Below are 57,671 nucleotides of genomic sequence, written 5' to 3' on the forward strand. Positions count from 1 at the left end.
CCCCGATCCCCGGCTCCGCCGCCGCGGCCGCCGCATCCATCTTGCCGGTGAGGTAGCGGATCCAGCCAATCCTCCCTCAGGTTGTCCGTTTCACCCTCGTTGCCGCTACGCCACGGGCATCTGCAAGAGTGATGTGCCGCCGCTCCGGTCGATTGCGACGAGTGACCATTCGGTCGCTTGTCACCTTGCCGACAACTTGAAGCTCAACCCGTTCGACGAATACGCATTTGCGGAGTTGCATTGAAATGCCCGAACTGATTTCCCGTGACGAGACCCGTACCCGGCCGCTTGTCGACCAATCCTCTGCGACGTTGGAGCTGATCTATTTCGACGTGCTCAAACTGCCTTCCGGCGGCAGTGAAAGCAGGCGCCTGCCGCAGTACGAAAGCCTCTACGTCGTGCTTTCGGGCAAGGTCGATATCGAGGTCGACGGATTCCGCTTCGATGGAGTGGGCCAGCGCGCCGATATCTGGTCCGGCGATGCCGATTCCGTCTATGTGCCTGTCGGTGCCGAGGTGACCGTCACCGCGTTGACCGACGGCGTCGAGATCGCCATTGCCGGCGGCATATGTGAGACCCGCTATGCCCCCTTCCGCGTCAGCCCTCAGGAGGTCGACGCGGTCGATGTCGGTTCGCCCGATACGCACAGCCAGCGCCGCATTGCTCACCTGCTCGGCCAGCGGCAGAACGGACGCTGCGGCCATCTGCTGGTCAGCGAGCTCTATGCCGGCGAAGGCTGCTGGTCAGGCTATCCGCCACACAAGCACGACACCGAAAGTGGTGACGCCGAAAGTCATCACGAGGAACTCTATCACTATCGCTTCCTGCCCGAGACCGGTTTTGGCGGGCAGATCGTTTATGAAGAAGACGGGCCGGTGAAGACCTTCATGACCCGTAGCGGCGACACCTTCCTGCTCGACCGCGGCTATCATCCGACGGTCACTTCGCCCGGACATCGCAGCTATGTCTTCACCATCCTCGTCGGAAAGCATCGCCGGGGGCTCGTCCAGCGGTTCGACCCGAAACACGAACACCTGACCCAGGTCATTCCCGGCATCGACGCGATGCGGGCCAAATTCAAATAACCATTTCCATCGATCAAGGAGATTGCGACGAATGCGCCAGCGCACAAAGATAACCGTTGACGTGAGCCAGGCGGTGCGTCCGTTCAAACGCTTCTGGCGCGGTACGGGTTTCTCCCCGGCGGAATTGCTGCTGGAGCCGGAAATGCGCCAGATGGCCGCCTATCTCGGCGGCGTGCCGCATGAAGGCATCCGCTATTTGCGCGTTCACTACCTGCTGAACCTGCTGACCGTGAACGGAGGTATCGAAAATCCCAGATACGACTGGTCGCTGCTCGACCGCGCGGTGGACGTTATGGTCGAGCATCGGCTCAAGCCGTTCTTCGAGCTGATGGGCAATCCGGGCAATATCTTCACCGACTACGAAAACATGGATCAGGTGAAGCAATGGCGCGACCTCGTCGCCGCAGTTGCCGATCGCTATGCCGGCCGCTACGGCATGAACGAGCTTCTGAGCTGGTATTTCGAAACCACCAACGAGGCGGACTCCGGCTGGTGGACTTACGGTGAGAAGGGGTACACCAACTATTATGACGCCTGCGTCGCCGGGCTCGACGCGGTCAATCCGGCGCTGCCGATGGGCGGCCCGGGCACCGCGCGGACGCTCTCCCCCATCTTCCGCGCCTTGATGAAGCACTGCGATTCCGGCGTGAGCTGCCTGACCAATGACGGACCGCCGCGCATCGACTACATCTCGATTCACGAGAAGGGCGTCAACGGCAGCAAGGAGGACCTGACCCCCAGGAGCAACGGTATCGTCGACCGCACGCTCTTGGTCGTCGATTATCTCAAGCAGAACCATCCGCGGCTCGCCGGGCTGCCGATCGTCAATGACGAGTGCGATCCGCAGCTCGGCTGGAGCGACTATCACTCCTGGCACGGCAAGGCCTACTATGCGGGGATCATCGCCAAGATCATTGAGCAGCATGATCGCCGCATCATCGCCACCGAGGCGGCCGACTATGCCTTCCTGAGCAACGACCATGCCTTTATCGGCGGCTGGGGCCAGCGCACCATCTTCGCCTATTACGGTTCACGCAACTTCACCAAGGCGCAGTGGGAGCACAAAACGGACCTCGGCAAGCTCGCTTCGGATATCGACACCGCGCCGCCCTTCGAGCAGATCAAGAAGCCGGGCCTGACATCGCTTGAACTGCTGGCAACGCTGGGAGACACAATATGCCAGGTGACCGCGGATCCGAAGCTCGATCCGGACGCAGACGGACTTGCCGTCCTGCCGACAAAGCTTGTTGATGGTGGCGCCTCCATCTCGCTGATCCATTCGGTCGATGCGATCAATCAGTCCGGGCGCACGTCGGTGCGGCTTGAAGTGGGCGGATTGGCGTCTGGCCGGTATGGGGTGTGTTTGTTCCGCGTCGACAGCGAGTTCACCAACCCTATGGAGGTATGGGAAGCCCAGCAGGACGAGAGCAATCCACGAGGTCTATGGGAGCCGGTGGGGGCGCCGACCACGCCGACGGCCCCGCAGTTCGCCGAGCTGAGACGCGCACAGGAGCCGGCGCTGCTGCATCCCGTCAGCGTCGTCGCCGCGCAGAATGGCGTCGTCAGCCTCGATCTCGACGTACCGCTGCCCTCTCTCACGCAAATCCTGGTGGTTCCCGACAAAGGTGCGGCACCGGCCGCTCCGACCGGACTGACGGCCACGCGCTATCGTGGTCTCGGCGAAAGAGAGCAGCGGATGTTGTTCTGGGTCGCGGGGGACAGCCGTCCCGGCATTTTCTACGAGGTTCTGACCAGCACCGATGGAAGGACGTTTGAAAAGGTCAATCCTGTAGCGCTGATCTCGACCGCGTACCTGCATGTGTCGCCGCCGCCTGGCGCGCGTTATGCTGTCCGGGCGCGCGATGCCTTTGGGCGGGAAAGCCCACTCTGCTTCATCGCGGAGTGAGCTGGCCCGTTTCCGTCAGAACGAGATAAGCTCCTCGATCGATCGCTGTTCCTGCTTGCCATAGGCGTGGCTTGCCGAGAGCAAACGGCGGGAATAGGGGTGTTCCACCGCGCCTGAGCGGATCTGGTCTATTCCTGTTTCCTCAACGATCTCGCCGGCATTCATGATTGCCACGCGGCTGCACAGATGCGCGATCACCGCCATGTCATGGCTGACCAGCAGGTAGGTGAGGCCACGCTCTTTCTGCAGGTCGGCGAGCAGGTTCAGGATTTCTGCCTGCACCGAAACGTCGAGTGCGGACGTCGGCTCGTCCAGCAGCAGGACAGGAGGATCGAGGATCAGCGCGCGGGCGATCGCGACGCGTTGCCGTTGGCCACCCGACAATTGGTGTGGAAATCGGTAGCCGAGGCCCGGGTCGAGGCCGACAGCTTTCAGGACATCCTCGACGATATGAGCATTGATCGGCAGGTTCTGATTCCGCAACGGTTCGATCAGCTGCGAGCGGACCGTTTTGCGCGGATGGAGCGAGCCGTAGGGGTCCTGAAAGACCATTTGCACGCTGCGGAAGAAAGAGCGGCTGCGGTTCGGCTCCAGCGGTTGCCCGTCCAAGGAAATCCGGCCGCCGTAATTCCGGTTAAGGCCGGAAATTGCCCGGAGCACCGTGGACTTGCCGCAGCCGGACTCGCCGACCAGACCGAAAGCCGTGCCGCGAGGCACGGAAAATCCCACGCCTTTCACCACAAGCGGGCTTCTCGGGCCAAACCGGACGGTGAGATTTTCAACGTCGATCATGATCATATTCCGATAGTCGGCTGCGTCAGCCAGGAGGGATCGCGTGTCAGTGTCGGCAGGCGCGACGGAGGGTTCTCGATGGAGGGCAAGGAGGCGAGAAGGCCCTGGGTATAGGGATGCCTGGCGCTATCCAGATCCGACGCCTTCAGCACTTCCACGATACGTCCCGCATACATGATCAGCACGCGGTCGCAGAACTTGCGGATGAGGTTGAGATCGTGACTGATGAAGATAAGACCGAGATTGCGCCGGGCGATCAGCTCATCGAGTAGAGCCAGCACGTCAAGCCGCACGGTGACGTCGAGCGCCGAGGTCGGTTCGTCGGCGATCAGCACCTCCGGTTCCGCGATCAGCATCATGGCGATCATGATGCGCTGCCCCATGCCGCCCGAGACTTCATGCGGATAAAGACGTGCGACGCGTTGCGGATCTCGGATGCGGACCGCTTCCAGCATCTCCAGGACCTTTTTCTCCGCCGTTTTTCTGCCGGCTTGCGGATAATGCAGCCGATAGGTTTCCGCGATCTGCTCGCCGACGCGCATGACCGGGTTCAGCGAATACTTGGGATCCTGCAGGATCAGGCCGATCCGGCGGCCGCGAATATCCATCATCTGCTTCTCGCCGGCGCGCAGCAGATCTATGTCGTGAAACGTCATCCGGTCCGCGGTCGTTCGCGCGGAGGATGGCAGCAGCCGCATGATGGCCCGGCCGACGGTTGATTTTCCGGAGCCGGACTCTCCCACGATACCGAGCTTTTCGCGGCCGAGCTGGAAGCTGACGCCACGCACCGCCTTCACGTAGCCGTTGGCGAAGCTGATTTCCATGTTGCGGATATCGATCAGCGGGTCGGTCATTCTGTCCCCCTGGGGTCGAGCACATCGCGGAGCGCATCGCCGACGAGGTTGAAGGCAAGGCTGACGGCGGCGATCGCGATGCCGGGTGCTGCGATCACCCACGGGCTGTCGAGCATGAATTCACGACCTGTCGCGGCCATTGAGCCCCATTCGGGCCATGGCGGTTGTGCACCGAGGCCGAGGAAGCCAAGCCCGGCTGCTGTGAGGATGATGCTCGCCATGTTCAGCGTTACGCGGACGATGACCGAGGGAATGCACATCGGCAGGATGTGACGCATGATGATGGCGGCGGACGAAGCGCCCTGCAGGCGCACCGCGGCGATATAGTCCATCTGCCTGAGGCTCAGCGTTTCCGCTCGGGCGAGCCGCGCGATCGGCGGCCAGGCCGTCAGCGAGATCGCGATGATGGCATTGGTGATGCCGGGACCGAGGGCGGCGGCGAAACCCAGCGCCAGGACGAGGCCGGGGAAGGACAGGAAGATATCCGTGATGCGCATCAGCACTTCGTCGACGATGCCGCCGAAATAACCGGAGCATGTTCCGATCAGGAGACCGATCGGCGCAACGATGATCGTCACCAGGATAATGATGTTGAGCGTCGTGCGGGCGCCGTAGATGATGCGGGCAAAGACGTCGCGGCCGAAATTGTCGGTTCCCAGAAGATGCTCGAAAGAGGGAGGGGCCAGCCGGTCGGCCATGTTTTGGGCGATCGGATCGTATTGGGTAAGAAGGGGGGCCGCCGTGGCTGTAACGATCAGGAGGAGGATAACCACCAGCCCGACGAGGCCGAGCGGATGTTCGCGGAAGCGAAGCCAGGCCTGATAGAGCTGCTGCAGCAGCGCCTGCAACATGCCCTTCGGCTCGGGAGCGAGCAGCCACCCGCGGATGCCGGAAGGCGTGGGCCCAGGGTGTGAAACGGGCATCGTCATGGCTGTCACCGTGTTCGGGGGTCGAGGATGCGGTAGAGGACATCCGAGGTGATGTTGATGATGAGGAAAACGATCCCGATGGTGAGGACCGCACCCATCACGACATTCATATCGTTCATCTGCAGGCCGCGCGTCAGATACTGTCCGAGACCCGGCCAGGCAAAGACGGTTTCGATCAGAACCGCCCCGTCGAGCAGACCCCCGAAGGTCAGCGCCATAACGGTCAGCAACTGGACACGGATGTTGCGGAAGGCGTGGCGCCAGACGACCTGGCGGGATGCGAGGCCCTTGGCGCGTGCCGTGATGATGTATTCCTGGCTGAGCTGCTCCAGCATGAAGCTGCGCGACATGCGGCTGATATAGGCGACCGAGTAGTATCCAAGAATGGAACCAGGCAGGATGATGTGGCCAAGTGCGCTGCGAAAAACGTCCCAGTTCCCCTCCAGGGCGGAGTCGAGCAGCAGAAAGCCCGTAACCGGCGTCACCAGCCCCTCGTAGAAGACGTCGACGCGCCCAGAGGCGCCGACCCATTGCAGCTTGGCATAGAAGATGAAAAGGGCCATCAGACCCATCCAGAAAGTCGGGATCGAATGGCCGGCAAGCCCGATCACGCGCGCGACGTGATCTATCAGCTTGCCGCGATGCACCGCAGCGGTAATGCCAAGCGGCACACCAAGCAGGGCACCGACGATCATGGCTACGATTGCAAGCTCCACGGTTGCCGGAAAAATCGTCATCAGATCAGTGACGATAGGTTGGCCTGTGATCGCGGATACGCCAAGATCGCCTGTAAGCACCTTTTTTACATAGCTCAGGAACTGGATGTAAATCGGCTGATCGAGACCGAGTTCCTTGAACACCCGGTCGTAGACCTCTTTGCTGACCTCCGCTCCGGTGATTGCCAAAACCGGATCCGCCGGCAGCAGGCGGCCCATGGAAAAGGTCAGAAAAAGCAGCCCGAGCAGCGTCGTCGCAACCGCGAAGACGCGGCCTAAGAAGCGGCGGGCGGCGAGCTTCATGGCGTCATTCGGCTCGCCTTCGACCGGGCCATTCGTCGTTGGCGCCGTCGAGTTTTCCCGGGTGGTCACGTCCACGCTGGCCACGTCAACTTCACTCCTTGGTCACATGGTGCCAGCGCGTCGACCAGGTCGTATGCCCGTGATAGCCCTTTACATTGGCTCGCGTGACGTAGGGGTCGGTGCGCTGGAAGAAGACGATGAGCGGCGGGTTCATGCTTTTGTAGGTCTCATCGATCTTTTTGAAGATTTCCGTCCGCTTGCCGGCATCGCGTTCCTTCATCGATTGATCGACCAAGGTATTCAATTCGGGCACCTGCATGGCTGTCCGCCAGAGATAGTAGCTTCCAAGCCGCGCCTCGTCCCGGTTGTCGGGGTTGTAGGCATATTGCGTGGCCACCGCGAACGGATCGGGCAGGCGGGCGCCGGAGTTGCCGAGCAGAACCTCATACTTGCGTTCGCGGAACGCGGGCGTGTACTCGCCCGGAACGAGATTGAGGTTGAAGCCGGCTGCCCGTGCGCTCGCCTGCAGCGCTTCCGTAAGCGGGAGCGTCGGAGCGCCCGAAGGGTTCAACGTCTTGCTCAGACCATTGGGATAACCTGCCTGTGCCAGGAGCGCCTTGGCTTTGGCGGGATCATAGTCGTAGCGGCCTGTACTATCGCTCGGTGCGCCGATCATTCCCCGCGGCACGACCGACTGCCATGGGAAACCGGTATAGCGCATGATGTTGCCGGCAATTGCCTTCCAGTCGAAGGCATGCTGGAAAGCCTCGCGAACCAGCGGCTTCTGAAGATCGGGATCCTTCTGGTTCAGGGCGATGTAGTAGAAGCCCAGGCCCGGGACACTGTCGATGACCATCTTGTCATCCTTCGACAGTGCATCAAGGTCGCCACTGGCCACATATTGACCGACATCCACGTCGCCTGCCTGAAGCTGCAGGCGGAGATTGCCCGATTCGGGGATATGCCGGGCGACAACACGAGCCATGGCCGGTGCTCCGCCCCAGTATTTCTTCTGGGCGTCGAAGACGGCGATGTCGTTCGGCCGCCATTGGGAAAGAGCGAAGGGACCGCTGCCGGCAGAATTGGCCGCAAGCCAGGCGGAGCCAAGGTCGCCATTGGCCTCATGAGAGAGCGCCGTTTTCTTGTCGATGATGCCGATCGAGGAGCCGGCAAGCGAATAGAGGACGAGATCGGAATTCACCGGGATCGGCAGTTCGATCTCCAGCGTTTGAGCATCCTTGGCACGGACCAGCGTTTCGACATTTTCCGGGGTAAAACCCCAGAGGGCAATGTCCGTCGAGCCCACCTGGCCGCGCTTTATGACTCGCTGGATCGACCAAGCCGCATCTTCCGCGGTGACTGGATTGCCGCTCTGAAATACGGCATCGCTGCGCAGCGTCAAGGTAATCAGCTTGCCATCGGGCGAGACGGTCCACTTCGTTGCCAGCATCGGCTGCAGCTTTTGCAGATCGTCAGGCGCAAGCTGAACGAGATTGTCATAAAGATTGGAAATCAGCTCGGAGACCGTCCGAGCGTTGTTGTCGGCAGGATCCAGCGTACGGATACCGGTCAGGTTGGTGCCGATCACCAGCATGTTTGGCGGCGAGGCGGCAAGTGCCTGGTGTTGGGGAACCGCCGTTGCGGCAGCGACCACGAATGCTGCCGCCAGTAGATGCTTCATCATATTCAACCTCCCACTTGAAATCTCAGAAACTCTTCAGGTCGTTGCTGTCTCGAAGAGCCCTCCGGGACAGCCAGAATGGAGCCGTCGGCACCATGTGATCGAGATATTCCGTCATGGACGATTGATTATGCCGAGCGACCCGAGCTGCGAACGCGCCGGGGCATATTCAACTCCCGCGAAAGGGGACTGAAAGGCACGGCAATATCCTCGTCCAGACCGTCAAAGTCTGTCAGCTCCTAACTGCGACTGCGATGAAGTGGAAAGCCGGCCTGCGACCTCAAGGTCGTTCGCCGAGCCTGTAGCTATTCGTCGGTGCGTGCCGCCCGCTGCATTTGATTATCTCCTCCCCGAGATGGCCGAAATGCACTTCGACAATTTCAAGCAGGCTAACAAGCAGCCCATGAAGTTGTCAACTGACATTTCAGATTTCGCAAAAAATGGCGCGCAATAAGTAATTTTTGATGACATCTTTGCTTTCGTCCTATGGAATAGGCTATGCCGATTGGGTCTGCCGGTGTCGAGTTCGGCGGACGAGGGAATTTCCAAACGAGGCTGAATGGCTGACGCGGCCGCGAAACCGCACCACGCGTGAAGCCAGAAGAAAAGGGAGGTGTTGAATGGCGGAACTGCAATTGACGCCACCGCGCAAGGAAAGGCTGGCGGACAAGCTCTACGGCCAAATTCTGGAGCAGATCCTGAAGGGCTCTTTCAAGGAGGGCGATCGGCTGCCGGCGGAGAATGATATCTGTTCGGCCTTCTCGGTCTCCCGGCCGGTCGTCCGCCAGGCACTGATCCGGCTGCAGGCCGATGGCCTCGTTTATTCGCGCCGTGGCTCCGGCACGTTCGTGCGAGCTGTCCCTCCCTCCGCCATCACGCGGTTTGTGCAGCCATCCAATATCGCCGGTTACCTAAAATCCTTCGAGGTGCGTTTTGCGCTCGAAGCGGCCGCAGCGTCACTCGCGGCCGAACGCCGTTCGAGCCAGCATCTCCACAATCTCAATGAAGCCAACGAGCGGCTGCGGGAAAAGGTGTTGAACGGCCAGTCTCCCAGCGAGGAGGATTTTACCTTCCATCGTGAAGTCGCGGTCGCAAGCGGGAACGATCTTTTTGTCTCGCTTTTTGAACATCTTCGAGGCGAAATCAGCGGTTCCATGGGAGTGGCCCTTGGGCTCACGAAGCTCGGTTCCGACGAGCGGCGCCTCGCAGTGCTTCGCGAGCACCAGCAGATCGTCGAGGCCATCCGAGCCAGCAACGGAGAGCATGCGGCTCTCTACATGCGGTACCATCTTCTTCAGGCTCGCGAACGTATCACAGACGCTCAACGCGACCCGTGAATGGGATGCCAGCTGTGTGCCGGAGCCGCTGTCGATTACCTGCCTGGTTTCGGCATCCCGCTATTTGGGAAAATCATAGCGTTCGGTAATGCTCCAAAGCATATGGTTGATCTCGACGAGGGAATTGATGCTCGATTGAATTCGGCCGATTTCCTTGGCATCGAGCTCTTCGATCTTCCCGTATTTGATCTCGTCTCTGCTTTCGAAGATGCGCATGGATTGGGTAAGGTTGCGACCGCTGTCGGGGTCGAACGAATAGATACAGTGATTGTATTTGTTGCGAAGTTTCGCTTCGTCCGACAGGCGCTGCGTCGTCTCCAGGATTTCGCGCCTGCAGACGACCGAGGTTTTTTTCATCTTGGCCAGCCGTTCGACCAGATCGATGCGTGCCCGGGTCGTGTTCAATGTAAGGAAGACGACGATCGCCGTCTCCTTATCAACCTTGGCAAGCCCCGCAATCATATGGATCAGCAGGCTTTCGGTATTGGTCCAGGTATAGTTGAGCTGCCCGATCAGGAGCAGTATGGCCTGAAGCCTAGAGTTTATCGCCGGGGAGCGAGCCGCCGTCCTGGCGGTGGATCGATTCGGGTGCATTGCCAGCACTATCCTTGCGCCTATGCTCGAAATAGAGAGCGACGACCTCAGTTCTATTGTGCACGCCCAATTTGGTGATGATGTTGTGGATGTGAATCTTCACCGTATGTTCCGACAACCCCAATGCGGCCGCTATGATCTTGTTCTGGTTGCCCATCGCGATCCTGGCGAGGATTTCGGTCTCACGTTTTGTCAGCTTGTCGATCATCTGGGCGGAAGACCTGCCAAGCGAAGGTTGGGTGCGCTCCATTTCGGTCCGATCCTCAATTCCTTCCCAGGATGGGCTTCTGTGCTGCTGGTGGTGATTTGAAGGAAAATATGTACCGCCCTTGAGGATGATCCGCAGAGCCGACAGGAAAACGTCGAGGTTCACATTGAACGGCACGACGCCTTGCGCGAACTCCAGATCCTCAATCCTGTTTGCAGCCGGCACCTCGTCATCGTTACCGATGAAAGCGAGCGTCGCGCCGGCATGAAGCCGGGCAAGCTTGTGCCAATGCTCCTTTATGACATGGGCGAGTGCGACATCTGCCATGACGAGTTCCACCGGATTGTCGAATTCGGTTAAAGCGGACGGCAGACTGGGAACGGTTTTAACCGACAGCCACGGGAATTCGCTCTCTATGGCGGCCGTCATTGCAGTAGATATTGTTCCTGGCGAGCAAATGAATAGTATTGTCCTGACAGCTTTCATTCTGTTCAAGGCTTTTGTTGCCAGATCCACATCAAGATGTTGCGAGACGCTATGCGGAACTTGCATGATTGGGCCCTCTCCCCTCGTTGAAGCTATACGCAACAGACGTTTCGAATTCTTCTTTTAGGAAACGGTAAACCAAGTCTCCTAGGGTGGGAATAGACCGAATGAGCTATCGATTAGATCAAATTAGCAAGGAATATAGCTCCTTGAGTTCCGCTTTCCGGAACGAAGCATGATCGAAGGCTAATTTCTCCAAGTTAGAAGCAATCACTGCCCATCCGTAAGACGAAAACCTCCGGAATACCTCTACGTCTTCTTATTTATATCCTTACGCCTATGGGGTTAGCATCAACAGTCAGTTGATCCACCGCGCTAGCTCGATATATCACCTTATTTCTTCTGCCTAATCGGGACACAGTGTGCGCCATCCCGAAAGGCATTGGAGAGCCAACGCTCAGATTTGGTGGCGCGTGTAGCAAGTAGCCACCTCATTGTTGCGCTCCTTCGAGGCCCCCCGGGAAAACAGGGGAGGATCTGAAAAATCAGAGATTGGAATCCGAAAACCCGCCGACGGTCGCGTTGATGCGCGCCCATCGTCTTACGCAGTAGCCATCCAACAGCGACGACCAACAGATCCCAAAAAAGATGAATGGCGGTCAAGGCGTCGCAATACAAGAGGATACCGTCATGGCAGACAAACGCAGCCTCAACACGTTGTTCGATGACGACAGCCAGGAACAGCAGCAGCGTCAGCAGGAACAGCAACAGCAGAAGCAGTCCGAGCATCAGGGTCAAGGTCAGGGTCAAGGTCAGGGTCAGGGTCAAGGCCAAGGTCAGCACCAGAGCAGTGAATCCTACAATCTCAATGGCAATGGCAACCTGAACGGCAATGGCAATCTGAACGGCAACGGCAACGCCAACCTGAACGGCAACGGCAATGCCAACCTGAACGGCAATGCCAATCTGAACGCAAACCTCAATGAGACCACTGTCGGCGTCACCGTTGATGTCGGAGTGAACCTCGAAGACTATCTGCCGGAAGACAACGATTTTGCCGATGTCGATATGCAAAACAGCCAGATCGACGGGATGTTCAACATCCGGATCGACGATGTCATGAACGACGCCCTTACGGGTGCCGGAAACGACGTTGGCAACGTCATTTCGCAGGTTGCCAATATCCAGGACAACGACCACCTCGAAAACGCCCAGGTCAGCAACAACGGTACGTTCACTCTCGACGCAAATCCCCACGGCGGCCTTGCAATCGCATCCGAAGGCATTGAGGCCGGCGGTGGCGGTGGTGGCGGCGGCGGTGAAGCCGACGCCGATGGTGGCGATGGCGGAAACGGCGGCGCAGCATTGGGCGGCTTTGCTCTCGGCGGCATTGGCGCGGGTGGCCAAGCAGCCAGCGCGGCAGCCGGCGGTGACGGCGACGGCGGCGACGCCGACGGCGGCGACGGTGATAGTGGCGATGCCGATAGCGGTGAAGCCAACGGCGGCGACGGCACGGGCGGCGACGGTGGTCGCGGCGGTGACGGCCTTGGTCTCGGCCTTGGTCTTGGTCTCGGCCTCGGAGCTGGCCTCGCTTTTGCAGGTGACGGCGACGACGGCGGTGACAGCGAAGGCGGCGACGGCGGAAACGGCGGCGACGCCGGTGATGCCGATGGCGGCGACGCTTCCGACGCTGGCAACGCTAACGGTGGTGATGCCGGTGCCGCGACCAACACGATTGGTAGCATTGGCCTGATCAACCCGATCTTCTCCGACGGTGACGGCGGTGCCGGTGGAGCCGGTGGCGGAGGCGGCGCCAACAATGCTGGCGACGGCGGCGATCCCGCCGGTGGAGCCGGTGGTGGTGGCGGGGCCGGTGGCGCCGCAGGCGCAGGTGGCGCTGGTGGTGATGCTCTCGGAGCAGGCATTGGCGCTGGCTTTGGTGCTGGTGCAGGTAGCGGCACCGGCGGTGCTGGCGGAGCAGGCGGTGCAGGCACGGGCGGCGGCGCAACGAGCGGCGATGCCACGAGCGGCGATGCTACAGGCGGCGACGCTTGGGCTACAGGCGGCGCAGGCGGCGATGCACTCAGCGGTGCATGGGCTGACGGCATCGGCGGTGACGCCGAAGGCGGTTGGGCTATCGGCGGCGCGGGTGCTGCCGGGGGTGCAGGCGGCTTTGCAACCACCGGCTACGGTGGAGCAGGCGGCGCCGGCGGCACCTGGGGCTCCAACAACGGTGACGACGGATACGTTACCGGCACGAGCAGCGCTTCGGCCGATGCCTTTGTTGAAACAACTGCCTTCAACCAGGAAATCGTTATGGGCGCTAACCTGCAGCAGAATGCAGTCGACATGACGATTGTTGGCGGCAGCCTGACCAGCACGTCTATTGGCGAAGACGACGACGCTTCCGCTTAACGCGGCCAGGTAAACTCTCGCCTGTTAGAGGCGCATCAACGGACTGCGCAGTCTCTGCGCAGTCCACTCATTCTGAAATGATCGGCAGGCAGTAAAGGGATCCGTGTCATGACAACCATGGACAAGATCACCGAGGAAATTGCGCATTTCATCGGCCTATTCCACACGACGGTCGAAGAGGCGCGACAGCGGGATGCCTACCCGGATTTCACTTACTACACACAAAAAGATTATCTTCATACTGACTCCTTCGTTCCATCGAGTTTCGACGCGCCGTATGAGTTTCTGGGCTTCGATCCCGATGTCCCCTACAAGGCTCCGGCTTATGTCAGGCCCGTAGAGCACCCTTCCTTTGTTTCATGGCAACATCACCCGCCAATTCCGGTGGTGAGGGACGATTCGGAATATTTTCCGCCCGAACAGCCGCAGGAGGTTCTTCCGGGCGCGCGACTCGGACAGACTTTCGCCATGCCGCCGATCGAGCCTCCAGGGTCGGTCGTGAACTATATCCTTCAGGCAGCGTCATTGTCCGACGACGACAGTTTCAATGTCGGTGGAAGCCATCTTGTATTCAATCCCGATCCAATCGATGACGCCGCTCTGCTGAAAGCCGCAGACGATGTGCTTTCCTCTGCGCCGATCGGCCACCCGGAAATGCCGGGCTCCAGCGCGGAACTCATCGACGTCATCAATAGCGTGGCAGACCAACTGAAAGCACTGGTTGTCGTGTCCGGCGGTCCGATGGAAACATTCGTCGAGCAGTCGACCGTCATCGAGGGCGTCTATGTCAACGGCGAGCTCGTCGAGGATGCTCCCAAGCTCGAAGACTACTTCTCCTTCGAGGATGAGGAGGATACGGAGAACCCCGCCGGCGAGGACCCCGATGAGGACAACGCCGCAGGTGGTGATGCCGATGAAGATGACGGACCGCCGCCCAACGTGGTGATTTCCGAAGACGGCACGATCACCATCGACAATTCGGTCGAACTCGTGGCCGGGGACAACACCGTCGTCAACCAGGCCGTGGTGAAGAACCTCTGGACCGGAGCAACCGTGACGGCCGTGGTCGGCGACCATGTGGAAATCAATGCGATCGTTCAGACGAATGCGATCTGGGATACGGATTCCATTACGTCCGCAATCGGCGGGTGGAACAGCGAAGATAGCCCGAACGAGCTTTTCAACGTGGCAACGTTCGAACGCACGGATCCGCTGGAGAAAAACGCGGGCGATCAGGCCGTCGCAGACGGATTTCCAAGCGCCTGGGTGGTTACCGAGATCCAAGGCGATCTTTTAATCACCAATTGGCTCGAGCAATACGTGTTCATGACCGACAACGATGTCGGGGTTTTGTCCTCGTCAGGCGTCACGACGAGCGTGATCGCGGGCGACAATACGAGCGTAAACCAGACCTCGATCTTCGAGCTCGGTTTCTCCTTCGACCTCATCATTATCGGAGGATCGCTCTATGACGCCAATATCATCCACCAGACCAATGTGCTGTTCGACAACGACGTCGTTGGTGCAGTGTCAGGTTTCGAGACGACCGGCCAGGGTAGCATTGGCAGTTCGGGAAACCTGCTGTGGAACCAGGCGCATATCTACAACATCGGTGGCGCAGACCGCTTCGGGGAACTGCCTTCCGCGTACCTCGATGCCGCCAACGATATGGCCGCCGGAGGCAGCGATTTATCGAAGGGCGTGTTGACCGATCCGGCCTTTGCAGGGCTCAGCGGACTGCGTGTGCTTTATATCAGCGGCGATTTTCTGAACATTCAATACATCAAGCAGACCAATATCGTCGGAGATAGCGACCAGATCGCGCTCGCCATGAATGCGCTCGATCCGCAAGCCGATGCCACATGGACTGTCTCAACAGGGGCAAATGCGTTGATCAACAACGCTGCCATTCTCGATTTCGATTCCTTTGGGCACACCTATGTCGGCGGGCAGCAATATTCCGAAGAAACGCTTTTCCAGGCCGAATTGATTTCCCATCAGCCGGAACTGCTGACGGGGGATCCCGATACGCTCGTCAATGAGGCGGTGGTCTTTCTGGACGACAGCATGCTGGACGGCGAGTTTGAAGAACCGGGCGTCACGCCCGCAGAACAGGACGACGGGCACTATCAGAACGACGGATTGCAACATGTGCTTGGCTAAAGGGGGGAAGCATGCCGGATACCCAGACACGGGTTGAGCGATCGCAGCCAACCGACAATCAAAACCCGCAACTCAACGATGAGGATATCTATGTCAAGTTGGAGCACGCCGTGGAAGAGTGTCTGAAGCTATCAACCGATAACGCCGCCACCTCGGCAACCGTATCCCGACTTGAATCCAAGAAAACTTTCCAGAACCTGCCACGGGACGCTCAGAAGTCCGAAGGAGCGGACATCGTTGCTCTGCCGGCGGCGGACAAGTTCATTGAGCCGGAGATCGAGGTCACACCCAAACCCGCAGTGCGGGAGGCCACCGAAGCCAAAGGGCCGGAGGGAATGATCACCATCGATGGGGACACTGGCCCCGTTCGCACCGAGGGCGGCAAATTTGCGAAGTCACATTCTACCGGTGGCGGTGCCGGTTCGGGCGGTGGTGGTACCACCTTCCACAAGCGTCTGGCGCCGATCGATTTCTCGGCAAGCCTGCGTGCAGGTATCAAGGCTGTCCGGACCAATCTCATGATCGTGATGCTGTTCACGGTCGCCAGCAATGTCCTTGTGCTGGCAATCCCCATATACCTGTTCCAGATATCGGATCGTGTGCTGACCAGCCGGTCGCTCGATACGCTGATCATGCTGACGATCGTAATCGTCGGTGCGGTCATCCTGCAGACGGCTTTTGATGCACTTCGCCGTTTCATCCTCATGCGCACGGCCGTCGAAGTCGCCGCGCAGCTTGGCGCTCCGATTCTCAGCGCCGCGGCGCGCGCCTCGCTTCAAAGCAACGGCCGGGAATATCAGGTGCTCGGCGACCTTCAACAGGTTCGGTCCTTCCTCGTATCCCGGACCCTGCTTTCATTCCTGGATGCGCCGATCGCCCCACTGTTCGTGCTCGCCGTCTTCCTGATCCACCCGCATCTCGGTGCTATCGTGATCTTGACGGCAGTCCTGTTGCTTGCCTTTACGATCGTCAACCAGCGTATGACTGCGGATCCGTTCGCGGAGGCCAATACCGCACAGGTAAAGGCCAATCTTCACCTGGAATCCATGTCCCGGAATTCGCAGATCATCAATGCACTCGCGATGATCCCAGAGACCGTCCAGATGTGGGGCAAGGATACGGCCTCCTCCCTGAGGGCGCAGGTCATCGCGCAGGACCGGAACATCACCATCGCAGCCGCTTCCAAAGCCTGCCGGCTGTTGACCCAGATCGCCATGCTGGGTTGGGGAGCATTCCTGTCGATCGAGGGCCAACTCACCGGCGGCATGGTCATTGCGGCCTCCATCATTGCCGGACGCGCGCTGGCGCCAATCGAAGGCGCGATCGAAGGATGGAATCAATATAGCCAGTCTAAATCCGCCTACGGCCGGATCACCGCCTTGTTGAAGGCTTCTCCTCTCAACTTCGACCGGCTGAATCTTCCGAAGCCGGAGGGTCGGCTGGATGTGGAGAGGCTGCTCTACGTTCCGCAGGGCACCAAACGAGTTGTCCTCAACGGTATCGCTTTCGCGCTGCAGCCAGGCGATTCCCTGGCAATCATCGGCAATTCGGGAGCTGGAAAAACGACACTGGGCAAGATGCTGGTGGGTTCGATCCTCCCGACATCGGGCAGCGTCCGGCTGGATCTCATGGACCTTCGCAACTGGGATCAGCGGCAGTTCGGCGAGAATATCGGCTACCTGCCGCAGGACGTCCAGCTGTTCCCCGGCACCATCAAGGCCAACATCGCGCGGATGCGGCAGGACGTCGATGACGAACAGATCTATCGCGCGGCCATGCTTGCCGATGTCCACGAAATGATCGCAAGCTTGCCGCATGGCTACGAGACCGTGGTCGCCGCTGACGGCTCGCCCCTCTCGGGTGGCCAAAAGCAGCGCATTGCCCTCGCCAGAGCCTTTTTCGGGGACCCGCGCCTCGTCGTGCTGGATGAACCGAATTCGAACCTGGACAATGCCGGCGATGCGGCGCTGCTGCGAGCGCTCCAGCACGCAAAGGAAAACGGGATCACCGTGGCGACGATAACCCAGCGGCCCGCACTTCTGAACAACGTCGACAAGATCCTTCTGCTGGTCAACGGCACGGTCGCGCTGTTCGGCATGCGAATGGACGTGCTGAACGCCATAGAAGCCCGCGGCATCAATATCAATTCCGGCTCTTTCGGCCATCAGTTACAGTAGGGAGTAAGAGATGTCGGCCGTTGTAAAGGTTCATGATCTAGAGTGGTACTCTGAAGTCCCTCGTTCGGTCTGGAAGCAGACAGTGGCGGGAGTGGTGCTGACTGCGGTGGCTTTCGGAGGGTTCGGAACCTGGGCCGCGACGGCGCCGCTGGCGGCTGCCGTCATTTCCCAGGGAAGTTTTGTGGCTACCGGCCGCAACAAGGTCGTGCAGCATTTCGAAGGCGGCATCATCAAGGAGCTGCTGGTGAACGAAGGCGACCAGGTGGTCGAAAACCAGCCCCTGGTCCTGCTTGACGAGACGGCGGCGCTCTCCAAGAAACGCGAACTCTTCCTTCGCCGCATCAGGCTGGAGGCAACCGCGGCACGCCTGGCCGCCCAGGCGCAAGGGATGGAGAACGTGGAAACGTCGGGAATCCTGGAGCAATTCAAGGACGATCCGGACGTCTCTTCTATCGTGCTGACGCAGCAGCTCAACTTCAGGGCCCAGCGCATCAAGCTTGCGACGGAATTGTCGTTGCTGAGGCAAAATATGAAGGCTCTGGAGTTCCGGAGCGAAGGATATGTACGGCATCGCGAGGCGATCTCGCGGCAGCTCGTGCTGTTGCAGGACGAACATGAAACGAAACGGGCTTTGCTGGTAAAAGGCCTGCTCCGGGCAACGGAGGTCAAGGCACTGCAACGGGCGATCGCCGATGCCGAGGGCCAGATAGGGCGGCTTACGTCGGAAATTGCCGAAACCGGCGCCCAGTCGCTGAAAGGGCAGCAGCAGATCGCGCAGGCCGAAGAAGCCTATCGCGAAGATGCCCTCGATCGTCTGCAATCCATCCAGGGCGACCGTGACGCGGCACGGGAACAATCACGCGAAGCAGATGATGTTCTGCGCCGCACCACTATCCTTGCGCCCGTCTCGGGCACCGTTGTTCGAACCTACTATCATACCAATGGGGGCGTCATCGAAAGCGGCAAGGGAATCATGGAGATTCTGCCAGCGGCCGTGCCGTTGATCATCGAAGCCAAAGTGCGGCGCAATGAGATCGACAGCGTAAAGGTCGGCCAGAAAGCCACTGTCCGGCTCACCGCACTCAACCAGCGTACGACACCGGTCCTGAACGGTGAGGTCTTCTATATTTCGGCCGACACTATGGAGGACAGCAAGACAGCCATGAACCAACAGGACGTCTATATCGCCCGCATCAAGGTTTCCGCAGATGAAATTTCGCGGGTGAAAGGATTTTCTCCGCAGCCCGGGATGCCGGCGGAAATCATGATTCAGACTGCGGTACGGACATTCTTCAGCTATCTGGTCAAGCCCATCACCGACAGCATGTCGAGAGCATTCACCGAACGCTGAACCGGGAAGTCACCCGATCGCAATTCATCGCAGGGTTTTCGCCTTATGCAGATCGCGTCCGCATCGAAAATGCGGACGCAAATAGTTCACCAGGGTGGTGATTTGCGCTCCCTGGGGAGTTCAAGGTGGGTGAGAAGGTCAATTCCGGCGATACCAACATGAGGCCAACGTGATGTCGGTTCTCCCAAAAGGAGAAGGCCCGACCGTTTTTCCCGTTCGAGCCTTCAGCAGTCTGTTTGGTAGAGCTAATATTCGCCTACTCGCTGCCAATATCAACTCCATCAAATGGATTAGGTGGGGGCCGGGAGCTAACAGTCCCGTTGAGGAGGCTGTATAGTTGATAATAGTCAAGCGAGCGCGCTCCACTAGAATTTCTCATCTCTAATATCTACTGCCGTTCCCGGGAATTATTTGATCCTGATCTGGAGTTGCGGCGGACTTCATTATTGATTCTGAGCAGGATACCGTGGACCTGGCAAGGTATACTGATCGAGCGAAGGGAAGCCGCTGGCGGCGCGCCCCTTAAATTCTAGAGCACAAAAGCGCTGTAGAGCTGGCTACCCCAGGATAGTGACCGGTCGAAGAATTTCTCGCGGTCTACAGCCAGTCGCTCCTGCAACTCGTGCAGCTTTCCGGCATCTTCAGCCAGCATCATAAAAACAGAAGCAAGGGCTTCGATATTATCGGCCGGAAATTCGATGCAGGCATCTGCCACGAGTTCCTTTGCCGGTACCACTGAGCTAAGCACCGCGGGAACGGCATGGACGGCCGCTTCCACCACAACGAGGGCCAGACCTTCGGGAAGATTGCTTCGGGTCGGGCAAACCAGAAGGTCCGCCCGCTCCAGTTGGTGATGAACTTCCTGCGCATCCAGTTGGCCAAGCATGCTGATCCGGCTTCGGACGGGCGATGCAGCAACTCTTTGTTGCAGCGCATCGTCTGCCTCCCCCTTGCCGGCAAAGGATAAAGTCAACTCGGGATGTCGGGATGCCGCTTTTTCAAACGCGGACAAAAGATCATAAACGCCCTTCTCTTCCTGGAGACGCCCCAGAAACAAAATGTTCCTCAGCCGCTCCAGCTGGCGGGGAGCCTTTAGAAATTTTGATAGCACCTGGGGGACCTCCGTGTAGAGGCTGCCCACCAGATCGCGCCGAATTTCGATAACCTGCCGCCTGGTTTCCTCAGAGGTGCAGACACCCGCCGACACCCGCTGCATCAGTACACTTGCCATCTGGTGTTTGATCCGCGCCTTAAGGGAAACCGGCTTCAGGCCCATCGGCCAGAAATTGGTATGGGCGGTCAAAATGATGCGCGCACTTTTCGGGATGGACGCGAGCAACAGCCAAGGCGTGTCCACACCCAGCAGCACGATATGCGGCTCGTATTTGCGGAGTTCCCGAAGGACTTTCCAGCTGAACGCGAGACCGGCCTTTCGATAGGCGATACGGCCCTGCGGCCGCGAACGGGGCACGCTTACGAAACGGAAGCGTGGATCGCGGTGTCGCGGCAGCTTCTCCGGCTCGGCAATGACCAGTGCCATCGCCTCCAACTTCTCTATGAGCGTATAGAACATGGTCGAATACGCGACGACGGGCGTGCGGGGATCGAACCGTCCTTCCATCCAATGATCGAATGTCCCCGCCACATCGCCGGGTCCGGCGACAAATGCGATTCGCGGAGTTTCACTAGGCTTCAGGCCAAGTCTGGTTCTAAGGCGGTGGCCTGCATCATCCGGTATTACAACAAGATCTGAAATGTTGTCTTCCATTGTTGGCGCCGCCGTGACGATTTTTAAGTAAAACGTGATCCAATAGGTATTGATTATGACGGACGATACTGCATTTTTACTGCGTTATGGAGTGCGCTGCAGATCATCACTTTGACGTATGATCGTCACGGCGAGCACCGTGGTATTTGCCCCTGTTTATCTACCTGCCACGCGTCTTCCAGACTCAGCGCACGGCCCCGTGCTGTCTGGCGATTTCGAGCAAGCAATCCGAAGGGGGATGGCAATCACCTATCGTGCTAGGCGCTCATTCTTTTGGACAGGTGGGGGAAGATGATCCGCGCGTGTAGCCTGAGAAGGGAATGCGCAATTCTTGCGCAGCAGCGAGGGGCGTTCACATGCCGAGGATCCGCCACGGGCGAGTTTTTGTTCCGGTCACCTTTTTGATACGCGGACTCTAGCCATGCCCGAATATATTCGAGCGCTGGTCTACGTCCTGTTCATAAGCGTTCCTGTGCTCTATGTAGCGAAAAGGATCGCCGAACCGCTTCTGGACGAGGCAGAGTTCAGGTTGTGGCGGAATTGCTGGCTCGCCGCCACTTGCGTCACTTTTATATCGAACAGCTTTTTTGATTTTGCCGCCGGGCTCGCGCTGATCAGCATATATATCCATCGGAATTCAAAGCAGCCCCTGCTGCTTTATGTGATCCTCATGTTCGTGGCGCCATGCGTCCCGATCGGGGTCGGCATACCCGGCGTCTTCAACAGGATCATCGATCTCGATCCGCCGCGCTTGTTGGCGATATTCATCCTCCTTCCTCTCGCAATCAAACTCTGGCGAGAGCAGGAAAATCGGGGGCTGCGCGGTCCTGATTTCCTGGTGATCGCATATTTTGGGTTTATCACCGTCCTTTCTCTGCGGCTGAACGATATCAATTCCATCCTTCGTGTCGTGCCGGGATATTTCCTCGACATTCTGCTTCCGTACTTCGTTTTCAGCCGGTCGCTGCGTTCGGCGCTCGATATCAATCGTGTCCTGCTGGCTTTCGTGGTCGCCGCCCTGCCGCTTGCCGCCGTCGGCTTTTTCGAGATCTGGCGAAACTGGCGGGTTTATTATGTGGTCATCCTCGAGTGGGATTTCGTCCTCATCACGAGCTACCTTTTCCGCGATGGCCTGCTGCGCGCTGCGACCACATCGGTTGAATCCATCGCCTTTGGATTTCTCTGCATGACGGGAGGCGGTTGTCTGCTCGCCTTGCGCACCCGACGCCATTGGGATCTTTGGCGTTATGTAGCTCTCGGTATCCTTGTGGTCGGGCTCCTGTCGAGTGTCTCCCGTGGCCCCTGGCTTGGCCTTGCACTTTGTGCCGCCGTGCTGCTGCTGACCAATCTGCGGACTTCGCTCAAGCTGCTTGCGGCAGCGTTTCCGGGTGTGGTCATTCTTGCATTCTTACGGCCGTCCTTCATCGACCGCTTCACCAACCTGCTTCCGTTCATCGGCTCGGCGGACCGAGGTAGCGAGACCTATCGGGCGATGCTCGTTGAGAATTCCCTGATCGTCATCGAGCGCTACCCGCTCTTCGGATCCGAGACATTTCTCACGGAGCCGGAAATGTTGAGAATGATACAGGGGCAAGGCATCGTGGATGTGGTCAATACCTACCTGCAGATCGCGCTCCACCACGGATTGATCGGCCTTTTGCTGTTCGTGGTGTTTTTCGGGCTGCTCGCGGCGAAACTCGGCGGTCTTTTTCTGGCAAGCAAATCCGATCTTGTGAGCTATCAGGGTTTTTTCGCCCTTATGATAGCCGTGCTATTCACCATAGCGACCACCAGCAGCGCCACGATCATTCCCTATATCTACTGGGCATTCTCGGGGCTCGCGGCTGCGGTCATAGCGCGTGGCCCCATGGTAGAGTGGGAGGCGGTACCGAAGGTCAAAGCCCGGATGAGAAGCATTGGAGTCGGTTTGGCACCGAGTCTCGTTCGGCCGACCGCCGATCCCGGTAAGATGCGGGTAATCGACCCACGCTGATGGTTGTGGTTGTGCGGAAGAAGACGTTTATTCGCGACTGCAAGAGGGCACTCATGCCCCGGCGCTGACATCATCGCGTCTACTTGTACTCGATGATCCGCTGCTGGCGATTGCTCAAGCGATTCATATGGAACTGAGTTATTCCCTGCAGTTCTGCGAATTTGCCCAGGACATCGAAGGTCGCATAGGACCAGCGGTTTGAAGTGGCCGGGGCCATTCGTTGCGCCATGCGTAGAGACTGAAGGGGGTAGACCAGCAGAAGCCCGATGGCGGCCGGATGCAGGAGCGTGCCCATGATCGTTGCAAGTGGCAGGACGCCAGCCCAGAAAACGGCGCGCCGAACGTTGCGAGTCCATATTCGGAAGGGCGACTTCCGGTGGAGATACGACACCTGAGCATAGGCGTGCCCGCAGCGAACGCTCCTTAGCCACCATTGGCTCACGCGGCTCATGTTCGCATCATGGCGCGTCATCTCGGCTGGGAGGCGCCAGATCTTCCAGCCCCTTTCCCGCAGGCGGATACAAAGCTCGGGCTCTTCTCCGGCGATGAGATGACTGGAGTAGCCGCCAAGTTCTCTCATGACGGATGCTCTTGCCAGAATATCGCCGCCGCATTCCACGACTTCGCCGGGCTTCCCGTCCCACTCCCGGTCACACATTGCGTTGAACAGCGTTCGATCCGGGTAACGTTCGCGACGGCGTCCGAAAACGAGCGCAACATCCTCACGCGCCGAGAGAAAGGCAACTGCGGCGTTGATCCAGCCGCAATCGAGCTCACAGTCGCCGTCGATGAATTGCACGAAGGTCGTTTGCGGCCAAAGTTGCACAAGGGCATCGAAACCGGCATTGCGCGCGCGTGCTGCAGTAAATGGCGTCGTCAGGTCGAGAGGCAGCACCTTTGCGCACAGATGCGCAGCAGCCTGCGCACTTCCGTCCGAGGATGCCGAATCCACATAAATCGCTCGCTTGCGATACGGGCCTAGAGATCTGAGGCAATTGATGAGGCGCTCGCCTTCATTTCGTCCGATGATCACGATGCCGACGTCGTGACGAAGATCGGTACTCTCTTCGAGACTCAGAGTATCCGGTTTCATTCGGTGCCTCCGGTGGTCTTGCCGACGCGGCCTTGCCTGTTTCTCTCGGTCCAGGTGCCTCCCATTTTTAAAAGCCACTGCCGGCGCTGTAAATTTACCCCTTTGGTGGAAGCCGCGGCGTCGTCACTAAGCTCTTTGTGGGGCTAAGCCTATGTCGATGTTTTTGCTATACAAATACGAGAGGCTGCTGGCGATCAGCAAGCAGAAAGAGGGGCGCTTGTGGAATGCGTATAGCGTATTTCACCAATCAATATCCGGCGCCGAGCCACACTTTCATACGACGCGAGATCAATGCGTTGGAAGAGAGGGGGCACCACATCGAAAGATATGCGGTGCGTCCGTTCCGTGGCCAGTTGAAGGATTGCGATGATATTCTGGAGTCTACAAAGACCAAGCATCTCCTAGCCAGCTCCGGAAAGGCGATGTTGGCAAGTCTTGTCCGGGAACTTGCCCTTCATCCTGCTTCGTCGCTCAAAGCTTTCAGAAGCGCTTTCCGCTTCGCACGGGCTTCAGGCGGGCGGTTTCTCCTGCATCTCATCTATTTCGGGGAGGCGATGGTCCTCGCGGATTGGTGCCGCAGGGAAAAGATCGACCACCTGCATGTGCATTTCGGCACCAATCCGGCGACAGTAGCTGCGCTCGCCCATGAGATTGGCGGCATTCGATTCAGCTTCACAGTTCACGGGCCGGAGGAATTCGACCGTCCAGAAACCCTGGCGCTGTCGGAGAAGATTCGCGCCTCGTCATTTGTCGTCGCAGTGAGTTCCTATGGCCGAAGCCAATTGCTGCGGTGGGCCGATCTGGAGGATTGGAAAAAAATCCAGGTCGTGCCTTGTGGTGTAGATCAGCGCTATCTCAGCGAGGAGGTGGCGCAGCAGCATGGCGCTGCCCCCCGTCTCGTCTGCATCGCGCGGCTTTCGGAGCAGAAGGGCCATCTTTTGCTTCTGCAGGCTGCTGCCAATCTGCGGGCGCAGGGGCTGACATTCGAGCTTGTCCTTGTGGGCGACGGGCCGCTGCGGACCGAGATCGAACGCGAGATCAAGCGGCTTGGCCTCCAAGAAACCATCAAGCTTACCGGTACGATCACACAGGATGAGGTCAGAAGGGAGATCCTACGCGCCAAGGCCTTGGTACTGCCGAGCTTTGCAGAAGGCCTGCCAGTGGTCTTGATGGAAAGCCTGGCCCTCAAGCGTCCGGTGATTTCCACCTACATCGCCGGTATTCCGGAACTGGTCCGGCCGGATAACGGTTGGCTCATTCCCGCCGGAGATATCGATGCTTTGGCAGATGCGATGCGGCGTGCCTTACTCGAAAGCGAAGGCCAAATATTGCAGATGGGTGAAGCGGGCCGCCGCCGCACATTGGAGCGGCATGACATCCGTCAATCGGCAGCACTACTGGAGGCGCTGATCGAAGCGCCCAGAATGGCTGGCGAATGAGCGGCGTACCCCTGTGTCAGATTCGACGGAAAGGTGTGGTGTGGCGGATGAAATCCTGCAGCAGATGAGGGGGCAAATTCGATCGTTTGCCCGCAGCGAGAAAGCGAATGCGGAATGCTATATGACCAGCCAGCCATGCAAGGTTGACGAACTGCGCGTAGACGCCGCCATGATGCTTCAGAAAATAGCGCCGGCGGGATTCAAACCAATAGGTCGGACGCCTGGAAGGACGGATGTGCCGCGTCACGTTCGTTGACTGCCCCACCAGGTGGATGACACGGCTTTGCGGCACATGCCAACAGGTCCACCCGGCGCGCGCGGCCCGGAGGCAGAAATCCACTTCCTCGTAGTAAAGGAAATATCCCTCATCAAGATATCCGATCTGGTCGAACACCTCGGTGCGGACGATCATGCAGGCGCCGGACACCCAGTCGATCGGCGACGGCCTGGCCGGCAACTTCGGTACGACGCGCCACTTCTCCAGCAGGCGCGTGACCGGTCCAAGCTTTGCCTCGCTTTCAAACTCATTGACGATGGAGGGAAAACGGAATGCACATGCCTGCGCGGTTCCGTCCGGATCCTCAAGCCTGCTGCCTGCGATGCCGACGTCACGCCTGGCGTCCATGAAATCCACAAGCCGGACGATGCTGCCTGGCCGGGCCAGTGTGTCGGGGTTCAACAGCAAGACGTATTCCGGCCGACCGAAATGCGCGAAAACATGTTCGATGCCGCGGTTGTTGCCAAAAGCAAATCCGCCGTTTCCTTCCAGTGGAAGACACAGTGAGTCCTTCCAGCCGTTTTCTTCTATCGCGGAGGAGATGCTGTCGGCCGAATGATCGCCTGAACCTCCGTCGACAACCACGATACGTGTTCCTGCCGGAGTTGTGTCACTGGCATGGAGCGAGGCCAGGCAATCTATGGCAAGTTCGGCAGTGCGATAGTTGACGATAACGATAGCGAGTTTCAATCGCGCGTCATCGGCTTGCTGGCGGTTAGCAAAAGTCATTACAGACCATGCCTTCTCATCTTGTTCAAAACGACCTGCGTGCGTTTTTCAGCACCCAAATAGCTGCGGCATATTTCAAGTTCGGTAAGTTTTGACTTTCCTAATGCGAGCACGATGACAGCGGTGTCGGACATGTCGAAAAACGGGATGACTTCGTCCGAATTCAGCGTCGGAGGCAGATCGAAAAGAACAGCCGTCGGTTTCAGCAACTGCCGTGCGGCCTCGATCTGCGCCACCATCCGCTCCAGGTCGGCGGGCAGAGGGACCTTGGGCGATCCCCAGGCGGCGCGCAAAAGATGCACGCGGATGCCTCGGATATCGGTCGTCGTCAGCCAACCTTTTATCGGATCGTAGAAGGATGGTTCTTGGGGGAGGCCGAAGATCTTACCCATTCCGGGGTCTCGACAGTTGGCGTCCACAAGCAGCACGGTTGATCCCGGCACCCGGGCGAGACTGATCGCCAGATTCGCCGCCGTCACGGTTGTACCGCAGCCCGCCGAAGGAGCGCTGACCGAAATCACCCTCGTGCTGGCTCCAGCCTGATCGTTCAACAGGTGGTTGCGCAAGACATCATAGGCGTGGGTCATGGAACTGCCGCTGTCGAAAGCAATGACGCGGTTGGAATACAGGAATGTGGGGGACAGCGGCTCGACGTCCAGAAGGGATGGGCGCTCTTCGTGACGAGCTTGGCCATTCGGAAAGGCGGCGTTGAATTCGGTTAGATCAACGCCATCCACCTGATTCGCCACTCGGCGCCGAGGGGAGATATTCTTGATGATTTCCATGAATTTCCTACCCTGTCCCAATCAATGGTTTTGCGTTCAGTCTGAGCGTCGAGCCTGCTAGTACCGCCCACCCGCTGTCGGACTGACGCTGGCATCTCCAGCATTGCGGAAGGCCTTGGCGATATGCCGTCTTGGGTTCCAGCGCGGAATGACCACCAGCGTTTCTCCAGCGAGGGCGTTGGCGAGATCGAAAGTGCCCCGTATGGTCCGGTCGAATAGATGCGTGGCATAAATACCCGCGGCGGATGCGGCGGATGCTGCCGCGAGAACCGCCATTGCCAAATGGAGACGTCTCGGTCCGGAAGCGCCATTTGGAATTTCGGGCGCTTCGACCACATCGATTTGCTGGGCTGCCTCGCCCTCTTCCAGCCGCTCACCAAGGCGTGCCGTATTAAGCTTGGACTGCATATCGTCCAGTGTCCGTTGCAATGAGATCTTCTCGGCTTCAAAAGCCGTAATTTGTGATTCGACCTCGGGCGCTCGGGAAATGGTTGAGCGCAACCGGCTGAGGCGTTCGGCAAGATCGGCTCTTTGGGCGAGCGTCTGCTCCTGACGGGGTTTGATGCCGGCAATGCGTTCTGCGACGAGAATGAGCGCCGGAGGAAGGGCGTTTATTTCTTCTGTGGTCAGAGCCTCCGGTGATCCGGCCTGAACTGTCTGCCCGACCCGGGCCTTCATCTCCTCAATCCGTTGTTTCATGGCGCGGATTTGCGGATGGGATTGAGAGTAGATCACGGACTTCGCGGCGATATCCGTCTCGAGCTCGGCAAGCTGGGACTGAAGACGGGCTGCCTCGCTCGTCTCGCCGGCGCCCATGCGCAACTGGGCCTCCAGAAGGCGGATTTCCTCGTTGACGGTCACCACGGCCCGATCCAACGTTGCGAATTCCTGTTCCTTCGCCTGCATCTCGATCAGCAGAGCCGGTATCCGGCTGGGATGGGAATCGTTGTTTTCCGTAAGATATCTTGCCCAGACGGCTTCCCGTTCGCGAAAGCGCTGCTCAAGGCTGTCGACTTCATGCGTAAGGAACTTCGTTGTTTCCGCAGCGCGCGCAACGCGGATCCGCTTGTTCTCTTCGATGATCTGGGACACCAGATCCGAGACCACATCCATTGCGATGATCGGGTCACCATACTTAAATCCGACCCGGACCGAGGCGTTGCGTGCGGTGCGATCCGCTCCTTCGGTAAATTGGATATCCAGCGTGACCTGATGACGGATCGTGCCGGCAAGTTGGGTCTTCGACCAAGCCTGTGCAACATCTCCGAACAGATGATGCCTTTCGCCAAGGGCAAGCAAATTGTTGCGAGACAATACTCGCTGTTCGATGAATTGCAGCCGGTCGTTCGATACCGTCGGCGAGACGAGCGTCGTCGGTATCTGTTGGAATTCCATGATCAGCAGCGCCTCGGAGTGATAGGTCCGCGGTGTCACCAGGATGAAATACGCACCCACGAGGACGACAATCAGTCCCGGTAAGACGGCATAAAGGGGTTTGGCGAATGCGATTTCTATATAGTACAGAATATTGCGTGCTAGCTCGTTGATCATGCCCCTCGCCTCACTGCGTCGCGTCCGATATGCCGCTGTTCATCACGAAGCCTCCTCATCGGGCGGCCGTTGTCATAGGATTTACCGCGATGGAGCCTGTGGCTGCCGTCAGCGCCTGGATATCGGGGGTGACCGCAGTGTGATCGGGATCGCCGTAGAGCACCCGCAGAAGGTCACCCGGCATGATCGGCGTCGTTTCACTGGCTCTCAGTTCCTGTGTCTGGCCATCGACCGATCGCAGGATGTGGTAGCCGATCACGCGCCTCTGTCTTTCTTCATTCGCGGCTGCGTTCTCGCCGTAGATCCCCATGATGCTTGTGCTGTCGGCGAGCCTCGCGGCCGTGTCCTCTTGTTCGCGCCGCGCCGCATTGAGCTCGATGAGCAATTGCGTCTGGCGGTCCTGGCGGGCGGCGTCGTAGCGGGCGACTTCCGCTATCCGGGTGCGCTCGGCCGTCGCCATTTCCGACATCAGCCGGCTGACCTGGCCTTCGAGTTCGGCGATTATGCCTTCCTGGACTGCCTGCTGGGAACCTTCGGCGCCGCCTTTGGCGATAAGATTGGTGATGCTCTGGAGCCGGCGTCTGCCGAGATCGATACGTTTGGAGACGGTATCGATCTGTTCCTGCAGTGCAACGGCGGTTCGCTCCGAGAGTTCATTGCCTTGATGTTGGGCTTTCTCCTGCATGTCCAGGGCTTCCATCCTGGCATTCAGAAGGGACTGTTCCTGTGCAAGGGCACGATCGGCAGCTAGAACCTCCGGGGTGCCGAGGGATCGCTCTCCCCGCAATTCAACCTCCAGACGGGTGATGCGAGCCTTGAGCTCCGTCAGTTGCTTTTGTGAATGTTCGACCTCGCGACGTACAACCACCGACCGGTCTTGGTCGGCGGCCAGCATCGCTGTTCGGTAAAGGCCACCAGCAACGCTGACGCCATGCAGAACGGTCATGTTGGCGCGATAGGGATATTCGCCCGGCGTTACGACCTCTCCGGTGACGTAGATCAGCGGCTGGTGTTGTGCGTTGGGCCGCAACATAATGGTCAGATTGGGTGCGTCATTGAAGTATTGCTTCAGCCGCTCCAACAATTGCCCTTCCAGTTCGGGAACCGAAAGGCCGACGCCTTTGACGTGGCCGGCAAGAGGAAAAGACAACCAGCCATCCGGAGCGATCACCACTTCCCGGGCGAGTTCGGGCTCCTGAGCGATCCAGACCTGCAGGACGTCGCCAGGCTGCAATCGATAGATTGTCTGGGCCTCGGCGTCGCCGAACGTCAAGCAAAACAAAAGTGTCGCAACACTCGCTGTCCCACGCATCCATCTACCCCCAATGGCTCGGTGATCCCACCCTGCCGGGATAGGACGAAATCATACTACGGTGACGGGAGAAGCCTGCATACAAGGCACAAAGAAGTACGCACGCGGGTCACGTACTAGCCCAAACGGATGAGGCGAGAGCTACCGCCTCCTTTCGGATGAAGAACTTCCCCCGAAGGGAACGCTTGTGAAACGGCAGGACAGCCACGACCATTCTTTTACGGACCTTTCCAGGGAACTTTTTCACGGCTGGGGTCTCGTCATGTCGGGAACGTCATCGACGTCTTCCGGCACCTCAGAAAATGGCATCTGATAGGGAAGAAATGGCTTACGCAAAGGTCAGGGATGAGCAGACCGCGGAGGCTTTATGCTATCGCCGGATAGGTTTCTTCATTCCCGAATTCCCTGGTCAGACCCACATCTTCCTCTGGCGTGAACACGGGGCCTTGGCCGAACTCGGTATAGAGGCTGAATTCGTTTCAACATCGCCTCCTCCGGCTGCCATCGCATCGCATGCCTGGGCGAATGAGGCGCGGGAAAAGACTGAATATCTTCTCCCGCTCGGGTTCAGGGATATGTTCGCCGCGGCGTCCGAAATTGTGAAAGCCGGACCGAAACGTATTGCCAGAAGTCTTGCGGCGGTCACTGCGGCGGAAGTCCAGTCTCCGTTGGGTAGGCTGCGGATGCTGGCCATCCTCCTCGTGGCAGGCAAGCTGGCGCGGCTCGCCCGGCGGGCGAAATGGACCCACATTCATGTCCACTCCTGCGCCGATGCGGCCAATGTCGCTGCACTTGCTTCGCTCTTGTCGGGGATCCCCTACAGCCTGACCCTGCACGGGCCTACTCTGGAAGGATATGGCGTCAACCAGCGGCAGAAGTGGAAAAGCGCAGCCTTTGCGACCGTTATCTCGAAAAGGCTATACGAGGACATCGAAATCAAGCTGAACGGAGCGAAGCCGGCTCGGATCGCGATCGCCCCCATGGGGGTCGACCTCGAACAGATTCGCCGGAACCGGCCATATATTCCGTGGAAACGTGGAGAGCCATGCCGTCTCTTTTCTTGCGGCAGGCTCAACCCCGTCAAGGGTCATGATCTTCTCCTTCAGACGGTGGAGATGCTGCGTGACCGCGGTTTCGATGTCCACCTGCAGATCGCGGGTGAAGATGAGCTTGGCGGTGATGGATACCGCAAGGCGCTGGAAACGCTGATATGGCGGAAGAAGCTCACCGGCTGCGTGGAATTGTTGGGAGCGGTGCCGGAAACCCGCGTGCGCCAGGGTCTGGAGGAAGCGCATATCTTTGTTCTGGCAAGCCTCAACGAGGGCATCTCCGTCGCCATCATGGAGGCGATGGCGATGGAAATGCCGGTGATCGTAACCGATGTCGGCGGCAACAATGAGCTGATCGACGATGGGCAGGACGCAATATTGGTGCAACCGCAGCGGCCCGAAGAAATGACGGCTGCTATCGAAAGGGTACTGCTGGACGAGGACCTTTCGCGACGCCTCAGGGAAGCATCCCGTGCCAAGATCGCAACCAAGTTTCACCATCGCATCAGCGCCCAGGCGATCTCTTCACTTCTCGATCATCCTGGGCCGACCGTTTCCTGATACGCCTAAATGAGTATGTCCGATCGCCCAAAGGCTACGGCGAAACCATTGGTTTCCATGCGATTATCTTCTTCAGGCGCGGAGTTGGGAGGGAGGATTGACCCGCCATCCGCTGAATAAAAACTGCAAGGATGGTTGGATTGATAGCTCTTCTGCCGATCGTGAATTCCCTGAGAAAAGCGGCGGGCATGCCCTTTCCAGACATAGAGGCGGTATCTCCCGATCGCTGGACGATTGCGCCAGCCACCAAACGGTTCATTCGCCCGGCAACATTTCTCCCGCATCATCTCGACCGGATCAGGGGGACACAGTTCGGTTCCATCGCCGAGGTGCTGAAGGGCTTTCGGGGCAATTACGAAACGACACAGGAGGCAACGATCGGATACCGACTGAAGAATGTCGATCTGATCGACGGCGTGATCTATGCCCAAAAGTCCTCCAAGAGCTTGAAGCCACGTAGCCGCAGACTTCCGTTCTACACAGCTCCCAAGGAGGCGGCCAAGGGCGCACTTTTCGAGAGCTGGGTCGGCAATCGCTGGTTTGGCAATTGGTTGCTGGACGACTGCCTGACCTATCCGCTGGCGGATGAATACGGCACGCCTGTAACCACCCGGCCAATTACCAGGGGCCACGAGCCGCAGTATGCGCGGAAGCTCAATCTGAAGCCGATCTACGTCGGCGACGTCCATTTCGACGAACTGATACTCTTCAGAGACAAGGGACAGAACGAAGGAAAAAGAAGGCGGGGCATCCAGATCCGCGAAAAGCTTCTGGCGTCTGCGCCGCCGTTTTCCCACCACCCGGGCGTTTTCATCCTGCGAGGCGGCAAGGGCGACCACCGGATACTGTCGAACGAGATGGAAATAGCTCAAGGCTTCGCCTCGAAATATGGCTTCCAGATCATCGATCCGACGGCCTCGTCCGTTGACGATCTCATCCAAGCCTGTGCCGGAGCGCGAGTGGTCGCCGGTGTGGAAGGCAGCCAGCTCGTCCATGGACTCACCGTCATGCCCAAGGATGCGGCGCTGTTCGTGATCCAGCCGGCGGACAGGGTCGTTTCGGTTCTCAAGGTCATCACCGATCGTCAGGGCCAAAGCTTCGCCTTTGTCGTTGGCGAGGGGACCTGCGAGAGTTTCAGTGTCGGATGGGACGATATAGACCGTACCCTGGATATGGTGCTCAGATGATTTCACGGCTCCGTTTCTTATATCCTCAATCCAATGTTGCTGATGTTTCCAGCGATTCCGCACATATGCGGCCGGCGCCGGTCTCTTTCCGGGAGCAGGTGAGAAAGGACTTCTACCGGCATGGCGGCAGAATTCTGAATGCCGGTTTCGCTACGCTGCTGGTCTATCGGTTTGGCCGATGGGCGAATGCTCGCAACAACTGGCTGGCCCGGCGGGTGGCTCAGAAGATCTACGGTGCGATCAGCATGGTCGTCTCGACCGTGACCCGTGTCTGGCTTCCGGCCCAAGTCTCCCTGGGAGACGGGTTCCATATCATTCATGCCGAGGGTTCGATTTCCATTCACCCTGACGTCGTCATCGGGAAGCGATGCGGCATCATGCACAATGTGACGATCGGTACGAACATGATCGCCGGAGTGCCGAAGATCGGCGATGATGTCTTCATCGGCGTGAATTCCAGCATTCTCGGCAATATCCGCATCGGCGACAGAGTGCGCATTGGGGCCAATACCGCTGTGACCACGGACATACCCTCAGACTCGATCGCCGTTGGCTCACCAGCCAAGATTTACCCTCGACTTGGCCCGTTCGTACGGGGATCGGACACGGGCGATGCAGAAACCTGACCAAGCGATCCTGTTGGAGGAATTGCCATGAACGCGTTGACCACCAACTTCTATCAGCTCCTGGCGGACAACCTCGATGCTCGGCCGGGCAAGCCGGCGATCATCGACGGGCATCGGGCTGCGAGCTACGCGGCAATTGCCGCCGAGGTGGACCAGCTGGCGGGTTACCTTCAAAGCCGCAATATCCGGCCAGGTGATCGGGTGATCGTGCATCTCCGCAAAAGTATCGCCGAGGTTACGGCCATGTTCGCGATCGCGAAGGTCGGAGCCGTCATCGTCAATGTGAATACCCAGTGGACCGTCGAGCAACTCGAATATGTCGCCGCCGATTGCGGCGCGCGCCTGATGATCGTCGAGGCAAGGGTGGCCGAAGCGCTGGCCTCACGTCGGCTTCCCGAAACGGTAGAAAGCGTTCTTGTCAAAGGTAAACTGCCGGCGGAATCCGTATTTGACATATGGGATCACCTTTCAGAAAGCCTTTCGGGTGATGAGGTGCCGCGTCTCGACACGGAACTTGCGATGATCATCTACACATCCGGTTCCACCGGCATGCCCAAGGGCGTGATGCTAACGCACCGCAACATCATAACCGGCGCTCGGTCCGTGGCACGTTATTTGAATCTGAGGGAAGACGATCGTCTGCTCAGCGTTCTGCCCTACAGTTTCGACTATGGCCTAAACCAGCTTACGACCATGATGATCATGGGCGGCACAGTGGTACATCAGGCGGTACCAATGGCCACAGAAATCGTCTTGACGATGCAGAGACACCGGGTAACAGGCGTGGCTGCGGTGCCGCCGCTGTGGAGCCAGATCGTACGTCTGCTGGCGGAAACACCGACCGAGTTTCCGGCATTGCGCCGGATCACGAATTCCGGCGGGAAAATTTCACTCAACATCCTGCAGCAAATCCCGCGGCTATTTCCCGATGTGGATGTCTACCTGATGTACGGGCTGACCGAGGCTTTCCGGTCCACCTATCTTTCTCCGGAAAAATTCCAACGGAAGATGGGTGCCATCGGTCAAGCTATCCCTGGTGCCGAGGTTTATGTCATCAAGCACGGTGAGGGTATTGCCCACCCCGGCGAGCAGGGCGAACTCGTCCATCGTGGGCCGCTCGTGAGCCTTGGTTATTGGGGCAAGCCGGAGGTGACGGAGCAGAAAATAAGGCCGTGCCCGGAGCTGTGGCATTTGATCGGGGACGAGCCCGTTGTCTATAGCGGGGACATTGTCAGAGTCGACGCCGATGGCGATCTCTGGTTCATCGGCCGCAATGATGCGATGATCAAGACGAACGGCTTTCGCGTCAGTCCCGACGAGATTGAGGACCTGGTCTGCCGCAGCGGTGCGATCGCAGAGGCGGTCGCCTTCGGTGTGGAGAACGACGATCTCGGTCAGGCCGTACATGTGGCGATTCTTCCGATCGGCAACTTCGATGAGGACGCTCTGCTTCTCTACTGCCGGCGGGCCATGCCCTCCTACATGGTTCCGCGCCAGTTCCATATCTGGCCGGAGAGCATGCCGCGGACATCCAGCGGAAAAATCGCCCGGCCCGAAGTCATAAGGCTTTGTCGCGAATGGATGCATTGTGGCGGCGTTCCGGCCACAGGCGCCACCAAAGCCAAGATCAACGTGAACCAGACAGAGGAGAATGTTCAATGAGCCTTACCTATGGAGCGCTGATCGGATACTTGCGGGATTCGCTGAGCATCGATGGCGCCGACCGGGAAAGCGAGTTGTTTTCCTCCGGCCTGCTCGATTCCGTCTCGATGGTGAACCTTCTGGCATTCATCGAGCAATCAACCGGAATTTCCATCCGTGCAGAAGATGTGACGCTTGAGAACTTCGATACGCCAGGTCGCATTCTGCGCTTTGCCGAAGCCAGTGTCTGATGAACTATTCTTCGCCGCTTGATTTCTGGCTACAAAGTGCGGCCGAGGCGTTCGGCACGCCTTCCTATGTCTATATCGCATCAGCTATCGAACATCGGGCGGCCGCGCTGCGGGCTGCGTTTGGCGACCGTTTTGCGCTGAGTTTTGCAGCAAAAAGCAACCCTAATCCGGCCATGCTTGATTTCATGAGGCGCCACGTCGAGTTCCTTGATGTCTCCTCGATCGGCGAATTCAGGACAGCGCTTGCCGCGGGATGGCTCCCGGAGCGGATCAGCTTTACCGGCCCGGGGAAACGCGGTTTTGAGATCAGGGAAGCTATCGAAGGCGGCGTGGGCGAACTGATCCTGGAATCGGTCCGTGAAGCCGTTCTGGCGGACGAGGAGGCACGGAAGCTCGGCCTCGTGCAGCGTGTTCTTATCCGCGTCGCACCGCCGTCAGTCCCCAAGGGATTCGGCGACCAGATGGCTGGCCGGCCCTCGGCTTTCGGTATCGATTGGGAAGTCGCAGCCGAAGAGATTCCAAGGATCGCGAGCCTCGTCAATCTGCGGATCGTCGGGCTTCATATCTATTCGGGCACGCAATGCCTGAAGGCCGAAGCGATCTGCGAAAATTATCGAAACTTTCTCCAGATATTCGGCGAGATCTACGAGGCTGGCCTCCCGCCCCCGGAGAAACTCGTTTTCGGATCCGGACTTGGTATTCCGTATCATGACGGGGATCTGCCGCTTGATCTCGATGCCGTCGCTGCCGGCATATCCATCGATCTCGAGGCATTCACCTCGCAGCCACGATTTACCGATACGCGCCTGGTGCTCGAGCTCGGACGCTACCTCGTCGGCGAAGCCGGATATTTCCTGACGCGTGTCATCGCCATCAAGGAGTCCCGTGGCGTAAGGATGGGCATCTGCGACGGCGGGATGAACAACCACTTGCCGGCCTCCGGCCATTTCGGAATGGTTATGCACCGCAACTACGCAATGCATAAGGTGGGAGGTTACGGGGAGCCGGAAAAAGTCAATCTTGTCGGCCCCCTCTGCACCTCCATAGATCGACTGGCGATCGGTGCGGCGCTACCTCGGATAGAGGAGGGTGATCTGATCGCCATCCACAACAGCGGTGCCTACGGACTGACGGCCAGTCCCATTCATTTCATCAGCCATGCGCCGCCAAGCGAGGTTATGGTGGAGGCCGACGGTCTGCGCGACATAACCTATATCCGGGCCTTACCGCTGGCGGCCCACTGAGCGCTCTGACATCCGTCAATAGGCCTTGCCGATATCCCAGATCTGGATCGACGTCCGGACAACGATCTTCATGTCCAGCCAAAACGACCAGTTGTTGATATACCAGAGATCATGGAAGATGCGCTCTTCCATCTTTTCGATATTCGGGGTCTCACCGCGGCAGTTGTTGATCTGAGCCCATCCCGTCAGCCCCGGTTTGACATGCCGCCTGTAGGCGTACTTGGCGATCAGTGAGTCATAGAGTGCGTCATGGGCCAGCGCATGCGGGCGCGGACCGACGATCGACATTTCACCTCGAAGGACATTCCAGAATTGCGGCAGTTCATCAATGCTCGATGCTCGAATGACCGCTCCAATTCGGGTTACCCGCGGATCATTTCTGGTCGCTTGGCGAATGTCGCCGGTGTCTTCCATTACCGTCATGCTGCGGAACTTGAGAATGCGGAAAGGCCGGCCGCCATATCCTTTGCGGACCTGTTTGAAGAGGATGGGTCCCTTGGAATCCAGCTTGATGGCGATTGCCACCGCCACCAGAAGCGGAAGCAGTGAAACGATGGCGAAGAGCGAGAAGGCGATATCGAAGGCCCTCTTCGTGCCGCGTTCGTAGAGGCTGAGCGGCGGGCGTTGTGTCTGGAAGGCAGTCATGCTGCCGAGCTTGCGGGCCGGAGCGTTGGTGAGCCGGCCGACGACACCGTCGAAGATCACGTTGACGGGCAATACCGAGCGGCGGAGCTCGCTGAGATAAAGCTCCAGGTTGGCGACATTTGGATCGCGCCAGACGATGAAAACCTCATCAAGATGGTCCGCTTCGCTCTGCCACAGGCGCTCCAAGGCGCTAGCCGAGAGCAGGCTGTCGCCGGACAGATGTAGAGTCTGAACGAGGCTCATGCCGCTTGCCATGGCCTCATGCCGCCAATGCTCGACAGCGAAATCCTCGTGGCAGACCAGGAGGACGCGCCTCATCCTAAAATAGGCTGCAGCGGTCGCTGACGGCAGATACCAGTGCCAAAAGCAGCGCATGGAGATCAGACCGGCCAGTGAGATGACCGCTGTAATGAGCATTGCGCCGCGAGAGTAGTTCTCACCAATTTTCAGGAAGAAGATCACGGTCAGCAGGAATGCAAATGTGCTCGGAACCAGGATGCAGATGAGCCGGATCTGCGGCCTGAGGAGCTGTATGCTTTCGGGGCTGTAGGCTTGGGTACTGTGCATCGCCAGCAGGAAGATCGTCGACATGACGAGCCCGAGCCCGATGAAAAGCGACGGATCGGGTGCTGAACCGAAAGCCACATATTGATAACCCGTGAAACCGATAGCGCAGGAGCCGAGGAGATAAAGGAAATCCGCCGCTGCAGCGACATAGGCTATGCTACGATATTCGAGACCGCTCCGTTGACGTGGCTGATCAATCGGCGTGTCGTATCTGCCTACACTTGGTTCCGTTTGCGTGAACATCGTTTAGGGCCCCCACCAGCAGAAAGTATAGCCGAGGAAAGAGGCGGGGCAACGTATCCTGGATACCTCCTAAGAATGATGTCCCTATTATCTACTTTTTGTACAAGGGAAACTGTATATAGTTATATTGAAGTGAGAGATCATTCGCTTGCGCAACCGCGCGCACGAATTGTGCAATTTATATGTGTATCATTTATATTGTGGAATATCTTTAGGTATACTTTGTCTACCTCGGGTATTCGATAGCAGCACTGACCCTTGCCGCCGACGGGGATCGCGCGGCTGACCGGTCTTCCGCCACAGCTCTGATGGTATTGGGGGCGTAATGGAGTTCGAGTGGGACGTTGCCATTGTCGGCGCAGGGATGGGTGGCGCGGCAGCAGGCTATGCATTGGCATCGGCAGGACATCGAGTGCTGCTTATCGAGAAAGGCCTTGCGGAGTTTTCGCAAGACGATGACGACGATCCGGACACGTCCGATGAGGCGAGACGTCTGCGGCACGGACGATGGCCGCATCAGATAACGGGTTCGGTCAATGCTCGCTCAGTCCGCTTTTTTCCCGCACTAGGATGTGGTCTCGGCGGTTCGACGCTTCTCTATTCCGCAGCATTGGAACGCTTTTCGCCCGTCGACTTCCAGATTGCCGACGATCTCGACCGGCCGGTGTGGCCCATGGACTATAGAAGTCTCGAACCGTACTACCAGATGGCGGAGCATCTTCTACAGGTGCGAGGCACTCAGGATCCGCTGCAACCGACGTCGCATATCGTCGAACCTCCAGTGATGACCAGATGCGATCAGCATTTCTTCGATTCGGCGCAGTCGAATGGCATGCATCCCTATCGGGTCCACACCGCATGTCGTTATATTGAAGACTGCAGCAATTGCGGCGGTTCCGTTTGCCATAAGTCCTGCAAGTTCGATGCGCGCCGTGCCTTCATCGAGCCGGCCGTCGCGACAGGTAATGTCACCATCCTGGATCAGTGCAGTGTTGAAAAGGTGGAAGCCCACGAGGATGCGGTCACGGCCTTGTCCTGCCGGAAAAATGGTGAAGTTTTCACGATCGCGGCAAAGTTTTACGTCTTGGCGGCCGGAGCGCTGTCGACGCCTTTGCTTCTTCTCAATTCCACCAGTGAATTTTGGCCAAACGGTGTTGCCAACACATCCGACCTCGTGGGACGAAATCTGATGTTCCACGTTTCGGATTTTTTTGCCGTCTGGCCGCGGGGCCTGACGCGCGTTTCAGCGCCTGGAAAGTCGATCGCCCTACGCGATTTCTATGAGCACGATGGCACGAAATTTGGTGTGATCCAATCAACGGGCCTGACCGCGACCGCAAATAACATTCTCCATTTCATGAAGTCGGCGATCGATCGCAACGGCTGGATCTGGCTCAAGCCACTCAAGCCTTTCCTTCGCATTCCTGCAATGATCGGAGCGTTGATATCCGGCAAGGCGACGATATTCGCGTCGATAATGGAGGATTTCCCCTATCCGGAAAACCGGGTGAAACCCGACCCTCACGAACCGAACGGTATGTTTTTCGAGTACACTATTCACGAGGAGCTTCGGCAGCGGATCCAGGCATTCCGCCGTCATTACCGGCGGGCATTCAAGCGGCACCGGCTGATGGTTCTCGGCCCGGAGGTCAACCTGAACTACGGCCACGCTTGTGGAACCTGCCGTTTCGGCGCGGAACCCTCGAATGGGGTCGTCGACGCCAACAATCGCACGCACGATCTTTCCAATCTCTATGTCGTCGACGCGTCTTTCTTCCCGACAAGCGGTGGAGCCAATCCGAGCCTGACGATAGCCGCAAACGCGTTACGGGTGGGGGCGCATATTGCGGATGAGCTTTTGAAGGTGAATGCGAAGAAGTCGGAAGACGACAAGAGCTCCGTCGCAGCTTGCTGATGCTGCTTCCACACTCCGTTGTCACACACTCGTCGGCCGGTCCCGATTGGTTCTAACCCATTGGGCATTCACGGGTGCAAGGATATGCTGAGGATAGAGCTTCAGCTTTCCTGCCACATATCCGGGAATCTGGATCACGGTGCGCAACGGCAGCGCGGTTCGTCCGTGAAACCACCAGATCACAATTAACGTCATGCTGAATATCAGAACATTTACGATGCAGATCAAAAGCGGAAAATCGAGCGCACCTGATGCCGCCAGGCCAGCGCTTGCCATCAGCGCCAGGAAAAGAAGTACCGCCTGCAAGGTCAGCGGGGGTACCAGAGCGTCAATCACCAAGGCAAGATAATCTCTCTTCCTGAAGGTGCCGGCGGATGTCAATGCCGACAGTAGCGACCGGGTCAGCGCAAAACGCCCGGCATCCCAGCGCGACGCCTGGGTGCGCAGGCCATCCCTGGAATAGGGGAAGGTGCTCTTGACGACGGCCGCATCGCAGAAGAGCGGGGCATGGCCCGCCCGGGCCAAGTCCAGGCCGAGTTTCATGTCTTCCACCAGATTGCCGTTCGCAAGCTGCGCGTTCTGCAATACGGCCCAAGGGAATGCCATACCTGACCCGGTCAGCTGCGCTGGAAGGCCGAGCTTTGAAAGTCCAAGGAGCCTGATGCGGTTCTTGAGCAGAAAAGCGAATTCGGAGACTGCAAGATTTATGCGCGCATTGCGCGGCGCGATCATCAGGTAGCTGGACTGCGACGGCCTGTTCGTCGCAGCGGTCATGTAGGCCAGTTCATCGAGTGCTCCGGGCTCCAGCCAGCAGTCGGCATCAACGACAACCACAACGTCCGGAGGCGCGTTGGCAAGGTGCCGGATGCCGGCATCGAGCGCATATCCCTTCCCGCGATTGACTGCGTCGAAACGTTCAACGACCTCGGCGTCGGCGTCGCGCGCAAGGGAAGCGGTCAGGTCGCTGCAATTGTCGGCAACCACAATCAATCGGTCCCCTTGGTACATCTGGCTCTGGATATTCCGCACGGCGTCGAGAATTTGCAGCTCTTCGTTATGAGCGGGGACGATAATCGCAACCGTCGGCCTCAGAATCTCCCGATGCTGCAATTTCCGGCGCGACCGAAAGCTGCCGGCGACACACTCGACCGCAAGCACGGCGGTCGGGATCAAAAGGGCGATAGACAACAGGATCGCTGCAGAATTCAACAGGTAATGCGACATGGCTTATCCCCGACTGCGGTATCTCGAGATCATCTTAATCGAAAGGCGCGGCGGGCGAGTTCGTCCGAACTACGACGTTTGAACGAAGGCGGGCTCATCCTTTTTAGACTGACGGAAAAGGCTTCCGTCGTTCCTACCCCCATTTGATGCGGATCGGGCCAATTGAGCTCCGACAGCCAGAGAGAATAGAATTTACTCAATTAAAGCAGGTATTTAGCTCAAACGGGCTAGCCCCCGGTGAGCTGACGGCTTGCGCTGAATAAGCTTCAGGAGATGTAGGCCATGGCAGTTATTGAAGCACCGCCATACGAAGTGCAGCGTCCCGGGCGGGGCGGCAGGCGCAATTTCCTGGGGACGCCGTTCGATCTTCTGACGCCTTCAATGGTGCTGGACCTCGTAGCCAACAATCACTCCGGAATGGGGTTCCGCTACGTGGTGACCCCCAACGTCGATCATGTGGTTCGGCTTCAGGGAAATTCGCAAATCAGGGGCTATTATCAACAGGCGTGGCTTTCCGTTTGTGACAGCCGCCCGATCGCCGGGCTTGCACGGTTACTTTTCCTGAGATTGCCTGTCGTTACCGGATCCGATCTCACCGCGAGCATCTTCAACTCCGTCATTCGAGATGGCGATCTGATAACGCTGATAGCCTCCGATGAAACGGTCGTGCGCGATATCCGTCTCCGGTATCCCAAAGTGAGGTTCCGTGCTCACCTGCCACCGCAGGGCCTGTGGAACAACGAGGAGGCTCTGCGAGCGTGCGTCGATTTTGCCGCTCGCGCCGAAGCACGGTTTGTCTTTATCGCGATCGGCTCCCCTCAAGCGGAGAAGATAGCCTATGAACTGTCGCGTCATCCAGAAGCGCGGGGCATCGGGTTCTGTGTGGGTGCTTCGCTGGAGTTCCTCGTTGGGACAAAAAGGCGGGCGCCGCTATGGATGCAGCACGTCGGTCTCGAATGGCTCCACAGGCTTGCCACTGATCCAAAGAGGTTGTGGCGGAGATATGTCCACGCGGTTTTGCCGCTGGCATCTCTTTTCTACAACGAAGTGACTGGACGAGGGCAGCGGCTTGGTCCGTATTAACCCGTGCCTAACGGACAATCATGCCCGTGACGACATGTCCGTCACGAAACCGGATGCTTCCGTTCAGGCGATCGTAGAGCCGGAAAGGCGGTACATCGACGTGGAAATATGCCGCAAAGGCCTCTTCCGCAAGGCTTAGCTCGATGTGCACCGTCTCGAACCCGAACATCCTTCTCGTAAGCTGGTACTGGCATTTATAGGTGCACTCTTTTGCGCTGAAGATTGCCTTCAGAAGTCTGCCGCGCCTGCCCGACGGTTGCTGATCAAGCCAGTCGCGCTCGCGTGGCGTGCATATCTCTTCTGCAAAAAACGCATCGAGCGGTGTTTCCTCCTCCACGTCTAGACCGACGGCCTTGATGCCATCTGAATGCCGCGCAACGGCGGCCGCGCATCGCGTAGACGAGTGGCTGATACTTCCGGTGATGCCACGCGGCCAGATCGGCGCCCGATCCGGTCCTATGGGTATCGCCATTTCGGGCAGTCCCAATTGCTTCATGGCCTGGCGGGCGCAGGATCGGCCAGCGGTAAACTCCCGTATCCGGCGTTTGTATGCGCCGACCATTGCTACCCGCTCTTCCGGATAAAGCGTCGCGATGTCTTCGCTCAGGGTCGACTCCGCTACCGAAACGGAAGCATCAAATATGCCCTCGAGCAGCATTGCTAGACCTTCGTGTCCGCACCGACCAAGGCAAGGCGTCGGTCGATCAGGCTTCTGCGCAGTGCGGCGCGTTCCGAAACCTTGCTCAGCTCCGATTCCGCTTTTCCCTTGCCGGAGATGTGCTCGGCTAGCAGGGCAACCGTCGGGAAGCGGAAGAGGTCGGTAATGGTCAGCTGTGGCGCGAACTTTGCCTTCATCTCTCGATGCACTTGCACGGCGAGAAGCGAATGCCCTCCCAGGGCGAAGAAGTTGTCGAATATGCCGACCTTCTCCAAGCCGAGCGCCCGGCCGAATACTTCGCTGATCTCCCGCTGCAGGTTGTTGGATGGCTCAATGAATGTCACCGCGGGCGAGGAAACCTTTTCCGTGGGAAGAGGCAGCTTGTTGCGGTCCACTTTGGCATTTGGCGTCAGCGGGAACGTCTCCATCGTCACGAAGTGCGAGGGAATCATCACATCCGGCAGGGCTTCTGCTACATGAGCCCGCAGGTCGTGCTCGCAGACGTGTGTTCCGTCGGTTCTGACGTAAGCGACAAGGCGCACGTCGCCCGGACTGTCCTTGCGCGCCACGACAACTGCCTCCCGGATGCCGGCGAATGTCGCGATCCGAGCTTCGATCTCTCCGAGTTCTATCCGGTGGCCACGAATCTTGACCTGATGATCCGTTCGCCCGAGGAAGTGGAGGATCCCATTTCTGTCGAAACGGGCAAGGTCGCCGGTCCGGTAGATCCGGCCTTCCGCAAAGGGATTTTGGAGGAAGCGCTCGTTGGTCAGCTGTTCGCGGTTGAGGTACCCTCTCGCAACGCCGTCGCCGCCGATATAGAGTTCGCCGATATCGCCGGGCGGGACTGGCCTCAATACGCTATCGAGGACATAGAGTTGTGTGTTGGCAATCGGACGGCCGATCGGAACGACGCCCATCGAAGGCCCGGCGGTATACGTCGACGACCATATGGTGGTCTCTGTCGGACCGTACATGTTTTCAATGGTTGCATCCGTGACCGTTCGCAGGGCTGCGAGAAGCGAACCCTGCAACGCTTCCCCACCCAAAAAGACGTGCCGGACGTCGCTCAGCGCTGCCCGGTCCTCATCGACCATCATGAACATGCGGGCCATAGACGGTGTGCACTGCAGATGTGTAACCTTGTGCTTCCGGATGGCCTCGGCGAAGCTCTCGATCGGATCATCGCTCACAGGATTTTTGCTTGCTTTCACCACTTCAGCCAACAGCGGAAGCCGTTCCAGCACGATTTCGTCGGGCAGGCCGAAGTCGATGAGGCAGGCAATCTCGTCAACGCCGATTGCGTTGACTTCCACCAATCGTTCCATCGCGTCCTCGACGGTTCCGAAGAGACCGCTGTCTTCAAAATAACGCAGAAAGGCAAATTCCAGGATGGCGTCCATCTCGTCCGGGGCCAGCGACTGGAGGTCGATATCCATCGGCTGGGCGACGCCCTGCGGCTTCTTGAAGGCCGGGAATGCCCACGCATATTGCTTGATCAGAGCGGCAGCGCTGCGCAGATAGTCTTTCATCGGGCCGCGAGCCAATTCCCGGACCTCTTCCCGCTCGTTTCCGAGAAGCGTGTGGAGCATCAGCGTCACCTTGTGGTCGCTTGGGTTGCGGCCAACCTCGACAAGCGTCTCCCTGTATATCTGTATCTTGTCGGCCAGTTCCTCGATCGACTGCCCAAGGAGGTGTGTCAAAACGTTGGCTCCCAGCCTCGCAGCCTCCCGATAGGTTTCGGGGTTGCCCGCTGTCGTCAGCCAGACGGGGAGCTCCTTTTGCACGGGCCGAGGCTGGGTGACCACGGCCACCGTGCCGCCGCCGAAATCAAAATCCACCTTGTCGCCCCGCCACAATTTGCGGACGGTTTCGATGTCGCGGACCAGGCTCGCCTTGTTCTTCGGAGGCGCGTTTTCTGGCCGCAGGACGAAATCTTCCGGCATCCAGCCCGAGGCGAAGGCAAGAGCGACGCGGCCATTGCTGAGATTGTCGATGATGGCCCATTCCTCGGTAACCCGCACCGGATGATGAAGCGGCAGGACGCAGCTGCCGGCGCGGATCGAGAGATTTTTCGTGACAGCGGCCACTGCCGCGCCGGTCACGGCAGGGTTCGGATAGGGCCCGCCGAATGCGTGGAAATGCCGTTCCGGGGTCCAAACGGAATCAAAACCGTTGGCATCGGCGAATTTTGCCCCCTCGAGGAGCAGCCGGTACTTTTCAGGCCCGGCACCGCCGTCATTCCCCCAGTAGAACAAGCCAAAATCGAGGTTGGTGGTTCTTCCAGGAACGGTTCTGCCACCTCCAGCTTTGGCCTCGATCACTTCGGACGAGTGGATGACGACCTTGAAGCCGCGGGCAAGTGTCCAGAAAAGCTCAAGGACGGAGATGTCGAAGGAAAGACTGGTGACAGCGAGCCAGACATTCCGCCGATCAGTCTCACGCGGAACCCGCTCGTCCATGCCGACGAAGAAGTTCACGACGTTTCGATGTTCGATCATCACGCCTTTCGGCAGGCCAGTCGAACCTGAGGTATAGATGACATAGGCAAGATTGTTCGAGGCGACCCCGCTCGTCGGACGTTCGACAGATGCATTGCTTCTGAGAATATCGTCGACGCAAAGGAAGTTGGCCTCGGCGAGAATTGGCGACTTGGCCAGGCTCCGCTCGGTCAGGACGAGTTTCGCACCACTGTCCTCGATCATGAATGCCAGCCGATCCGCGGGGAAATGCGGATCAAGAGGAATATAGGCGCCACCCGCCTTCATGATGGCTAGAGCGCCGACAACGAGATCCACCGATCGCGGCAGATAAAGACCGACGCTGACATCCGGTCCCACACCCTGTGCAATAAGTGCTTGGGCGATCCGGTTCGCTCGCTCGTCCATTTCACGGTAAGTCAGCGTGCGGCCGCGAAACGCGATGGCTTCCGCGCCCGGCGTGCGCTCAACCTGACGTTCGATGAGTTCGTGGACGCAGGCTGTCGTTTCGTATTCCCGCTGCGTCGCGTTCCAATCGTAAAGGATGATGTTTGCGTCGGCATCCGACATCAAAGGCAGATCCTGCAGCACGGCACCGGTTTTGAACGCAGCGGCCAGGACGTACAGTGCCTTTACCAGATCCTCCACTTGCCGGTCGTCGATGCGCGTCCGGTCGTAGTGGAGGTCGGTGCCGTTATCCCCCAACCGGAAGGTCAGGGCACTTCCCGTTATCGCTTGGGCCTGACTTAGATCGGCCGTGTCCATGATGCCGACCGTCAGGTCCGGCGTCGCAATGCCTGGATAACGATCGGGAAGATCACTGGGGTAACCCTTGCGCTTACCGATCTCCGTCAATTTCCGATCAAGCTCGCTCGCCAGATCATCTGTTGTCTGGTGGCCTGCGGCATCGATGTGCAACGGCACCGACGGCGCAAAGTAGCCGGGATAGCGTTTCGAGAGATTTACGAGACCGTCGTTCGTATAAGCGACGTCGAATGCCGTCTGCCCTGAAAAGCGGGCCAGGAAGGTCAGGAGAAGTGCCGTCCGTTCAGGTCTGGCAAGCCCGGCCGGAAGAGAGAGGGATTTCGGGCGGATATCAGGCGCCTGCTCCGGCGCCTTGACCTGCGGCAGGGAGAGGTCGATGCAGGTTTCGAGCGTTCGCCGAAAGAAGACTTCGTGTCGCGAGAGCTCTGCCGCCGTTTCCGACAGCGCGATCATTTCCCGTTCGCCGAGAATCGGCAGCCGGTCGCCGGGGCGCAAAACCGAGGACAGCGCAACCTTGCCGGCGGCGTCCTTCCGGAATGCTTCCAGCAGGACGGGCGCGTCCGCAGTTCCTATCGTTACGCCGTGGGCGCCAACCGACATGACGAGGCCGGGCTCACCGTTCATTTCTCCCTCGAGCACGCGGAAATGTGCGACGGTGAAGACTTGGTCGCCGAGACGAACCTTAGGCGTGGCGAGTGGATTCAGATATCCGCTTCCGAAATCCAAACCGCGGACAAGGCGGGAAAGCGCCTTTGCGGGCAGGGAGAAATCAAGAGTTGCCGCGGCAGCCGGACGCTTTAGGCGCTCGTAATAAACGCGGGTGCCGAAATCCTGCCGGCGTGGGGTCAAGGCATTTCGCTCGATATCATCGAGCATCGTAGAAAAGGTTGCGATACCAGCCTCGAAACACTTGGTGTTCACTGTAAGTGCGGTGTCGTCGTTAGAGATATCGAAGCCCTGCTGGGCGTAGATATCGCCCTCGTCGATCCCTTCATTGATCGCATGCCAAGTCACGCCGTGATGGTCGTGACCTTCCAGAATTGCCCATGCGGGCGTGTTGAGCCCCGCCATCTGCGGTAGGAGGCCATCATGGAAATTAGCGGCCCCGCGGCGGGCGCGTTGCCAAACCGGCTGTGGAATGATGGTCAAGTTGGCGATGCTGAAAAGCCAGTCGTACGAGATGTCGGCAAGGCTGGAGGCATAGTCGCTATGGAGGCTGACAACGGGGATCTGCGCCACGCCGGCCCATCGTCTGACCGGCTCGCTCGACGTGACGATCGTCTGAATCTCGTGCCCGCGCGCCCTGAGGATCTCAGCGCATTGGACGAGCAGCGACCCGTCACCAACAAGAACACTCGTCAACTCGCCCATGAAGCTCATCCCCGCTCTGTTGCGTCGAAGGAACTCCGATAGAACCGGCGGGCGGTACAAATTTCAACATGCGCCAGGCCAGCCATCCGGATGATCGCGACTAAGCTTGAATCGCCGGCGGCATCAGCATCTCCGCCTTTTGAATGATGCCGGCTCCCAAAGGCGTAATTGCGATTGCGTTGGCGCTGGCAGCACACTGAACATGGCGAGTGGACGCTCGCGGACATTTTTGAAGGGAAGTGGAACACAGCCCAAGGGTCATTACAGATGACTTCCTCGGGCCGAGTTCATCCGGGGTGGGGCGTTGCCGATGCTTGAAGGGGCCAACCAGATTTCCGCTGGCGATATAGCAATTGTCGGCATGGCTTTGAGAGTACCCGGCGCCCGAAATGTGGATGAGTTCTGGAGGAACCTGCGAGATGGAGTGGAATCCATCCGCACGTTTTCACCGGAGGAACTGGCGGCGGCCGGAGAAGATCCCGGGCGCATTCATCATCCGAACTATGTCCCCCGCGGCGCAGAGCTTCCCGACATGGAAATGTTCGATGCGGAATTCTTCGGGCTCAATCCGAAGGAAGCGGCTATCATGGACCCTCAGCACCGCCAGTTTCTGGAATGTGCCTGGGAGGCCATGGAGGATGCCGGCCGGACCCCTACCCCGAATGCCCACTCCGGTCCGGTCGGCATTTTTGCCGGTTGCGGCATGGGTAGCTATTTCTTCTTCAATGTCTGTAGCAATCGCAATCTTGTCGATCAGGTCGGCATGTTCCTGCTGCGCCATACCGGCAACGACAAGGATTTTCTCGCCACACGGGCATCCTTCACCTTTGATCTGCGCGGTCCGAGTGTGAACGTGCAGACAGCTTGCTCGACCTCGCTCGTCGCTACACACTACGCCTGCCAGAGCCTCATCTCCGGTGAATGTGACATGGCGCTCGCCGGCGGCGTCACGATCGAGTTTCCGCATCGCCGCGGGTACCTCTTCCAGGAGGGAGAAATTCTCTCGCCGGATGGACACTGCCGCGCGTTCGATCACCGTGCAGCCGGAACCGTATTCGGGAGTGGCGTCGGCGTCGTGGTTCTCCGTCGACTTTCCGATGCGTTGCGCGACGGCGATGTCATCCACGGTGTTATCAAGGGAACTGCGGTCAACAATGACGGCAACAGCAAGGCAGGCTATCTGGCGCCCAGCGTCAGCGGACAGGCGGAGGCTGTGCTGGAAGCCCAGGGGCTGGCCGGCGTTGCGGCAGAGACGATCCAATATGTGGAATGCCACGGTACCGGCACTTTCTTGGGAGATCCGATCGAGATCGAGGCGTTGACCGCGGCATTCCGCCAGAGCACCGACAAAACAGGCTTCTGCCATGTCGGGTCGGTCAAATCGAATATTGGTCACCTGGACACCGCCGCCGGCGTCGTCGGCCTCATCAAGGCGGTCCTGGCGATTGAACATGGCGAGATCCCGCCGACGCTTGGCTTCGAGCGTCCAAACCCATCGATCGAGTTCGATAAAAGCCCGTTTCGGGTCAACAGCAAGCTGTTGAAGTGGCCTCAGATATCCGGGCCGCGCCGCGCCGCCGTGAATTCTCTCGGGGTCGGCGGCACAAATGCGCATGCCGTTCTGGAGCAGGCTCCCGCGCGCTACATTCCGACAGATGAGAAGGTAGGCTCGCAGGCCGATGGCGCTGATCCGCTGCTGCTGTTTCTTTCCGCCCGCCAGCGCAAGACGCTTGATGCGATGACGGAGCGGCTTGCTTCCGCACTATCGAGCAAGCGAGATATTTCGCTGGACGACGTCAGTTACACCCTGCGCCACGGCCGCAGACATTTCGATCATCGCATGGTGCTCGCGGTCCGCAATCGGGAGGATGCCATTGCGGCGCTTTCGAATGCCACGAGCCGCGGCTTTGCTCATCAGCATGTACCGGCCCAATCCGGCACTGTGTTCCTTTTCCCCGGTGGCGGCGTTCAATACGTGGGCATGGCCAAGCGGCTTTATGAAGAAGATCGCAAATTTCGCTCGACCGTCGATGAAGGTCTTTCCTATCTGCCAGCCGATGTGGCGGCTCAGATCCGGGAAACCTGGCTGGTGGAGGGGAGTCCTGCTGCAGCGGAAGCCTTCCTTCGTCCCTCGCTCCAGCTCCCGGCGATCCTGATTGCCGAGATAGGCCTGGCTCGTTTGTGGATGGAGTGGGGTGTCAAGCCAAATGCTCTGATCGGTCATTCCATGGGCGAGAATGCTGCGGCATGCGTGGCGGGCGTGATCTCCTTCCAGGATGCGGTGCACCTCGTGCATCTGCGCGGCAAGCTGTTCGAGACAATTCGGCCGAGTGGGATGCTGAGCGTGCCGATCGATCGGGAAAGGCTTGCGGAACTGCTGCCGCCATCGCTCGATGTGGCCTCGATCAACGCTCCCTCGCTCTGCGTTGTCTCCGGCCTCAATGAGGATCTCGAGAGGTTTCGGGAGACCCTGGCCGGACAGGGCATCGATGCGACGCGTGTTCCCATCAACATCGCCGCGCATTCCCGTCTGGTCGATCCCATTCTCAAGCCTTTCGAGGCATTCCTACGTAGTATTACTCTTCGCGCTCCGACAATCCCGATCCTATCGAATCGTACGGGCTTGCCGCTGAGCGCCGAAGAGGCGACCGACCCGATGTATTGGGTCGGTCACCTTCGTTCGACCGTCCATTTTGCTGACGGAATGGCGACGCTTTCCGCCGATCCGGGGCTGATCTATGTCGAGGTCGGCCCTGGGCGCGTCCTGTCGTCGCTGACAAAGGCGCAGGGCTCGGTCCCGGCGAACCAGGTCATCAACAGCCTGCCGCATCCGGACGAGAATACAGACGACAGACTTCACTTTCTTTCAGCCGTCGGCAGGGCCTGGGCCGTGGGGGTCGACGTCGACATGGATCGCATGTGGGAGGGACGTTCCCCGCGCCGCGTCCGGTTGCCAACCTATCCGTTCCAGCATCGGCGTTTCTTCATCGACCGCGCGGTCGCCGCCAATAGCCAGCAGGCCTCCGAGCTTATTCTCTCGAAGGAACCGGATATCGAGCGGTGGGGGTATCGTCCAGCCTGGAAACGAACGCTTGCCGATTACGAGCCTGGCAACGAGAAGGATTGCCAGTCATGGCTTTTCTTCCTCGATGAAGGAGGGATAGGTCTTCGCCTGGTGGAGCAGCTCCGTTCGAAAGGCCACGGTGTCGTCACCGTGTCGCTGGGCGATGCCTTCGTTCGACATGATGCAGAAAGCTACATGCTTTGCCCGGAATTCGGCCGGTCGGGATATGACGCGCTAATCGCCGGGCTTACAGCCGACAAGAGCCTTCCAACCCGTATCGTTCACATGTGGCTTCTCACGCAGCAGGAGACTTTCCGGCCCGGTTCGAACTTCTTCCACCGCAATCAGGAATGCGGTTTCGATAGCCTGCTGCACCTCGCCCAAGCTTTGGGTGATGCGGGCGGGACCGCGGCGGTTCACTTCACGCTCGTGACCAACGGAATGCATCAGGTGGCCGATGAAGTGTTGCCTTATCCTGAGAAGGCCACGATCCTCGGCCCGGGCCTCGTCATGCCCACGGAGATGACCGACGTTACCGTCAAGGTGATCGATGTCGACCTGCGGCAAGAGGGCCGGGATGCCGAAGCCGGCTTCTTCTCCCGAAAAGGAAAAGGTTCCGGGAAGGAGACACGGGAAGAAGCCTCGCTCGTTGAGCAGCTTTGGGAAGACCTTCACGCCAAGCCCGGGTCTGAGGTGGTTGCCTACCGCAACGGGCGTCGCTGGACCCAAATCCATCAACGGATGCCATTAAGAGACATAGCGGCAGAGGGAACAATGCTCCGCCGGCATGGTGTCTATTTTGTCTCCGGCGGCTTGAGCGAGGTCGCTCTTGCGCTCGCCGGGGAGCTTGCGAGCCAGTTCCAAGCGCGGCTCGCCCTGGTGGGGCGGATAGCTTTGCCGCAGCGTGAAGACTGGGATTTCTACGAACGCACCCACGGTCATGACAATATCCGAAGGGCGATCTCGGCGATCCGGACAATGGAGGAAAAAGGCGCAGAGGTGCTTTATCTCCAAGGCGACGTCGCAAACCCGGAGCAGATGGCGCATGCGGTCGAAATGTCGCTTGCTCGTTTTGGCGAAATCAACGGCGTGTTTCATGCAGCCGGCGTGGTGGATGACGGCCTTATCCAGACGAAAACACGGGATTATGTCGACAGAGTGCTGACGCCAAAAGTACTTGGCACGACGGTACTCGATGCAGCCTTCGAAAATGTGAAACTCGACTTCTTCCTGATGTTCTCATCCACCAGCACGGACGTCGTGCGAGCCGGTCAAGTCGACTACGTAGCGGCAAATGCCTATCTCAATGCGTTTGCGCAAAGCCGGTCGCGCCGGACCGACCGGGCCACGATCGCGCTTCATTGGGGTGTCTGGAACGAGGTCGGGCTTGCGGCCCGCGCCTTGGGTCTGGCAGTCGATCAAGACCGTGTGCGGCCTGTTGCAGGGTTGGCGTCCGGTCCGTTTTTCCAACGCTGGACGGAGGACGAGGCCGGAACGCCGTGGCTCGAGGCAACGATCGGCCCGCAGACCGAATGGATGCTGAACGAACACCGGCTGGTTTCAGGTCAAGCCGTCATGCCCGGAACAGGCTATCTCGAACTGATTGCGCAGGCGGCGCGAGAATACGGATTGCCATTGCAGGCCGATATAGATGACCTCGTCTTTCTGAAGCCTCTGGTGTTTGCCGACGGAGACATCAAAACCCTGCGGGTTCGGCTTGAACCGCTCGGGGAGCGCTTTCGCGCGATCGTCGTCGCTGGGCCGGCAGAAGGCGGTGATACTGCCGTTTTCGTCAAGCATGCCGAAGCTATGTTCACGCCCAGAGAAGGACAAGAATCTCGCGTCGTCGATGTTCCGGCCTTGGTCCTTTCATTTGGGGAAAGGCGCGTGGCGGTTGGCAACGAGACGTTGCGGGCAGTGCAGGAGAACCACATCCGGTTTGGTCCCCGTTGGGCAGTCCTTCAATCGGTGGCAATCCAAAAGCGCGAAGCCCTTGCCGAATTGCGTTTGGATCCCTGCTTTGCGGAAGACCTGGCGAAAGGCACGGTCCTGCATCCCGCGCTGCTGGATATCGCAACCGGCTTTGCTCTGGAACTCGCCGAGGGTTATGGCTCCGCAGCAAGCCTCTGGGCGCCGGCCGCCTATGGGCGAGTAGTGCTCTACAGGTCGCTTCCGGCTCAGATCATCAGCCATGTGCGCCTCTCCGACAGCAGCGATCTCGGCGACGGTTACGCCGCTTTCGATGTGATGATCACGGATCGTCAGGGCGATCTCGTCTTCGAAGCCGAGCGGTTCGTCATGCGCCGGCTGGAGAGCGATGTTGCACTTGGATTATCTAACGCAGAGGTGCCGGCGGCTCCTCACAAGAAGCATGCAACGCCGTCCCCAGCTCTGTTGAAGCTCGGCACACAGGTGAGAAACGGCATCCTCCCGGCAGAGGGTTTCACAGCGCTTCTGCGTGCGCTGGGGACCTCAGAACCGCAGCCAATCATCAGTTCGATCGATCTTGAATTGTTGCAGAACTGGGTTGCTGCGACCGCCGAGCCGGCAGCGCCAACGGGCGACAATTTCGAAAGACCTGACCTCGACAGCGAATTCGTGGCGCCGCGTGATCCGATCGAGGAGACTCTCGCCGGGTATTGGCGTGAGCTCCTCGGCATCGCCAAGATCGGCATTCATGACAGTTTCTTCGATGTAGGAGGGCATTCGCTGATCGCAGTTCGGCTCTTTCGGATGATCAAGAAAGAGTATGGGTTGGACTTGCCGATCTCGATGTTGTTCGAGGCGCCTACCATTGCCCAATGTGCCGCGCGCATTGCTGCCGAGCGACCGGAAGGAAGTGAAACGGTACGGACCGAAACGAACGCGACAGAACTCCCGACGGCTAAGCCGCTCCATCTGGTCTTGATGAATCCCGGCCGCAATGCTGAAGCAGCGCCCTTGTTCATCTGCGCAGGTATGTTCGGCAACATCTTGAACCTTCGCCATCTGGCGATGTGCATGGGAGCGGACCGGCCTGTCTACGGCCTCCAGGCGCGCGGGCTTTACGGGGATAATGAGCCGCACCTCACCTTCGAGGAGATGGCGGCCGACTATATCGCCGAGATCCAAACCGTGCAGCCGCATGGGCCGTACCTGCTCGCCGGATATTCGGGCGGCGGCATAGCCGCCTATGAAATCGCCCGTCAGTTGGTGGAGGCGGGAGAACAGGTTGCGCATGTGGTCATGCTGGACACGCCTCAGCCGAGGCAGTCGGAACTGGCTTTCCGCGACCGGCTGATGATGAAGCTGCAGGATATCCGACGTCACAAGATGAATTATCTCGTGAAATATCTTGGCGACCGTCGCCGCTCCCGAGCGGAAAGTCTTGCCAAGCACGAGGCGGAACGTCAGGTCGGCGCGACGGAGCATTTCAACAACGAAAAGATCGAGGTGGCGTTCAGACGGGCGGCCTTCCAGTATCAGGTCAAACCGTATGCGGGTGCGGTCACGCTTTTCCGTCCCAAGCCAGCTGTCTTCTATCGCCTCAGCGGAGGACGTTGCCTTAGGGAGAACCGTGCCATTCTGCTGTCGGACAACGGCTGGAGCGAGCATGTCGGCGCCCTGAGGGTTTCGGAGGTGCCGGGCGATCACGACAGCATGGTCCTGGATCCCTATGTCCGCGTACTCGCGGAGCGCATGCGTGCAGTCGTGGCCGACGCCGCGGCAAGCTCTGGGGCAACACCGGATGCCTCACGTGCCCGCGACGGAGAACGGGCCGAACCGCGACAGGTCATCGAACTTGCATAGTGCTCCTATTTTGCATCCACAGGTGCCTGGAGCGAGGAGATCCTTTTGGCCGAAGCAATGACTTCCCGCGACTGGCACCCGGAGCCTTCCGGACCCGGAGACGATCAGGGATCCGGAATTCAGTCGGTTCCGACGGCATCGGATCCGGAGTCGCGCGGCTTTCGCAATCTCATCATGCGTGCCGCCGGATGGACGGTAATAGGGTATGTCGTTCCTCAGTTCCTCAGGATTGCAAGCAGCCTGATCCTCACCCGTCTGTTGGTCCCCGAAATGTTCGGAATAATGGGCGTCGCCATCATGGTGCAGGTCTCGATAGCAATGCTATCGGATCTGGGACTGAGGCCCGCCGCAATCCAGAGCAGGATGGGGGACGAGCAAGCCTATCTCGATACGGCCTGGGCGCTCCAGTTCTTACATGGGTGCCTGATCTGGTTTGCCTGCATCTTGGTCGCCGTCATCGTCGGATATGGAGCCAGATACGGCTGGTTTCCTGAAGGGTCGGTCTACACCGCGCCTGAACTTCCGACGGTCATCATCGCCGCATCGTTCGGCACCATCATCATGGGTCTGCAATCCACGAAGATCATCACGGCCTATCGGCATCTCAATCTCGGACGACTGACCGTCATCGAGATCGTGGCGCAAATCATAAGCCTCGCTACCGCCGTATTGCTGGCATTATACACCGGTTCAATCTGGTCTTTTGTGGTCTCGGCCCTCGTCTCATCACTGGTGACGACCATTCTAAGTCATATCTGGCTGCCTGGAGCTTGGAACCGCTTCCGGATGGAGCGGGAAGCCCTCGCCGATCTGCTCCGCTTTGGCCGCTGGATCCTGCTGTCGTCGATATTGACGGTCATAGCTGCCAATGGCGACCGCATTCTGCTGGCCGGCTGGACCAGCCCCACTATGCTAGGGCTCTATATCCTCGCCCTTAATCTTGTTGCCATGCTCGAGGGGGCCGGAGGGCGCCTTTTTTCCAGCGTGGCTATGCCCGCTCTCAGCAAAATTGCCCGGGAACGACCGGAGGATTTGCCTGCCGTCTTCCTGAAAATGCGCCTGCCCTTCGATATCGTATTTATCGGCAGCGCTGGCGCGGTCTATTCCGGCGGACGGATGCTCATCGAATTCCTGTATGACGATCGATACGTGGATGCCGCTCTGATTATCGAAATCCTGTCTTTCAGCCTGATTGCCGGCCGGTTTCTTATGCTGTCGGCGGTCTATCAGGCCGTCAACGAGCCAAGAAATCAAAGCGTCCTCAATCTTGTCCGTGCGATCTCGATCTTCGTGTGCCTGCCGGCCGCTTATTACTGGTTTGGATTCGAAGGCGCTCTTTGGGCAATTGCTCTTCACAGCCTGCCGATCCTACCCTTCGTTTTTTATTTCAACAGGCGCAATCGGCTTAACAACCCTCTTTATGAAATCGCCGTGCTGGCTGTCTGGCCTGTTGGATATCTGGCGGGACATATGGCGGTTATGGCGGTTGAAGCGATGGGGATCAGCTTTTAGCGAAGGCGCAGGTCCGGAGTATTTCTTGCAAAATAGTACCGCCAAAGACGTAGTTTGCTCCTCATTCCGATATATTGCTGAGGAAGAAAGAGGAAAATAGTATCTACCAAAAAAATAAATCCACCAGATACAAGCATACGCTACCCGCACCGGACAATCGCCGTCTGTTCAATCGAGGCTACTTGCATGAAGCATATGTCCTGCTGGCTATTCGTGTCTGGGAAACGAAAGCGTTCTGGCCGCCTGATCATGTTCATCGAAAGGGCTTCCTTGGGATGATCACTGAAGGGGGGCATGTGGGCAAGGTTGGGCGAACCGGATCGTGGGAACCGGATACATGCGGCCTTACCTGCGATGACATCGAAAACGGTTTTCCTGACAACGTGCGGACATCATCCGGTGATGCGCTTCGTCCTCTGCTGATCGTGGAGGCCGCCAACCCGGAATGGACAAGCGTGCCTTTGGTCGGCTGGAATCTTGCTAGGTCGATCATGGCGCGGACGAATGGTCTTATCGTCACCCAGATCAGAAATCGGGAGGCCTTCCTCCGGGCGGGTCTCGTTCAGGACCGCGATTTCGTGACTATCGATAATGAGCGGGTGGCTCATCTTCTTCATCGGCTCAGCAAATATCTTAGAGGTGGGGAGAACAAGGGCTGGACAGTCGTCACGGCGCTTTCTTCCTTCTCTTACTACAGCTTCGAACGTGAAGTCTGGCGGCTGCTCGGTGATCGGTTGAGAGCTGGCGAGTTCGATCTGGTGCATAGGATTACGCCGCTTAGCCCAACCAGTCAGAGCTCAATCGCCACGCGGCTGCGCAAGCACAAAATCCCCTTCGTTCTCGGACCCCTCAATGGCGGTTTGCCCTGGCCGAAAGGTTTTTCCGGGGTGCGCAGCCGTGAACGCGAGTGGTTGTCGCTGTTCAGAAAGCTCTATCGCCTAATGCCTTCCTACCGGGCGACCAGGGTGCAGGCAGCGGCGCTCATTGCCGGATCACGCCACACGCTCAGCGAGCTCCCGGAAAGCTGCGTCAAGCGAGCTTTCCTCATTCCTGAAAATGCGGTCGATCCAGAGCGGTTTCCATTCCGGTTACGTGAGCTCTCCGGCAACCGATTGGCTGTCGCGTTTGTCGGCCGGCTGGTTCCGTATAAGGGCGCCGACATTCTGATCGAGGCGGTAGCAGCCTATCGCGGACGCCTGGATATCGATGTGCTGATAATCGGGGACGGCCCCCAGCGAAGCGAGTTGGAGGACGCCGTGCGCCGGAAGGGGCTTGGCGACAAAGTTCGTTTTGCAGGCTGGGTTGACCAGAAGGATCTGGCCGCGACGCTGTCTGGATGTCACGTTTTGGCATTGCCGAGCGTGCGGGAATTCGGAGGTGGGGTTGTGCTCGAAGCGATGTCGATGGGGCTCGTCCCGATCGTCGCCAACTATGGAGGGCCGCCGGAGCTGCTTGATGAACAATCCGGAATATCCGTAGATTTCAATGACCGGAAGACGTTGACGGCTGGCTTCCTGGCGGCGTTCGAGAAGCTCGACGCTAGTCCCGATCTGGTCGCTTTTCTGAGTAACGGTGCCGCGATGCGTGTACGACAGCGATACACCTGGGATGTAAAGGCGGATGAGATGCTTCAGATCTACAAATGGGTTGTGGCACGCTCTCCAAAACCAATTTTTTGATGCATAGGACCTAACATAGAACAAAACCAATACTTAGTCGGAACTTTATTTTGATCTCTTGGTAAAGGAAATCGTAATTGAAGATAGACTAAAGTACGTTTCGGTCGTATATTGAGCTCAATAAATAGTCGAAGAAAAAAATGGCAGTCTGTTTGGGGTAGTTGTAACTGCAG

38 protein-coding genes (1 of these 38 cut by a window edge) are annotated in these 57,671 nt (G+C 58.6%); 21 read left to right on the plus strand and 17 right to left on the minus strand.

Annotation, left to right across the window (positions count from 1 at the left end; genetic code table 11):
- The 3 genes in view from C5L13_RS16505 to C5L13_RS16515 are tightly spaced (at most 31 nt apart) and all read left to right on the plus strand, a layout consistent with a single transcriptional unit that may run on beyond the window.
- Nucleotides 1–244, plus strand: the 3' portion of a protein-coding gene (locus C5L13_RS16505) for an ABC transporter ATP-binding protein (protein ID WP_105384390.1). It extends 818 nt beyond the left edge of the window; only the last 244 of its 1,062 coding nucleotides appear in the window; the start codon falls outside the window, past its left edge; the stop codon is at nt 242–244.
- Nucleotide 245: 1 nt separating this feature from the next.
- On the plus strand, nt 246–1,085 hold the full coding sequence (locus C5L13_RS16510) for a 5-deoxy-glucuronate isomerase (RefSeq protein WP_105384391.1): 840 nt from the start codon (nt 246–248) through the stop codon (nt 1,083–1,085).
- A 31-nt stretch (nt 1,086–1,116) separates the two neighbouring features.
- Nucleotides 1,117–2,991, plus strand: a complete 1,875-nt coding sequence (locus C5L13_RS16515) for a GH39 family glycosyl hydrolase (RefSeq protein ID WP_105384392.1) — start codon at nt 1,117–1,119, stop codon at nt 2,989–2,991.
- Between the two features lie 15 nt (nt 2,992–3,006).
- On the opposite strand, the gene C5L13_RS16520 is transcribed toward C5L13_RS16515, so the two are convergent.
- The 5 genes from C5L13_RS16520 to C5L13_RS16540 are packed head-to-tail and all read right to left on the minus strand — an operon-like array spanning nt 3,007 to nt 8,269.
- Entirely contained in the window at nt 3,007–3,783 is a 777-nt protein-coding gene (locus C5L13_RS16520; protein WP_105384393.1) for an ABC transporter ATP-binding protein, read from the minus strand.
- A 2-nt stretch (nt 3,784–3,785) separates the two neighbouring features.
- Complete coding sequence (locus tag C5L13_RS16525) at nt 3,786–4,637, minus strand: ABC transporter ATP-binding protein (protein ID WP_105384394.1); 852 nt, start codon at nt 4,635–4,637, stop codon at nt 3,786–3,788.
- On the minus strand, nt 4,634–5,566 hold the full coding sequence (gene nikC / locus C5L13_RS16530; RefSeq protein ID WP_105384395.1) for a nickel transporter permease: 933 nt from the start codon (nt 5,564–5,566) through the stop codon (nt 4,634–4,636). The genes C5L13_RS16525 and nikC overlap by 4 nt, the downstream gene beginning before the upstream one ends.
- A 5-nt stretch (nt 5,567–5,571) precedes the next feature.
- A complete protein-coding gene (locus tag C5L13_RS16535) occupies nt 5,572–6,669 on the minus strand; it encodes an ABC transporter permease (protein WP_205836847.1) in 1,098 nt (365 codons plus the stop codon).
- A gap of 7 nt (nt 6,670–6,676) precedes the next feature.
- A complete protein-coding gene (locus tag C5L13_RS16540) occupies nt 6,677–8,269 on the minus strand; it encodes an ABC transporter substrate-binding protein (protein ID WP_245571304.1) in 1,593 nt (530 codons plus the stop codon).
- Between the two features lie 617 nt (nt 8,270–8,886).
- Here C5L13_RS16540 and C5L13_RS16545 point away from each other — a divergent pair.
- Entirely contained in the window at nt 8,887–9,603 is a 717-nt protein-coding gene (locus C5L13_RS16545) for a FadR/GntR family transcriptional regulator (RefSeq protein WP_105384396.1), read from the plus strand.
- A 60-nt stretch (nt 9,604–9,663) separates the two neighbouring features.
- Here C5L13_RS16545 and C5L13_RS16550 read toward each other — a convergent pair whose 3' ends face one another.
- Entirely contained in the window at nt 9,664–10,197 is a 534-nt protein-coding gene (locus tag C5L13_RS16550) for a hypothetical protein (protein WP_245571306.1), read from the minus strand.
- Complete coding sequence (locus C5L13_RS16555; RefSeq protein ID WP_158693469.1) at nt 10,139–10,834, minus strand: helix-turn-helix transcriptional regulator; 696 nt, start codon at nt 10,832–10,834, stop codon at nt 10,139–10,141. The genes C5L13_RS16550 and C5L13_RS16555 overlap by 59 nt, the downstream gene beginning before the upstream one ends.
- Before the next feature lie 747 nt (nt 10,835–11,581).
- Between C5L13_RS16555 and C5L13_RS16565 the strand changes: the two genes are divergently transcribed.
- From C5L13_RS16565 to C5L13_RS16580, 4 genes are all read left to right on the plus strand, one after another.
- Nucleotides 11,582–13,306: a hypothetical protein gene (locus tag C5L13_RS16565; protein ID WP_158693470.1), complete on the plus strand. Its 1,725-nt coding sequence runs from the start codon at nt 11,582–11,584 to the stop codon at nt 13,304–13,306.
- A gap of 108 nt (nt 13,307–13,414) precedes the next feature.
- Nucleotides 13,415–15,469 (plus strand): hypothetical protein, encoded by a 2,055-nt coding sequence (locus tag C5L13_RS16570; protein WP_105384400.1) that lies wholly within the window; start codon nt 13,415–13,417, stop codon nt 15,467–15,469.
- Nucleotides 15,470–15,480: 11 nt separating this feature from the next.
- Entirely contained in the window at nt 15,481–17,646 is a 2,166-nt protein-coding gene (locus C5L13_RS16575) for a type I secretion system permease/ATPase (protein WP_105384401.1), read from the plus strand.
- 10 nt (nt 17,647–17,656) lie between these two features.
- Nucleotides 17,657–18,997 (plus strand): HlyD family type I secretion periplasmic adaptor subunit, encoded by a 1,341-nt coding sequence (locus C5L13_RS16580; protein WP_105384402.1) that lies wholly within the window; start codon nt 17,657–17,659, stop codon nt 18,995–18,997.
- Nucleotides 18,998–19,526: 529 nt separating this feature from the next.
- Here C5L13_RS16580 and C5L13_RS16585 read toward each other — a convergent pair.
- Entirely contained in the window at nt 19,527–20,765 is a 1,239-nt protein-coding gene (locus C5L13_RS16585) for a glycosyltransferase (RefSeq protein ID WP_105384403.1), read from the minus strand.
- A 421-nt stretch (nt 20,766–21,186) separates the two neighbouring features.
- On the opposite strand from C5L13_RS16585, the gene C5L13_RS16590 reads away from it, so the two are divergent.
- Complete coding sequence (locus tag C5L13_RS16590) at nt 21,187–22,758, plus strand: O-antigen ligase family protein (protein WP_105384404.1); 1,572 nt, start codon at nt 21,187–21,189, stop codon at nt 22,756–22,758.
- Between the two features lie 79 nt (nt 22,759–22,837).
- Here C5L13_RS16590 and C5L13_RS16595 read toward each other — a convergent pair whose 3' ends face one another.
- On the minus strand, nt 22,838–23,851 hold the full coding sequence (locus C5L13_RS16595) for a glycosyltransferase family 2 protein (protein ID WP_105384405.1): 1,014 nt from the start codon (nt 23,849–23,851) through the stop codon (nt 22,838–22,840).
- A 224-nt stretch (nt 23,852–24,075) separates the two neighbouring features.
- Here C5L13_RS16595 and C5L13_RS16600 point away from each other — a divergent pair, with 224 nt between their 5' ends.
- On the plus strand, nt 24,076–25,290 hold the full coding sequence (locus C5L13_RS16600) for a glycosyltransferase (protein ID WP_105384406.1): 1,215 nt from the start codon (nt 24,076–24,078) through the stop codon (nt 25,288–25,290).
- 16 nt (nt 25,291–25,306) lie between these two features.
- Here the strand turns inward: C5L13_RS16600 and C5L13_RS16605 are convergent, their stop codons facing one another.
- Genes C5L13_RS16605 through C5L13_RS16620 form a run of 4 tightly spaced genes read right to left on the minus strand, consistent with a single transcriptional unit; the run spans nt 25,307 to nt 29,944 of the window.
- Complete coding sequence (locus tag C5L13_RS16605; protein WP_105384407.1) at nt 25,307–26,296, minus strand: glycosyltransferase family 2 protein; 990 nt, start codon at nt 26,294–26,296, stop codon at nt 25,307–25,309.
- Nucleotides 26,296–27,081 (minus strand): hypothetical protein, encoded by a 786-nt coding sequence (locus C5L13_RS16610; protein ID WP_105384408.1) that lies wholly within the window; start codon nt 27,079–27,081, stop codon nt 26,296–26,298. Before C5L13_RS16610 ends, C5L13_RS16605 begins: the two co-directional genes overlap by 1 nt.
- Nucleotides 27,082–27,138: 57 nt before the next feature.
- The gene (locus tag C5L13_RS16615; RefSeq protein ID WP_105384409.1) at nt 27,139–28,632 is read right to left on the minus strand and encodes a GumC family protein; all 1,494 of its coding nucleotides are present in this window, start codon (nt 28,630–28,632) and stop codon (nt 27,139–27,141) included.
- A 55-nt stretch (nt 28,633–28,687) separates the two neighbouring features.
- Nucleotides 28,688–29,944 carry a polysaccharide biosynthesis/export family protein gene (locus tag C5L13_RS16620; protein WP_105384410.1) on the minus strand — a complete coding sequence of 419 codons (1,257 nt, stop codon included), beginning with the start codon at nt 29,942–29,944 and terminating at the stop codon, nt 28,688–28,690.
- Nucleotides 29,945–30,267: 323 nt separating this feature from the next.
- Here C5L13_RS16620 and epsE point away from each other — a divergent pair, with 323 nt between their 5' ends.
- The 6 genes from epsE (at nt 30,268) to C5L13_RS16650 (ending at nt 36,503) form a co-directional block, all read left to right on the plus strand.
- Nucleotides 30,268–31,554, plus strand: a complete 1,287-nt coding sequence (gene epsE, locus C5L13_RS16625; protein WP_105384411.1) for an exopolysaccharide biosynthesis GT4 family glycosyltransferase EpsE — start codon at nt 30,268–30,270, stop codon at nt 31,552–31,554.
- A 188-nt stretch (nt 31,555–31,742) separates the two neighbouring features.
- Nucleotides 31,743–32,741 carry a glycosyltransferase family 61 protein gene (locus tag C5L13_RS16630; RefSeq protein ID WP_105384562.1) on the plus strand — a complete coding sequence of 333 codons (999 nt, stop codon included), beginning with the start codon at nt 31,743–31,745 and terminating at the stop codon, nt 32,739–32,741.
- A 98-nt stretch (nt 32,742–32,839) separates the two neighbouring features.
- Nucleotides 32,840–33,367 (plus strand): serine O-acetyltransferase, encoded by a 528-nt coding sequence (locus C5L13_RS16635; RefSeq protein WP_245571308.1) that lies wholly within the window; start codon nt 32,840–32,842, stop codon nt 33,365–33,367.
- A 27-nt stretch (nt 33,368–33,394) separates the two neighbouring features.
- On the plus strand, nt 33,395–35,029 hold the full coding sequence (locus tag C5L13_RS16640; RefSeq protein WP_105384413.1) for an AMP-binding protein: 1,635 nt from the start codon (nt 33,395–33,397) through the stop codon (nt 35,027–35,029).
- Nucleotides 35,026–35,259 carry an acyl carrier protein gene (locus C5L13_RS16645; protein ID WP_105384414.1) on the plus strand — a complete coding sequence of 78 codons (234 nt, stop codon included), beginning with the start codon at nt 35,026–35,028 and terminating at the stop codon, nt 35,257–35,259. Before C5L13_RS16640 ends, C5L13_RS16645 begins: the two co-directional genes overlap by 4 nt.
- The gene (locus C5L13_RS16650; RefSeq protein WP_105384415.1) at nt 35,259–36,503 is read left to right on the plus strand and encodes a type III PLP-dependent enzyme domain-containing protein; all 1,245 of its coding nucleotides are present in this window, start codon (nt 35,259–35,261) and stop codon (nt 36,501–36,503) included. The genes C5L13_RS16645 and C5L13_RS16650 overlap by 1 nt, the downstream gene beginning before the upstream one ends.
- A 15-nt stretch (nt 36,504–36,518) precedes the next feature.
- Here C5L13_RS16650 and C5L13_RS16655 read toward each other — a convergent pair whose 3' ends face one another.
- A complete protein-coding gene (locus tag C5L13_RS16655; RefSeq protein ID WP_105384416.1) occupies nt 36,519–37,958 on the minus strand; it encodes an exopolysaccharide biosynthesis polyprenyl glycosylphosphotransferase in 1,440 nt (479 codons plus the stop codon).
- 325 nt (nt 37,959–38,283) lie between these two features.
- On the opposite strand from C5L13_RS16655, the gene C5L13_RS16660 reads away from it, so the two are divergent.
- Entirely contained in the window at nt 38,284–39,873 is a 1,590-nt protein-coding gene (locus C5L13_RS16660) for a GMC oxidoreductase (protein WP_105384417.1), read from the plus strand.
- A 21-nt stretch (nt 39,874–39,894) separates the two neighbouring features.
- On the opposite strand, the gene C5L13_RS16665 is transcribed toward C5L13_RS16660, so the two are convergent.
- The gene (locus tag C5L13_RS16665) at nt 39,895–41,097 is read right to left on the minus strand and encodes a glycosyltransferase family 2 protein (RefSeq protein ID WP_105384418.1); all 1,203 of its coding nucleotides are present in this window, start codon (nt 41,095–41,097) and stop codon (nt 39,895–39,897) included.
- Nucleotides 41,098–41,379: 282 nt separating this feature from the next.
- Here C5L13_RS16665 and C5L13_RS16670 point away from each other — a divergent pair, with 282 nt between their 5' ends.
- A complete protein-coding gene (locus C5L13_RS16670) occupies nt 41,380–42,180 on the plus strand; it encodes a WecB/TagA/CpsF family glycosyltransferase (RefSeq protein ID WP_105384419.1) in 801 nt (266 codons plus the stop codon).
- A 7-nt stretch (nt 42,181–42,187) separates the two neighbouring features.
- Here C5L13_RS16670 and C5L13_RS16675 read toward each other — a convergent pair whose 3' ends face one another.
- Both C5L13_RS16675 and C5L13_RS16680 read right to left on the minus strand, forming a co-directional pair.
- Entirely contained in the window at nt 42,188–42,838 is a 651-nt protein-coding gene (locus C5L13_RS16675) for a 4'-phosphopantetheinyl transferase family protein (RefSeq protein WP_105384420.1), read from the minus strand.
- Between the two features lie 2 nt (nt 42,839–42,840).
- Nucleotides 42,841–47,454 carry a MupA/Atu3671 family FMN-dependent luciferase-like monooxygenase gene (locus C5L13_RS16680; protein ID WP_105384421.1) on the minus strand — a complete coding sequence of 1,538 codons (4,614 nt, stop codon included), beginning with the start codon at nt 47,452–47,454 and terminating at the stop codon, nt 42,841–42,843.
- A gap of 310 nt (nt 47,455–47,764) precedes the next feature.
- On the opposite strand from C5L13_RS16680, the gene C5L13_RS16685 reads away from it, so the two are divergent.
- The 3 genes from C5L13_RS16685 to C5L13_RS16695 all read left to right on the plus strand — a co-directional run bounded on the left by C5L13_RS16685 (nt 47,765) and on the right by C5L13_RS16695 (nt 57,498).
- Complete coding sequence (locus tag C5L13_RS16685) at nt 47,765–54,307, plus strand: type I polyketide synthase (protein ID WP_105384422.1); 6,543 nt, start codon at nt 47,765–47,767, stop codon at nt 54,305–54,307.
- 45 nt (nt 54,308–54,352) lie between these two features.
- The gene (locus tag C5L13_RS16690) at nt 54,353–55,819 is read left to right on the plus strand and encodes an oligosaccharide flippase family protein (RefSeq protein WP_105384423.1); all 1,467 of its coding nucleotides are present in this window, start codon (nt 54,353–54,355) and stop codon (nt 55,817–55,819) included.
- A gap of 74 nt (nt 55,820–55,893) precedes the next feature.
- On the plus strand, nt 55,894–57,498 hold the full coding sequence (locus tag C5L13_RS16695) for a glycosyltransferase family 4 protein (RefSeq protein WP_158693471.1): 1,605 nt from the start codon (nt 55,894–55,896) through the stop codon (nt 57,496–57,498).
- Nucleotides 57,499–57,671 lie beyond the last annotated feature (173 nt).

The sequence above is a fragment of the Neorhizobium alkalisoli genome, assembly GCF_002968635.1.
GTDB lineage: Bacteria > Pseudomonadota > Alphaproteobacteria > Rhizobiales > Rhizobiaceae > Neorhizobium > Neorhizobium alkalisoli.

Excerpts from the sequence above, each read along its gene's own strand:
- nikC (WP_105384395.1), bottom strand. The coding sequence starts at position 5,566 with ATGACGATGCCCGTTTCACACCCTGGGCCCACGCCTTCCGGCATCCGC.
- C5L13_RS16510 (WP_105384391.1), top strand. The coding sequence starts at position 246 with ATGCCCGAACTGATTTCCCGTGACGAGACCCGTACCCGGCCGCTTGTC.
- C5L13_RS16655 (WP_105384416.1), bottom strand. The coding sequence starts at position 37,958 with ATGTTCACGCAAACGGAACCAAGTGTAGGCAGATACGACACGCCGATT.
- C5L13_RS16595 (WP_105384405.1), bottom strand. The coding sequence starts at position 23,851 with ATGAAACCGGATACTCTGAGTCTCGAAGAGAGTACCGATCTTCGTCAC.
- C5L13_RS16545 (WP_105384396.1), top strand. The coding sequence starts at position 8,887 with ATGGCGGAACTGCAATTGACGCCACCGCGCAAGGAAAGGCTGGCGGAC.
- C5L13_RS16630 (WP_105384562.1), top strand. The coding sequence starts at position 31,743 with ATGCCCTTTCCAGACATAGAGGCGGTATCTCCCGATCGCTGGACGATT.
- C5L13_RS16645 (WP_105384414.1), top strand. The coding sequence starts at position 35,026 with ATGAGCCTTACCTATGGAGCGCTGATCGGATACTTGCGGGATTCGCTG.
- C5L13_RS16520 (WP_105384393.1), bottom strand. The coding sequence starts at position 3,783 with ATGATCGACGTTGAAAATCTCACCGTCCGGTTTGGCCCGAGAAGCCCG.
- C5L13_RS16515 (WP_105384392.1), top strand. The coding sequence starts at position 1,117 with ATGCGCCAGCGCACAAAGATAACCGTTGACGTGAGCCAGGCGGTGCGT.
- C5L13_RS16675 (WP_105384420.1), bottom strand. The coding sequence starts at position 42,838 with ATGCTGCTCGAGGGCATATTTGATGCTTCCGTTTCGGTAGCGGAGTCG.
- C5L13_RS16540 (WP_245571304.1), bottom strand. The coding sequence starts at position 8,269 with ATGATGAAGCATCTACTGGCGGCAGCATTCGTGGTCGCTGCCGCAACG.
- C5L13_RS16570 (WP_105384400.1), top strand. The coding sequence starts at position 13,415 with ATGACAACCATGGACAAGATCACCGAGGAAATTGCGCATTTCATCGGC.
- C5L13_RS16575 (WP_105384401.1), top strand. The coding sequence starts at position 15,481 with ATGCCGGATACCCAGACACGGGTTGAGCGATCGCAGCCAACCGACAAT.
- C5L13_RS16640 (WP_105384413.1), top strand. The coding sequence starts at position 33,395 with ATGAACGCGTTGACCACCAACTTCTATCAGCTCCTGGCGGACAACCTC.
- C5L13_RS16610 (WP_105384408.1), bottom strand. The coding sequence starts at position 27,081 with ATGGAAATCATCAAGAATATCTCCCCTCGGCGCCGAGTGGCGAATCAG.
- C5L13_RS16665 (WP_105384418.1), bottom strand. The coding sequence starts at position 41,097 with ATGTCGCATTACCTGTTGAATTCTGCAGCGATCCTGTTGTCTATCGCC.
- C5L13_RS16550 (WP_245571306.1), bottom strand. The coding sequence starts at position 10,197 with ATGCACCCGAATCGATCCACCGCCAGGACGGCGGCTCGCTCCCCGGCG.
- C5L13_RS16685 (WP_105384422.1), top strand. The coding sequence starts at position 47,765 with ATGCTTGAAGGGGCCAACCAGATTTCCGCTGGCGATATAGCAATTGTC.
- C5L13_RS16660 (WP_105384417.1), top strand. The coding sequence starts at position 38,284 with ATGGAGTTCGAGTGGGACGTTGCCATTGTCGGCGCAGGGATGGGTGGC.
- C5L13_RS16555 (WP_158693469.1), bottom strand. The coding sequence starts at position 10,834 with ATGACGGCCGCCATAGAGAGCGAATTCCCGTGGCTGTCGGTTAAAACC.
- C5L13_RS16680 (WP_105384421.1), bottom strand. The coding sequence starts at position 47,454 with ATGGGCGAGTTGACGAGTGTTCTTGTTGGTGACGGGTCGCTGCTCGTC.
- epsE (WP_105384411.1), top strand. The coding sequence starts at position 30,268 with ATGGCTTACGCAAAGGTCAGGGATGAGCAGACCGCGGAGGCTTTATGC.
- C5L13_RS16650 (WP_105384415.1), top strand. The coding sequence starts at position 35,259 with ATGAACTATTCTTCGCCGCTTGATTTCTGGCTACAAAGTGCGGCCGAG.
- C5L13_RS16670 (WP_105384419.1), top strand. The coding sequence starts at position 41,380 with ATGGCAGTTATTGAAGCACCGCCATACGAAGTGCAGCGTCCCGGGCGG.
- C5L13_RS16600 (WP_105384406.1), top strand. The coding sequence starts at position 24,076 with ATGCGTATAGCGTATTTCACCAATCAATATCCGGCGCCGAGCCACACT.
- C5L13_RS16590 (WP_105384404.1), top strand. The coding sequence starts at position 21,187 with ATGCCCGAATATATTCGAGCGCTGGTCTACGTCCTGTTCATAAGCGTT.
- C5L13_RS16585 (WP_105384403.1), bottom strand. The coding sequence starts at position 20,765 with ATGGAAGACAACATTTCAGATCTTGTTGTAATACCGGATGATGCAGGC.
- C5L13_RS16605 (WP_105384407.1), bottom strand. The coding sequence starts at position 26,296 with ATGACTTTTGCTAACCGCCAGCAAGCCGATGACGCGCGATTGAAACTC.
- C5L13_RS16565 (WP_158693470.1), top strand. The coding sequence starts at position 11,582 with ATGGCAGACAAACGCAGCCTCAACACGTTGTTCGATGACGACAGCCAG.
- C5L13_RS16615 (WP_105384409.1), bottom strand. The coding sequence starts at position 28,632 with ATGATCAACGAGCTAGCACGCAATATTCTGTACTATATAGAAATCGCA.
- C5L13_RS16580 (WP_105384402.1), top strand. The coding sequence starts at position 17,657 with ATGTCGGCCGTTGTAAAGGTTCATGATCTAGAGTGGTACTCTGAAGTC.
- C5L13_RS16620 (WP_105384410.1), bottom strand. The coding sequence starts at position 29,944 with ATGCGTGGGACAGCGAGTGTTGCGACACTTTTGTTTTGCTTGACGTTC.
- C5L13_RS16525 (WP_105384394.1), bottom strand. The coding sequence starts at position 4,637 with ATGACCGACCCGCTGATCGATATCCGCAACATGGAAATCAGCTTCGCC.